Source organism: Marinobacterium jannaschii DSM 6295 (assembly GCF_000620085.1).
Classification (GTDB): domain Bacteria; phylum Pseudomonadota; class Gammaproteobacteria; order Pseudomonadales; family Balneatricaceae; genus Pontibacterium; species Pontibacterium jannaschii.
On the sequence record NZ_JHVJ01000006.1, the window covers coordinates 1 to 57671 of the forward strand.

The window sequence follows — 57671 nt, forward strand, 5'->3', positions numbered from 1 at the left end:
AGAGAGCCGTAGCCTTTTTTAGTATCGCCTTCTCCCTCTCCAGCCGGTTGATCCTGGCTTCCAGCTCCTGAATCTTTTGCTGTTCGGGTGTAAGTGCCTTTGACGCTGGCGTTACACCATCTCGCTCTGCACGCAACTGGTTAACCCAGCGCCGCAATGCGGTCTCACCCACATCAACTGCACGACTGGCTTCAGTCAGGCTGTAGCCCTGATCAACCACCAAGCTGGCGGCTTCCATTTTGAACTCGGTTGAAAACGAACGACGCTGTCTTGCCATTGAACACCTCTCCTTTGGTGGTGACTTTACCACCTTAAATGGTGTCCGGAATCATTAGACCACTACACCGGGAGTTCAAAGGGGGCGGCGGCACGCCCCCTTTGGGGCCGAAAGGCCAATGCAGAACAGGGTCAAAGTCTGGCAGCAAGACGGTGGCCGACTGAGTAGTTCCACGCAGTCTTTCGGAATCATAAAACTCTTTATTATCAGCGCCTTAGGGTGACTCAGGGCCCCTTTCATCGCGCACGGCGTGTACTCCCACAACAACGTCTGAGGCCCGACGTTACTGAGAGGCTCCAACGCCGCCCGAGGGTTTCGTACCTCAACCCGCTCTACCCTATGCCCAGAGTTATCTCGCCCCCCTAGGCAGAAATCAAAACATCACCACAGCTCTACCCTGTTCTGATATTGCTGCGGGGCCTGGATAAAGGCGGCGATGCGGCTCCAGAGCCGGGGGCCGTAATTGGGGAAGAGATCGTTATGCCCCGCGTTAGAGACCGAGACCAGACTCTTGTGACTTGAGGGATAGCGCTGGTAAAGCGCCTCCCCCAGGCGGAACGGGATCTGGCGGTCGCGGCGGCCGTGGATAAACAGCGCCGGGGTATCGATACGCTCCAGCTTGGCGAGCTGGTCGAAGGGACGGCGGCTGACAAACCAGTCGAGCCAGCCCATCCCGGCGGAATCCATCACGGCATGGCCGCTGGTAAAGCTTCCGGCCAGTATCAGGCCACCGAGGGACTGCCCCTGCGCTAGGTCGATGGCGATGGCAGAGCCGAGGGAGCGGCCGAGGATAAAGATATCCTGCGGGGCAAATTCCAGTGTGCGGGTGGCATAGCGCAGGGTGGTGGCGGCATCCAGGTAGACGCCCCATTCGCTGGGTTCGCCCTCGCTGCGGCCATAACCGCGGTAGTCGATCAGTAATACGTTGACGCCCTTCGCCGCCAGTTGCTCGGCGTCCCGCAGCCGGTGCAGGGCGTGACCGCCATTGCCATGAAAGAACAACACCAGCTTGCGGCTGTCCGGCCGGGGCAGGTAAAAGCCATGCAGGCGGATATTGTCGGCCGTCTGCAGGGAGACTTCCTCGACGGCACTGCCACTCAGATCGTAATCGCCGGCGCTGAAACGGGACGGAAAGAAGGCATAGTGGTTAACGATCGCATCGTTGCAGCCGGTCAGCAGCAATGGCATCAGGCCGGTGATTATCAGGATACGCAGGCGGTTACCGATCACTTGTGCCTCCTCAACGGTTTGTAAGGTGCTACAGGCGACGCATCAGGCCTGCCGCTACGTTGTTAACTATAGCCACAGAGTTATCTCCGGGTGGCAATTAGCTTCTACACTTCAGCTTAGTACGCCCCTGATATCTGACTGATAGGTACTGCGATGGAAGCCATCATCAATTTCCTCAACGGCCTGCTCTGGGGCCAGTTACTGATTCCGCTGCTCCTCGGGGTCGGGCTGCTGTTCTCCGTCCGCCTGCGCCTGCTGCAGCTGCGCCATTTTGGCCATATGTTCCGGATTGTGATCAGCGGCCGCCGTGAGGACAGTCACGGTATCTCGCCGTTTCAGGCACTCTGTACCTCGCTCGCATCCCGGGTCGGCACCGGTAACCTGGCCGGTGTCGCAGTGGCGCTGTATATCGGCGGTGCCGGGGCGATCTTCTGGATGTGGCTGACGGCCCTGCTGGGGATGGCGACCGGTTATGCCGAGAGTGCGCTGGCACAGCTGTATAAGACCGAGGACAGCGACGGGGTCTATCGCGGCGGCCCGGCCTACTATATCGAGCGCGGCCTGGGCCAGCGCTGGCTGGGGATGGTCTTTGCGGTACTGCTGATTATCTCCTTCGGCTTTGTCTTTAATGCGGTGCAGGCCAATTCGATTGCGCTGGCGATGGATGCCGCCTTTGCGATCGATACCCTCTGGTCCGGCATTGCGGTGACGCTGGTGGCCGGGCTGGTGATCTTCGGCGGTATCCGTTCGATCGCCCATACCGCCGAGCGGGTGGTACCGCTGATGGCACTGGTCTATATGCTGGTAGCGCTGGCGGTGGTGCTGATGAACATCACGGCCGTGCCGGGGATGCTGCTGAATATAGTCGAGAGCGCCTTCGGCCTGAACCAGGCGGCAGGCGGGGTCGCCGGTGGCCTGATGGTGGCGCTGATGAACGGCGTTAAACGCGGCCTGTTCTCCAATGAGGCGGGGATGGGATCGGCCCCTAACGCGGCTGCTTCGGCGACACCGGTGCCACACCATCCGGCTTCACAGGGCTTTGTGCAGGCGCTGGGGGTGTTTATCGATACCATTGTGATCTGCACCTGCACTGCGCTGGTCATCCTGCTGTCAGGGGTGCTGGAACCGGGTAGCGGTGTTTCCGGGGTGGCGCTGACCCAGTCGGCGCTGGAGGCGACCCTTGGCAGTGCCGGTAAATACCTGGTGGCGATCGCGATCCTGTTTTTCGCCTTCACCTCGATCATCGGTAACTACATGTATGCCGAGAGCAACCTGATCTACCTGATGGGTAACCGCAGCGCCCACGGCGTGATCAATACGGTGCGGCTGCTGGTCCTGGCGATGGTGCTCTGGGGGGCGCAGGAAAAGGTCGGCATCGTCTGGGATGCCGCCGATGCATCGATGGGCCTGATGGCGCTGGTCAACCTGACCGCCCTGCTGTTGCTGTCCGGTGTGGTGGTGAAGCTGACCCGGGATTATGAAAGCCAGCTGGACCAGGGCCTGACACCGCAGCTGGATGTCCGCGACGCTGACGTCCCCGGACAGGTCGACCGGGAGATCTGGCGACGCCGGAGACCGTGAAGCGCCTACATCAGCCCGGTCTTCACCATATCGAACACCTCCAGCACCCGTGCCACATACTGGTCTTTGGGGCGAAAGCGGTTACTGCTGCGTTCGATAAAGTCCTGCTCCATATGATCCAGCAGCTTATTCAGCCGCTGACGGTGCAGTCCCAGCATCGCCTGCAGCGGATCGGAGATAACACCCGACAGGGCGGCAAAGGCCGCCAGCAACGCCATCACCGCGGCCGCGACACCCGCGGTCAGACCGAGGCTCGGTTCCGGCGGGAAGAAGGCATACCAGAGACTGCCGATCCCCTCCCCGAAAACAAAGCTGCGGATGGCAAGTTCATTGCTGATAAGCGCCGCCAGCGTCAGGGCGATACCCAGCCCGCCGGGAGTAAATTTCTGGAAGGCAAAGGCGCCCAGCACAGTGCAGCTGAGGGTGTTGGTGATATCGGCCGATGCGGTGCGGGTCACCTGATACTGGGTGATCGCTTCCATCACCACCGGTTCGGCCAGAGCATGAAAGCGGGCGCTGTCCAGCTGGCGATGGTCGTGGCGCTGGTAGAGGCTTTGCAACTCTTCGGCGATAAAGTAACTCAGCGAGCTGTCCGCCCGGCCCTCACCTAACAGCTCTGCCAGTACCCGCTGGCTGATACTCTGCTGCACCTGAGTGGTGAAACCGGCCGGAAAGCGTCCCAGCTGCTGCCAGAGCCAGCCCCTGCCGGCTGTTTTGGCGACCAGAAAGCGGATAATGCAGAGCAAGGCATAGAGCGGGGCCCAGAACAGGTTGACCGGTGCCCGCAGCATATCCCAGCCCAATGCGACCCGGTTGGTGGCGATAGCACCGGGGTAGCGGAAATGGCGGCAGATAAATCCCGGCAGCTGCGCCCGGCAGTGGGCAAAGTAGGCCCGGATGCCGCGCTGCAGTGCCTGTTCGATCTCGGTGGATGTAATGGCCTGCACGCCTGTCTCCGTCATATTGGTGTCTAACGCTGTCATCCGCTCCTGCCTCTGTTGCCCGGTTGAATCCTTATGACTGCCGTGCCGGCGTTTTGATCCCGCCACCGGCAGGACAACCGGCAAGAGTGACGATATGAGCTATGTCTCAGGCGCAGTCAGCAGGTTGCAGCAGGCTTTCGATCGGTTGTGGCCGGGCAATACCGTAGCCCTGGGCGTAATCGACGCCAAGCTGGCGCAGGATCTGGGCGATCTCGTCGGTCTCGACAAATTCGGCGATGGTCTTCTTGCCCATCAGATGGCCAATATCGTTGATGCTGCGCACCATCGCCAGATCGATCTCGTTTTCGGCGAGGTCTTTCACAAAGATGCCATCAATCTTAACGAAATCCACTGGCAGGTTTCTCAGGTAGCCAAATGAGGAGAGGCCGCTGCCAAAGTCATCCAGGGCAAAGCGGCAGCCCAGGGCTTTCATCTGGTTAATAAACTCCACTGCTTCGGCCAGGTTGCTGATCGCCGCGGTTTCGGTGATCTCAAAGCAGAGCTGCTGCGGCCGGATACGGTATTGCTGCAGGGTATTGCTGACGAAGGTCAGGAAGTCCTTATCGTTGATCGACAGGCCGGACAGGTTAACCGACAGCTGCAGCTCGTTGTCCGGGTTGTCGGCCAGGAAGGCACAGACCTGCTGCAGTACCCAGCGGTCCAGTTTAGGCGACAGGCCATAACGCTCGGCGGGTGGCAGGAAGGCCCCCGGCGGGATGATATTGCCCGCTTCGTCACGGTAGCGGATCAGCACCTCGTAATGGGTGTCTCCCCCCGGTTGCAGCCCGGCGATCTCCTGCTGGTAGAGGCAGAAACGGTTCTGCTCGATGCCCTGGTGGATACGGTTGATCCACAGCATCTCGCCATGACGGCGCTCAGTCGCGGCCTCGTCCAGCTGCTGGAAGGTACGGTTACGGCCCAGGTCCTTGGCGGTGTAGCAGGAGGAGTCGGCCTGACTCAGCACGCTGGCGGCGTTGGGCCAGCTGCGGTCGAGGCTGACGACGCCGATGCTGACGGTAATCTTGAACTGCTGCTCGTCCCAGGCAAAGGAGAAGTTCTCCACCGCCTGGCGCAGTTGCTCCGCCAGGCGCAGGGCTTCCGTCTGACTGCAGTGCTCCAGCAGGATGGCAAACTCATCGCCGCCGAGGCGGGCGACAGCATCGTGCTGGCGCACCTGAGATTGCATCAGATTGCCCAGCTGTCGCAGCAGCTGGTCTCCGGCTTCATGGCCACAGCTGTCGTTGATCAGCTTGAACTGATCCACATCGAGGAAGAAAACCGCATGCTGGCTGAGATCCAGCTGCGACTGCTGCAGCCGCTGGCTGATCAGCTGCTCGAAGCGATGACGGTTAATCAGCCCGGTCAGCATACAGTGGCTGGCCTGGTACTCCAGCTGGCGCGTCATCTGGTGCGCCTCGGTGACATCCTCCTGGGTACAGAGGTAGTGGGAAATTTCGCCCAGCTCGTTGCGGATCGGTGAAATCACCACCGAGGCCCAGTAGAGATCACCGTTCTTACGCTGGTTCTGGACGTTGCCACGCCACTCCAGGCCCTGACTGATCTGGCCCCACAGTGTCAGGTAAAACGCCTCGTCATGATGACCGGAATTCAGCATGCGCGGATTCTGTCCCAGGCACTCCGCCCGGCTGTAGCCGGTGACGCTGCAAAAGCGCGGGTTCACATAGGTAATACGCGCCTGCGGATCGGTAATCATCACCATGGTGGCGCACTGCTCTACCACCACGGAGAACTGCTTCAGTTCATCCTGATAGCGCTTGAACTCGCTGATATCGCGGGTAATTGCGAGGTGTGCCTTAACCTGACCATCGCTGTCCCACAGCGGCACCGCATGGCTGTCGACCCGTTTCCGCCCGCCCTGCAGGTCCAGCACGTCGTATTCCATCTGGGCCGATTCGCCACAGAAGATGCGGCGGTTAAACTCGATATAGGCTTCGCGGTCTTCCGGGGCAATGAGGTCATAGACCGAGGCGTTACGTACCTGTTCGATTGAATCGGCGGCAATGATACTGAGCCCGGCCGGGTTCATATCCAGCAGAGTTCCGTCCTCGGCGACGGTTTTAACACATTCAGGCTCGGAGGCGATGATCTGTTGCATCTGCTCCTGTTGCTGCTTTAACTGGCGGTATTGCAGCCGCGCCCTGACCACTATATGCCCCACCACCAGCCCGAACAGCAGCCAGAGTGCACTGATCGCCACGCGGAACGCGATCTCCTCCGGGGTAGGCTGGGTCAGCTGTTGCAGGAAGGAGATATCACGGAAGCGCCAGGCCGCCAGCAGCGGATCGATGACCCAGATCAGCAGGCTGAACAGCAACGCGCCCCGGAAAGGACCGGAAGCGACAATCTGCGGCAGGTTGAATTCTGCCAGAAAACGAGAACAGGTTTTAAGCAAGGCGCAATCATCCCAATAATGCCTGAAACGCCTAAGTTAGCATTTCAGCGCTAAATAACTAGCACTAATTCAATTACCCGGCGGGGACAGTAAAGTTGCCTGATGATGGTCAGTTAAGCAGCTGTTTATAGGCAGTAATGACTTCGGCAGCTGCCGGATTACGCTGCAGCATGCGCTGGTAGTGATTCAGCGTGCGCCGCAGGTAATCGCGGTGCGTGGCCTGGTCGAAATCCCACATCTGCGCGCCCACCGGACTGACCGGCGCGGCATCGCGGGCGGTGGTGACATGCAGTACTTCATAGAAGCGGTTGTTTTCCTGCAGCAGGGATTCGGCCAGCAGCCCGAGGTTCATCGCCCGCAAGGCCTGGCGCACCTGATACTGCTGCCGTACCGGACAGAGGATAAATTCCAGTGCCTGACCCGGATGGGCGTTTAGCAGGGCTGTGACCAGTTCGACCAGCAACTCGCCCCCGACCCCGGCAAGAATCACCAGCTGGCGTCCCGCAGCCGGCAACGGCAATTGCGACACATCGGCGCAGTGAACCTGCCAGCTCTGCCTCGGCAGGTGCGCAAAGAAGCGCTGCAGGCTGGACTCGACATCGGCCATCAGCGCCGGTACCCGATCGACAAAGTGCACTTTGTGCGCCGCCCGCCGTGCCAGCAAGGCCATCCCCAGCTGGCCATGGTCACAGCAACAGTCCCAGATATGCTCATAAGCAGGCTCTGGAGTCTCTGGGATCATCGCATCGATCCGTTGCAGGCGCAGGCTGAGTTTCAAGGGAGGGTACCGCCATCATGGTTATGTCAGGGGCGGCAATGATAGGGGAAAAGCCCCCGGTTGAGTACCGGGGGCGGACAGGCTGCGATCAGTATGACAGCGGCTTCAGACTTAGCGCGCCGCGGTCTCGACCTCTTGTGGCACTTTCATATCGAACTCGGTCAGCAGCTCGACGCCCTGGGGGTTCGGTCCGAGATCCAGCTTCAGGCGCAGGTCCAGTCCCTGCAGCAGGGCGATATCATCCGCCAGCTCGGGATCGGCACTCATCTGCAGCATCGGGATCATCGGTGCCATTGCCTTCTGGTAATCCACTGACAGGCTCAGCAGGCCATTGGCGACCGGTGCAGTTGTTTTCAGCTGATCGGCCACGGCGGCGCCCTTGTCACCGGTATAGAGCACCAGATGCTTGCCCTTCAGCGCCAGCATCGGCTGAACATCGAAGTTGGGCGGTATCGGCAGCAGGCCGGAGATATCCACTGCGGTACCATCCAGCGGCAGTTCCAGCTGCGCCAGCTGAGGCAGCATCGATTTCGCCAGATTAACCAGATTCGCCGGGTTCTCGGCACTCAGCGAGACTATCGCCTCGAAGCTGTCCAGGTCGGGCTTGGTGGCATCGGTATTGAGGCTGTAGTCCAGCAGCGACATCGAGACGCCTTTCACGCCCTGCGCCATACCGGTCACCATGCCCAGCATCATCGGGTTGTTGCCTGACATCGACTGCTGCATCTGCTGCAGTGGCTGGCAGCTGTATTCCGGCGTCATGGCATCGTTCCAGATTGATGTCAGCGCCGGGCTGATCTTATCGGCTTCAAGGCCAAGGCCAAACCCGAACACCGATGGCTGGGACAGATACTCGGGCAGGAAGCCCTGCATCGAGTTCAGCGCATCCATAAAGACCTTGTTTTTGCTCTCCAGTACCGCTGAAGCCACCATATGCGTTTTCTCGGCACTGATATTGGTTTCGCGCGAGCCCATCACGATACGGGGCCAGTTTTCCGCCACCCCCTTCAATTCACTGCGACAGGCGTCGGTGCGAACATCTGCCAGATCCAGTTCGCCGGCTTTGACGACATTCCCCAGCATCTCTGCCAGCAGGTTACCCTTCTCGGTCGTCAGGCCGGTCACCAGGTTGAGATGATCGATATAGCTGATATTAGTAGCTTCGAAACCGTGCTGTTTCTGCAGCGCCGCCAGTTTATCGCTGTCGGCCAGCGAGACGGCCGGTTTCGTCAGGCCAAAGGCCATCTCGGTGACTGCGGCATCGTTAAAGTCAGTATCCAGGGTGATGCTGACCCAGCCGTCGCGCTCAGTCACCAGCAGGTCCAGCGTCTTACCATCCTCGCCCAGCGGATAGGCGCGATACGACTGCCCTTTCAGGTAACGCAGCTGATGGCTCAGGCCGCTTTCCTGTTCAGCCTTGTCCAGCAAAGTCCAGATCGCCTGCGGATCGGCCACCTGATAGCGTGCCACCGGGATGAAGCCCAGGGTGTAGATAAAGGAGCGCATCTCATCCGGCAGGCCGAAGGTTTGCTGGAATGTTTCGGCTGATCCGGCGGCGTCCATGTAGGCGATCATCAGCTGACCAAAGAAACGGGCTCTGGGGTCGGATTCATCCTGCAGGGCTTCAGCCAGGTGCTGCGGCGATTTAGGCTGGGTCAGGGCCGTGGACTGCAGATAGGCCTTCATCGGGAACGGCTGTAGCTGGCCGCTGAACATCACCGTATCGGCGGGCACATGGCTCAGCACCGCCTGGGTCGGGTCCTGCGGCTGATTGACGGACTGATTAATAAGGTACCCGGCGATCCCTGCTCCTGCGATCGCACCCGCTATAACTAAATTGCGCACACTGCATACTCCCTGCAGACTGAATAAGAGCACCGATGGTAACGCAGCGGGTCGAACAGGCACCACTTAAACCTGTAAATTAGGAATTATTCCTAGATATTGAAAAGTAACTGATTTCAGTGCTTTAGCCCTGCCTGACTGGCCCCAGGGCAACGGAGTGCCCGCAGACTGCGGGCATCCCGTTGCCGCCGGGAGCATGGCAATGGCTCAGAAGGTAGCGCTCAGCTTCAGCCAGGCACTGCGTCCCGGTTCGGCCACCTGCACCTGGTTACCGCTAACATCTTCGCGGTTTTCATGGCTGCGCCAGAGCTTATCGAACAGGTTATCAACACCTGCCGTCAGCATCAGGCTGTCATTAATGCGGTACTCACCATGCAGATTCATCACCCCGTAACCCGGGGTTTTCTGCACATCCAGGCCGTTACAGGCACTGTCGCTGCGCAGACAGACATCATTTTGCCGGGCGGCAGTCACCAGCTCAGCTGCCAGCAGCCAGTCGCTCTGCTGGTATTCCAGCGCCAGGCGGGCACTCAGCGGTGAGATCTGGGACAGGCTCTGGTTGTCATCGCGGTTGTTACCCTGCAGCCATGCCAGCGCCGGGCGCAGGCTGAGGCTATCGCTCAGGCGGTAACGGCCTTCAAATTCGATCCCGTAGAGCTCGGCATCGACATTGCGGTAGCTCTGCACATTACCGCGATATTCGCGCAGGATGTAATCGGAGACCCGGTTATACCAGCTGCTCAGCTGCCAGCGGTGGTCACCGTTGTCGAAGTCCAGCGACAGTTCCAGCTGATGGTGCTTTTCAGGTGCCAGTTGCGGATTACCCACCCAATCTCCCTTCGCCATAAAACGCTCGGTCGCATCGGCACTGCGCACGCTGCGGGACAGGCTGGTTTCCAACTGATAATGGCTGTTGAGGCGATGACTCCAGCTGGCAAAACCGGCCACATTGGTCTCGTCCTGCGGCTGATCCGAGGCACCATAGATCGCCTGATAACGCGCCGCCGGTGTTGTCGGGGTGCCCATCAGCATAAAGCTTTCCCGGCTGCGCCCGGCTTCAGCGCTGACCCGGTCAAGCCGCAGGCCTGCCTTGATGCTGTTGGTGTTATCCAGGCGATGCTCCGCTTCGGTAAACAGGCCATACTGGCGGATCTCCGCCTCCGGCCAGAGAATTCCGCCCTTCATGCCGTTTATATTATTGATGACCGTACCGTTGCGGTCATTCTGTTGCAGGTCGGCCCCGAACACCCAGGCTGTATCCGCAAAGTAGGCATCCAGCAGGACACGGCCGCCGCTGGTGTCCGAGCTGGTCGGCGCCTTCATCTGCATCATCCCGGCCGGGCGCAGGCTGAAATTGTCCATCAGGTGATTAATCTCTGTCCGATAAGCCTCCACACGCAGGCGCTGCAGGTTGCCAGCGGCAAAATCATGGGTCAGCTTCAGGCGCATACTGTCGTTATCGGAGAAGGGGCTGTCCATACCGGCACCGGCGAAGAGCACGTTCTCCTCTTCAACCTGCTCGAAACTGCCCTCCAGCCGGGTATTGTCACCCAGACGAATGCCGCCCAGCAGGCCTGCCGACTGGCTCTCCCAGGCCGAGCGAACCTCATTGCCCGCGCCGTCCTGATAGTTTTCCGCCTCCCCCCGGTGTCCTATCACACGCAGGTAGCCCAGCTCGGAGGCGGCAGTCAGATCCAGGTTGAGCGCTTCGCTATCGCTATTACTGCGGTAGCTGTAGCTGGCTTCCCCGGAGACGGTCTGTTCGATATCCGGCCAGCCACGCTGAAACAGTACCGTGCCGCCACTGCCACCGCCGCCATAGATAACCGTCCGGCTGCCCTTGATCACCGTGATCTGATCGTAGCTGTCGGTCACCGCGTAGGTCGTCGGCGGGTCCATCCGGTTGGGACAGCCGCTGTGGAGATAGGCACCATCGAGCAGGATATTGAGGCGGCCCTGGCTCTGGCCGCGGATAATCGGGTCGATACCACGGCCGCCCATGCGGGAGCCGGAGACCCCGTTCACCGAGCGCAGCAGTTCACCTCCATCACTGAGCGGCGCCGGATTAAGCTGCGCCGGGGACTGCCCCAGCACCTGCAAGGCTTCGGCAGGATAGAGTTTCACCGCTTCCGCTGCGCCAGCGACATCGCTTTCTGCTACAACGGTCTGGGACACAATCGCCGCTGTAACGGCCAGCCAGAATTCCTTCTTCTTCACTTCAGACACCGCTAAATTAGAAATAACTAATAAGAAGTTGCGAAGTGTATTACAGAAGTTCCCTCGATCGAATGTGACATGCTGTCGCGCGGCAGATTGCCGCACGGCGTAACGGTCAGGCAAGCGGCCTTAAGCGGTCACTCTATCAGCGTTGCTGTTCCCGGCTCAGCCCACGGTAGAGACTGACACACATCAGGACCAGTACCACCGTAAAGGGCAGCCCGGTGGTGATCGCGCCGGCTTGCAGTGCGCTCAGCGCTTCGGCACCGCCACCGAATAACAGCACCGCCGCGATCATTCCCTCCAGCGTAGCCCAGAACACGCGCTGTTTGACCGGGGCGTCCACCTTCCCCCCGGCGGTGATACTGTCGATAACCAGCGAGCCGGAGTCAGAGGAGGTAACGAAGAACACCAGTACCAGGATGATTCCCAGGGCCGAGGTAATACTTACCAATGGCAGATTTTCCAACATCTGGAACATCGCCAGCGAGACCTCACCTATACCATTGGCCAGTGCGCCAATGCCATTTTGTGCCTGATACAGGGCAGAGCCGCCGAACACGGCCATCCACACCATCGTTACCAGTGTCGGCACCAGCAGCACGGCGATCATAAACTCGCGGACGGTACGGCCTTTTGATATCCGGGCGATAAACATGCCGACAAACGGCGACCAGGAGATCCACCATGCCCAGTAGAACACCGTCCAGCCATGGAAGAACTTGTCGTCTTCGCGACCGATCCAGTTACTCAGCGGCAGGATATTCTCCAGATAGCTGGTAAAGATCGTTTCGGCGCTGATCAGAATCGCCAGCGTAGGCCCCATGATCGCCACAAACAGCAGCAGGATCAGCGCCATCACCATATTGATATTACTCAGCAGCTTAACGCCGCCATCCAGGCCGCGCATTACCGAGAAGATCGCCACTGCGGTGACCGCAATAATGATGCCGATCTGGGTGTTAATCGCATCGGGAATACCAAACAGGAAGGCCAGTCCGCTGGACGCCTGCTTCGCCCCCAGTCCCAGTGAGGTCGCCAGGCCAAAGATAGTCGCCAGTACCGCCAGAATATCGATACAGTGGCCCCAGAAACCCCAGCAGCGCTCACCCAGTAACGGGTAAAACGTCGAACGGATGGTCAGCGGCAGGTTACGATTGTAGGTGAAATAGGCCAGAGACAGGGCCACCACACCGTAGATCGCCCAGGGATGCAGTCCCCAGTGGAACATGGTGCCCCCCATGGCAGCGGCCGCTCCCTCCGCGGTTTTGGCCGGGGCATTCAGCGGCGTCCCCCACCAGTCGGTGTAGTAGGCCACGGGCTCTGCCACTGACCAGAACATCAGGCCGATGCCCATCCCGGCGGCAAACAGCATCGCAAACCACGACAGGGTGGTAAAATCCGTCTTGGCATCTTTGCCGCCCAGCCTGATCCGCCCTACCGGCAGGAAAATCAGCGCAATACAAAACAGCACGAAGAAGTTTCCACCGACCATAAACAGCCAGTCAAAGTTGTTGATCGACCAGCCCTTGGCCCCGTCCAGCATCACCTTGGCATCCGCCGGAAAAATCAGTGTCAGCACCACAAACACCAGGATCAAAAAGGCACTGATACCAAAGACCGGGTTATGGATATCCATCCCCATTACCTGGACGTTGTCCTGCCCGACCTCATAGTCGGTATCAAACTCATCTCTTGGGCGTTCCATCACAGACCTCCCGCACCGGTTTGTTTCGACTCTTACTGCAGGGCAGACCATTGCCGCAAAGTGCCTTATTCATTAATGGACATTTGATATTCAGTCTGGCAACTACAGCAGGATTCACCAATAGTCCGCCGCTATCAGTCAAAGTATGTCGGTAGCGATAAGCTTATGCTTGCCACAGCATCGCCCGGCGGCGCACACTGCATACCTCCGTGTATAAAAGGAAGTCTGCGGCTATGCAACAAAAAGACTGGCTGATCGCCCTGCTGGTGGTCACCGCCTGGGGATTCAACTTTGTGGTTATCCACTGGGGACTGGAAGAGCTGCCTCCCCTGTTGCTGGGTGCCCTGCGCTTTCTGCTGGTGGCTATACCCGCCGTGTTCTTTATCCGGCCACCTAAGCTGCCCCTGCGCTGGCTACTGGCCTATGGCTTTACCATCAGCTTCCTGCAGTTTGCCCTGCTGTTCAGCGCCATGCAGCTGGGCATGCCTGCCGGACTGGCCTCGCTGGTGCTGCAGGCCCAGAGCATCTTTACCCTGCTGTTTGCACTGGTATTTCTGGGCGAGGCGTTTCGGATGCGCCAGCTGATAGCCCTGCTGATCGCCGCGGGCGGCCTCTGGCTGCTGGCCAGCCAGAGCGGTGACAGCAATATGACGCTGATCGGCTTTGTCCTCACTATTACGGCAGCCGCCGCCTGGGGGGCAGGCAATATTATTAACCGCAGGATCGGCCAGCTCGGTAACGTTAATCTGATCAGTCTGGTGGTCTGGGCCGGGCTGATCCCCCCGCTCCCTTTCTTTGCCGCCTCATGGTTTATCGAAGGTCCGGAACTGATACTCAACAGCCTCTCGGCGATGACCTGGCAATCCGCCGCAGTGCTGTTCTACCTGGCCGCAATCGCCACCCTGTTTGGCTATGGCAGCTGGGCCTGGCTGCTGAAACACCACCCGGCATCGACCATCGCACCCCTCACCCTACTGGTGCCTGTCTTCGGTCTTTTCAGTGCCTGGCTGTTTCTGGATGAGCAACTCAACAGCGTGCAGTTCGCCGGTATTCTGCTGGTGATGGCGGGCCTGTTGGTTAACAGCTTTGGCGACCGCCTGCACCCCGCCCGGGTGCTGAAGTTTATTTCGTCGCGCTGAAAACTTTCACCCCGTCCACCTTGTCCAAGGCCTCATCGTAAACATGAGGGAGCCACAATGGGACAGGACGCAAAAATCCACCGATTCAGTGCCGGGTTACTTCTGACTGCGCTGCTTGGTCTGTCAGGACTTATCAGCGCGGCTCAGGCTGCCAGCTTCGGCCACAAGGACGGTGTCGACTGGCAGCGCTGGGAAAAAGCCGCCTTTGACAAGGCCCGGGCTGAAAACAAGCTGATTCTGATTAATGTCGGAATGGAAGGCTGCACCGCCTGCAACCGCATGGAACGGGTAACCTACCGTAACCAGGCAGTCATCGATCGGATCAACCGTGATTTTGTTGCCATCGCCGTCGATGCCCAGGCCCGGCCTGATATCGGTGAGCGTTACTCCGACTGGGCCTGGCCCGCGACCGCCTTCCTGCTCCCGGATACCACACAGGTATTCGCCACGGCAGGCAACCGCCTGCCGCGCAACTTCATTCCTCTGCTCGAAGACCTGGCAACGCAGCACCGCAAAGGGGAGCTGAAAGCCGATCCCAACGCCCCCTACGCGACCGCGCCGGAACCTGTATCCAGCGAGCTGAGCCTGATTCGCGACCAGGTACGGCTGCAACTGGACCGGGCCTTTAATGAAGAAACCGGTGGCTGGGGACGCTGGGGCGTCAATACCGAGGTCACCGGCCCACGGATGCTGCATCTGTATTACCGCGCCCACCTGTACGACAACCAGGCGTTACGCGATTCCGCGCTGCAGGTCAGCGAGAGTTTCCTGCGCACGCTCGACCCGGTATGGGGCGGCGCCTATCAGGCATCGATAGCCGCGTCCGTTAAAGATGTCCCCGAGCGATTCCGTAAACTGATGGCCATTCCGGAAAAGCGGATCGGTAACCAGGCCAATGCCCTGATCGCTTTCAGCGAGGCCTACAAACTGACCGCTGATGAACGTTACAGAAAGGCTGCCGCTGAAATCGACCGTTACCTGAACAACTGGATGCTTAGCCCGGAGCATACCTGGTACGCCAACCAGAAGGATGAACCTGAAGATCTGCCGGCAAACTGGTGGCCTCAGGACTACTGGCTGCTGGATAGTGATGAGAAGCGCCGCCGCTTTGCCATTCCACCGATCGACCATGCGGTATACACCGACAAGAATGCCGAGGTCATCAGCGGCTATGTCCGGGCCTGGGAGGTTTTTGGCAATGATCGCTACCTGCAACGCGCGGTTGCCGCCGCCAACAGTCTGATCGCGGAACGCCTGCAACCGTCTGGCTGGATACGCCAGTCAGTTGAAAACGCCGCCATGTCGGACGACCAGCGGGTTCATCCCCACAGCGAGGAAGTTCGCCCGTTCCTACGCAGCCAGGCCCAGTTCGGCCAGGCACTGCTGGACCTTTATCAGGCGAGCGGCGATTCAAAGTGGCTCGGTTATGCCACTTCATTGGGCGATGCCATGCTGGAGCAGTTGTATGATGTCAGCCAGCATGGCTTCTTCGCCACCTCACTGGATGAAACCGCCCGGTTAATCGCGCCACGCAAACCACTCGAAGACAATGCTATGGCCGCTGCATTCTTCTACGACCTGCATATCCTGACAAAAGACAGGCGCTATCAGCCCATCGCCGAGGCCACCCTGCGAGCCGTCGCAACACCGGAGATTCTTGCACGCGAAGGAAAGATGACAGGTAAGACAGCATTGTTACTGGAGAAGCTCACGGCCGCCTATGTGGAATTTTCCGTCGTCGGCGATCCTGCGCATAATCAGGCTAAGGCCCTTTATCGGGCGGGACTGGTAAGCAACCATCCCCGTAAGCTGCTGCACTTTGAAAAACCGGGACGATATCCGGATATGGGCAGGCCTGTCATGTTTATCTGTAATCCCGATCGGTGCTCCCTGCCGGTTACATCCGTAGAAGAGGTAGCGCGCACCGCCGCAACATTCAGGGCCGGCGCCAGCAGCCTCTGATCCAGAATAGACAGCAGACACAAAAAAACCAGATCTTCAGATCTGGTTTTGACTGTCACCTGCAGTGCCGGTTAATGGGGGAGCCAGCCTTTACGGCTGCCCGGCTCAGCGACGACGAAAAGAAGAAAAGGCTGCCATCCCACAGCCTCTCTTAATATTGATTGCCGACCTTTTTGACCCATCCGAGAAGAAGGTATGTCAGCAATCTCAAAGAAACCGGTCATCACCAGGTTCGGGCTTTGCCGCTTATAGCCGGCGAAGATTGCCAGCCAACACATCCGCAGGCAAAGCTGAAACTACCCTGGCATCAGATTACTTAGGCTGGTCTTCCTGGATCAGCTTCTTAATTTTAAAGAAGCCCCACACCATTGCAGCAGTCATACCGGCAACGCCCAACAGACTAGGCCACAGAGTTTCAAACAGATAAGGATCCATCAGTAGCACCTCACTCCAGATTCAGGGGATCAATCGATGAGTTGAGGTTAACGCTGTTTACATTAGCGTAAATTGATATAGCTCAATATTTACCCGACAGCGATCTGAAACTGCCAGTGACCATTGATCCGGATCAATTTTCGCCCAGCGTCAAGCCGACTGATTCCACAATGCGGGCTTGATAATGAACTTGCAAATCCGGGTAGCGTGAACCATAAATAATTGAGCACTCCCTAAAGAAAGGAAGACCCGATGGCCCTTAAGATGCAAACCTGGACTAAAGAACAGGTCGTAAAGATGAATGAGGAGGGTTTCCTGATCGATCTGCTGGATACCCTGAAAATTTCGCCTGAGATCCGCGAGGACGATGACGCCATCGAGCTGATGAAGAGTAAACTGGAATCGATAGAAGCACGCATAAACGCCAGACTGGATTCCAAATAAGCACCGGACCGAAGCTGCGCCTGTCGGCAGACAGGCGCAGTTTGCACTTACATTAGTGGGGCTGGAGTGCAGCGCCTAAACCGCCTGTCAGCTATTACTCCAGGCAAAGCTGACATCGACCCTGGAGCCTTCTTCGCTGTAGGAGATGGATTCGCACATCTCCATCAGCAGCTTTATTCCCCTGCCGCTGAGTCCGTCATCCGGAATCTTGTCGGCGGCGATAGCCTCCAGCCAGGCCTGATGGTCAAAGCCCTTTCCGGAATCCTGCATACAGATCATCAGGCGGCCACCATTATCGATCGGCGCATGCGAGACCCGTATCTTCACATAACCGTCGGAAAGGTTTTCCAGCCTTGACTCCCGCGCCTGGAAATATTCGGCAAAGCCTTCAGGTGAGCTTTTCAGGCTGGAGTCCAGTCCCAGCACACCATGGTCCAGCGCATTCACAAACAGCTCGGTGACTACGGTAAACAGATGTTGCCAGTGCTCCCCCGGCCCCTCCAGCTCCTGCAACTGTCCCAGCAGCAAAGGAACCGGATTCACCCGTTTCAGGGAGCCGCCCCGCAACACAATGCTCCACTTCCAGTGCTCATCTTCACTGACCTTCTCGATCGAGTTCTGGCCGACCTGTTCAAATGACTGGGGCGGAGCCTGCACGTAGCCCGGCACTTCGATCAGCGAAACATCGTCATCCTGGGTCCGGCCTGCCATAAAGGCACCAACAGAGAAGACCACCTGATCCATCAGGTTGCCGTGCTTCATCCCTTTATTGGCCGCCATCAACAAGCGCTCTTCACCAAACATCTCGCCTTTAGGCGAGCGTGCTTCGTGAACGCCATCACTCATCAACAGGATCCGGTCTTCAGGATTTACCTGCACATTCTCCACCGGCGTCAGATCCAGCTCGGACAAGATCCCCAGTGGCGGATCAGCAGAGGGAATCACCTTTTTCAGTTCTTTGCTTCTGCCATCCATCAGCAGAATCTCCGGCATACCGCAGTTCCAGATCCGGGCATGGCCGGATGAAACATCCAGAGTGACAAAGGAAGCCGCCAGAAACATACCGGACGGCAGTAAGCCATGTAACTTGCGATTGATCTGCAACAGGATCTCTTCGCCGCTATACCCCTTACGGGTCATCGCACGGAAGGTTTCAGACAGAGGCAAGGCACCGATAACAGACGTGAGTCCGTGCCCGGTGAAATCCCCCAGCAAAACGTTGAGGTCGCCATTGGGCCGGAAAGCCGTCAGCTGCACATCGCCACTAAACGTGGCTGCGGGTCTTTTATAGATACGGACTTTACTGTCAGCAACGTTACCGCTCTCGATTGCGTTACTGAACAGCTGCTCTGCGATATCTTCTTCCCGCTCCCTGAGGCTGTTCAGCCCCCGGACTTCGTTGTAAAGATTGCCGATACGGCGCAGGGCTTTGATTTTTGCGTTTAGCGTGGAGGGAGAGAAAGGTCGCTGGAAGAAATCGTCGCCACCGGCATCGATACAGCGCTTAACAATTTCTTCATCTTCCGAACTGGTCACGAAGATGACCGGCACGAAATTATCACCGGCATGACTCTTAATCTGTCGGGTCGCTTCGATACCATCCAGCACCGGCATCTGTACATCCATTAACACCAGTTCGGGTGCAAGCTCCCGGAACTGGTTCACCCCGGATTCGCCATTCTCAGCTGTGATCACCTCAAATCCCTGAATGCGAAGCATAGCCTCGAGCGTCATTCGGTTTGAAAGTGAATCATCGACGATCAGCGCCAGAGGAAGCTTACCGGTCTCCTGAACAGTCACCGCTGAGACCATGCTTAGTCCTCTATATCAATAAAGCGGCCAAATTTAGCAATATCCAGAATCTTACGTACCGCTTCGTTTGGCTTGCGAAGTACAACTTCACCACCAATTTTTTCCGCATGTTCTTTCAGCAACAGAATCATCCCCAGTGCAGAGCTGTCCATATACTGGGCCTTACTCAGATCAACAGTAAAACGGGCACCTGCCTGATCGACTCCACGGTAACTGTCCCTGAACCCCTGGTGTAGCGAGTAATCGAAGCGATCACTTACAACTATATTTACAGAGCGACCATCACTTGCAACGCTACTTGTAATCGGCATACAACGTTCCCCTTACTCAGAACAATTCTATCTCGCCTTCATCCATATCCTGCTGAGATACAGTGCGGCTCTGGTTAACTTCCATTGCGCGGCTGCGCCTTTCCCGACAACACTCTTTCAACTGTCCAAGCTGTTCTTCTATATCGGCACTACTGGTACAGCGTTCCAAACGCATAAGCTCTGAAATATCGCTCAGCGTCGCTGTATGCAGTCTTACCGAATCCAGAGCCTGGGATGAAATATCCTCAAACTGCAGCGAACGCACAGCGTCACCGACAGCAGAATCAATCTGGTGTTCGATATCACTCATTCCCTGAATTCTGTCTCCGAGGAAATTGTTCATATCGGCAACATAATCAAGCATTTCACCAACACGTTCTTTGGTTTCAATGGTGTCGCTCATATCCGCAGAGGCCATCCGCCCCACATTATCGCGTAACTGAGCAATCGATTCCTTGGCACCATTAATACTTTCACGGATCTGATTATTAAGTTCAGCCGAGTTGATAGAAAGTGAGCGTACCTCATCAGCCACCACAGCGAAACCTCTTCCGGCTTCCCCGGCCCTCGCGGCTTCAATACTCGCATTCAGCGCCAGCAGGTTAGTTTGCCCGGCGAGGGATTCAACGTTTTCGATCAGCTGAAAAATACCATCAAGCTTCTCAACCATGTCATCGATATTGTGCACGGTTTCCAGGCTCTGCTTGGAAACATTCACCATTACATCGACGAACTGTTCGAGAATGCCGCTGGTTTCGCGGACAAACTCCTGAATGCTGATACTATTTTCACCACTGTTGTTCTGAGTGGTATCGATCACTTCCTGTATCAGCGCACCCTGAGTCTCCGACAGCTGATTGACCGTCTGAAAACTACCGCCCATCACCTTTACGGCATCGGCAATCAGCGCTTTGACCCGTTCGACTTCCTGATGAATGAACTGCACTTCATGATTAATCGTGGCCACGACTTCAGTACTGCTGTCCATCAGGGCATATTCAATCCCCCTGGAAGACGGGCTGGCCGGGGTTGATACCATGTCCGGGGACGGCTGCTGAGACTCGCGGCCAGCCATAAACAGTCCCGCGATTATCAGCGAAGCCAGCGCAGCTACAATAACGATATAGGCTGGCCACTCAAACAGTGTTGCTGCAATGATAATGACAGAAGCAGCAATGACGATTCCGCCGGTTACCGTTCGATTGATCACATCATTCTCCTCAACTCTCAGGACTACTTGCTAATTTGATCCATAATCACTGACGCGATTCGGCTTAATGGTTTTACCTGCACAGCGGCATTCATTTTCACAGCACTTCCCGGCATACCCCAGACCAGGCTGCTTTGCTCATCCTGAGCGACGGTATAAGCACCGGCCTTACGTAATGCCAACATACCTGCGGCACCGTCATTACCCATCCCGGTTAACAGCACTGCGGTGACATTGCGGGGCTGACACTGCAACAGCGAATCAAACATCTTATCTACCGCCGGGCGATGGCGGTTTACGGGCTCATCGTCACTCAGCCTGCAACGATAACCACCACTTTCAGCAACAATCTCAAGATGTTTGTTGCCGGGTGCTATATAGGCACAGCCCGGTTCGAGCTTCTGACCGCTTTGCGCTTCACAGACCGACAGGGCGCAAACGGTATTCAGACGGTTAGCAAAGCGGCCACTGAAGGATTCAGGGATATGCTGGGTAATGACGATCGGCGGGACTTCACGGGGCAGTTCAATCAGGACATCACGTATCGCTTCGGTGCCACCTGTCGAAGCACCGATTGCGATAATACCCGAGCTGTTTATACGACCGCTGGCATTGACCAGAGTTGCCGGCTTGCGGGTACGTTTCATCGCCTGCAGGCGTTGCAGTGCTGCACGTGAGCTGGCCGCGGCCTTGACCTTGGTGATCAGGTCCTGGGCAAAACGCTCCAGGCCCTTTGCGAGATCGCTGCGAGGCTTGGCGATGAAATCGACCGCTCCAAGCTCCAGCGCCTCAAGGGTGATGTCGGCTCCTTCTGTCGTCAGTGTCGATAACATCACCACCGGCATTGGCCGAAGACGCATCAGGTTGCGCAGAAAGGTTACGCCATCCATCTCCGGCATCTCGACATCCAGCGTCAGTACATCCGGATTAAGCTGCTTTATTTTTTCACGCGCGATTAACGGATTTTCAGCTGTGCCAACAACTTCAATCTCGCTATCGCGGCTTAATATCTCACTGACAACCTTTCTGACGACAACAGAATCATCTACAACTAGAACCTTTACCTTGGCCATAACGCTCTCACCCTTATATTCAGAACAGCTCTACATCACTCTGATCCAGTGACTTATCAAGCTGCTTCTGATACTGCGTTTCCTCTTCGACAATCCTGCTGCGATCGAAGCGTTCCATTTTTTTAACTAACATCCGCCCTTCCCTGGGAATATACATGACTTTCCGCGGCCAGGGCCCACCTATATCTTCGGCCTCAATCTGAATTCTCTCAGTATTCAGAAAATCGACTACGAAATGGGCATTTTTAGCACCGATCTGTGAAGTGCCGTTAAGCATTTCACCGCCGCCGGTTATTTTGGCTCTGAGTCTCTCTCTTTTTCCACCAAATTTCAAAATAGAGTTAATTAACTCTTCCATGGCAAAAGTGCCATAACGGCTGGAGCCGGCAAGATCATCATGAACATGGCCCGGGCCAGAATCAGGTAAGATAAAATGATTCATCCCCCCCACACCAACAACTTCATCGATAATGCAGGCAGATATACAGGAGCCAAGCGTCGTGACTATAACTTCATCATTTCGCGTGACATAAAATTCACCGGGTGCAACTTTGACTGCATACTTTTTCTGATTACTTATCCAGAAACGCTTGTGGTGCTCAAATCCCGGTAACGCCGGTTTTGGTTGTTCCGTTGTATTTTGCACACATAATCCCTCATTTCACACGGCGATAGATAGTTTGTCCTATAAGCTGAAACCGATCCGTTAGCCGGTATGGGGACTCAGAATGCCCTACAAACAACAATCCATTGGGCGTCAAAAGGTCCGCCATACGATTCAATAACTTAGCCTGAGTAGGCTTGTCGAAATAGATCATCACATTACGGCAGAAGATAAAATCGAATGGCCCGCGCATCGGCCACTGCTGCATCAGGTTGAGCTGTTTAAACGAGATCATATCGCGTAATTCGCTCCTGACCCGAGCCTGCCCTGAATTATCGCCCTTCCCTTTCAGAAACCAGCTTCTCTTAACATGTTCGGGCAACATCTGTACACGCTCGAATGCATAAACACCCCGTTCCGCAGTATCCAGTACTTTCGAATCTATATCGGTTGCCAGAATGCGCATATCCCAGTTGCTGGTATCAACGGCTGCGCTTCGCAGGGTGATTGCAATACTGTAGGTTTCTTCGCCAACTGAACATCCAGCCGACCAGCACCGCAGGCGATGCTGTCCTGCCCTGTTCAACTCAGGGATCAGTTCATCCGCCAGGTAATCAAAATGGTGCTGCTCACGGAAGAAAGCGGTCAGGTTGGTGGTCATGGCATTAATGAACTGACCGAATTCAGCGTCATTGTGACCAAGAAACTCGAAATACTCCTTGAACGAGTTTAGCCCCAGTTCACGTAAGCGTTTGACCAACCGGTTATAGGCCATATCCTTTTTATGATCTGCCAGCTGAATACCGGCATGATCGTAAAGAATATTTCGCATGCGATCGAAATCGCTCTGAGTAAATGTGACTTCACGTTCAACTTTCAATGTCAAATCCCTTCAGCTCAGGAGGCTGCCCCGCAATCACGGGGACAGCCTTCAGTGATTACCTTAAAACTCTTCCCACTCCTGGTCACTCTCGTTGGCGGTCACAACCCTCTCTTTTCTGACCCGGCCACCGGACTTCGGTGCGGCCTTAGCCACCGCTGCTTTGGTATCCGGCATTTCAGATCCGAGGCGGAAGAAGTTCACCAGACGCTGCATCTGCTGAGCCTGCTCTTCCATCGATTCGGAAGCTGCGGCAACCTCTTCCACAAGAGCCGCGTTCTGCTGGGTACCCTCATCCATCTGCGATACGGCAGAGTTCACCTGTTCAATACCGCTGGCCTGTTCCTGGCTGGCATTGGCAATCTCGCCGATAATGTCAGACACCTTGTCCACGCCATCCATGATATTTTTCAGCGCTTTACCGGATTCGTCCACATAGCGCGCGCCCTCTTCTACCTTATCCACGCTATCGCCGATCAGGTCCTTGATCTCTTTCGCTGCGCTGGCACTACGCTGAGCCAGATTACGTACCTCAGAGGCGACAACCGCAAAGCCCCGTCCCTGCTCCCCCGCACGGGCCGCTTCCACCGCTGCGTTCAGTGCCAGCAGGTTAGTCTGGAAGGCGATCTCATCAATCACACCGATAATTTCGGCGATTCGGGTCGATGCCTGACTGATCTGCCCCATGGAGCTGACCACCTTGTCAGAAATTTCGCCACCCTCAACCGCCATACTCTTGGCGCTGACGGCCAGCTCTTTGGCATGCTGGGCGTTCTGCGCATTCTGCCTCACGGTACTGGTCATCTCTTCCATGCTGGCTGCCGTCTCTTCCAGACTGGCCGCCTGAGATTCCGTACGCTGGCTCAACGTGGCATTGCCGTGGGCAATTTCAGAAGCGCCGGTAGCGATAGATCCGCCGGAGTTACGGATCTCGCTGACCATCTCATACAACTTACTCAGGGTGTCGCTGATCGCCGTATTCAGATCGGCAAAGGCACCGTGATATTCACCTTTCATCTGCTCGCTGAGATCACCCTCAGACATCGCCGTCAGAACCCGCTTGGACTCCATGATCGGTTCGACCACGGCATCCAGCATCTGGTTAACGCCGGAGGCGATGTTTTTCATGAAGCCTTCATAGATCGCCACATCCAGTCGCTGCTCCAGATCGCCTCGGGATGCTTTACTGATTAGCTGTTCGATCTCGCGCTCGGCGACCAGCTGATCGGTCATATCTTCCCATTCGACCACGGTGCCCAGACGCTCGCCCTGCTCGCCGTGAACCGGATTCGCGACCAGATTGAAGGTGCGCCCCCCCCACCACAATCCGGCCATTGAATGTTTCTTTCAGGGCGGAGATCATGCGACGCTGGTGAGAAGGGTCTTTATGGAAGCTGTCGAAGTTAGCCCCCAGCAGTTTGCGGGTATCGAACTCAGGCAGGTCTTTGCGGATATCGGATTCCGCCTTGCGCATCATGTCGAGTACCGCTTCATTCATATAGATGATATAGCCTTCGGTGTCGGCCACCATCACATTGGAGTTCACGTTATCCAGCGCCTGCTTGATACGCAGCGAGCGGTTACCCTGCTCTTTCGCATCATTCACCTCGAAGCCCATGCGTACGGCAAGTGATTTTATCGCACGGCGTAGCTCGCCAAGCTCACCCGGCTGCACAACATCAATCGGGTGCAGATAGCGGCCTTCTCCAACCGTACGAATTTCTTCGACAATCGCTTTAAGAGGCTCCACCACTTTTTTCTGCTGATGGCTCATGGCTCCGAACAGCATGACAAAAAACGCCGCCAGCGGCCCAAGCGCGATCAGTGATTTATCCATCCCGGAGAAGAACAATGCACCACTGAGCACCACCATCACCACCACCGCGACCATTGCCACTTTAAACAGGCCAGAAGACAGGTCGGATGCGGCAATAGAGTTGGGAGACGGGATCGTTGCCTGATTGTTGTTCAGTTGTGCATACAGGCGCTCGGATTCCGCGATCTCTTCACGGCTTGGCGAAGTGCGGACCGACATATACTCAATCGGCTGGCCATTTTGATAGATCGGCGTAACGTTGGCCTTAACCCAGTAGTAGTTGCCATCCTTAGTGCGGTTTTTCACCAGCTTGGTCCATGGACGCCCCATCTGGAGTGTATCCCACAGATCCTTAAATGCTGCCTGAGGCATATCCGGATGACGCACCAGGTTATGATTACTGCCAACAAGCTCATCCTCACTGAAGCCACTTACTTCAACAAAAGCAGGGTTCGCGTAAGTGATGACGCCTTTCAGGTCGGTTTTGGTTACAAGTTCCTGACCTTCCTGTAGCCGAACTTCCTGGTCAGTTACCGGCATATTGATCTTCATCGATTCGTCTCCTTAGACAGCATGCTTCCATACCCGCATTTTTTCAGGCTGTGGTTAACCTCCGGCAGCGGCACCATCCACAGCCAGTTCACCGGAATTAAGTAGTTCATCAACATTCAGAATGACAATCATTTTTTCATCGATGGTGACCAGCCCTTCAAAGAAGTCAGAACTGATAGCCCCATGTACCGCCGGTGGCGGCAAAATTGCACTTTCAACGATGTTATAGGTTTCGGCAACGGCGTCGGCGACGACGCCCATAATGCGCTCACGATCGCCGCTTAATACCCGTAAGACCACGACGACTGTTGTAGCACCGTACTCTTTAGGTGCCAGGCCAAAGCGGATGCGCAGATCCACCACCGGAATAATCGCCCCACGTAAATTCAACACGCCTTTCAGATAATCCGGCGTATTGGGTAAAAAGGTGACCGGTCCCCACCCCCGGATCTCCTGCACCCGGAGTATATCGACGGCATATTCCTCTCCGGCCAGAATAAAGGTCAGACACTGACGCGTCTGCTCTCGCTGATCCTGATCGATAACAGTCTGTTCCAACGCACTGGTTACACTCATGCCACTTTCTCTTCGTGCTGATTGAATTGCTCGTTTCGACTGTGGACAGCATTCCGGGTCGCCTGATCAAGCCCCAGCTTTATCATTCCGGCCACATCCATGATTAGCGCGACACCACCATCTCCGAGAATGGTTGCCCCGGAGATACCATCGACCCGCTTAAAGTTACTCTCCAGACTCTTGATCACCACCTGCTGTTGTCCAAGCAGATCGTCAACCACCAGTCCGACTCTGGAGTCGCCGCTCTCCACGATTACCAGCAGGCCATCGTCAAGGTCGGCACTTTTGATCGGCAAGCCAAACAACTGACGGACATTGATCAGGGGAATATATTCATCCCGGAAATGATAGAGGGACTTATTCCCGGCAATCGCATTGAGGGATTCTGAGCGCAGCTGCATCGATTCAACAATCGAAACCAGCGGCATGATGTAGGTTTCACTGGCCACCTGCACCAGCTGGCCATCCAGAATAGCCAGTGTCAGCGGCAGGCTGACGGTAAAGGTTGAACCGCCACCGGTCTCGGACTTAACCGAGACATGACCGCCGACCGATTCAATATTACGTCGCACGACATCCATGCCCACGCCACGGCCGGACAGGTCGCTGACCTGATCTGCAGTAGAGAAGCCCGGCAGGAAGATCAGTTCGTGGCATTCCTGCTCACTCATCTGCTGATCGGCACTGATCAGCCCTTTCTCAATCGCCTTACCGCGGATTTTTTCACTGTTCAGACCCCGTCCGTCATCGACAATCTCGATGACGATATAGCCACCCTGATGATAGGCATTCAGTTGCACAATGCCGGTCTCAGCCTTACCTGCGGCAATACGTTCTTCAGGCGTTTCGAGACCGTGATCCAGCGAGTTCCGTACCAGATGCACCAGCGGATCGCCGATCTTTTCCATTACGGTCTTATCCAGCTCGGTCTGTTCACCCGAAAGCTGGAGTTCTACTTTCTTATTCAGCTTGTCGCTGACATCGTGCACCATTCGTGGGAAGCGGTTAAACACGAAACTGATCGGCAGCATGCGTATGCGCATAACCTCTTCCTGCAGGTCTCGGGTATTACGCTCCAGCTGGTTGAGTCCTTCGTAAAGCTTCTCAACCCCCGGATGATCTACATCTTCCATTTCAGAGCCGATCTGGCCCAGCATCGACTGGGTAATCACCAGCTCGCCGACCCGGTTAATCAGGGCATCAACCTTATCGATACCTACGCGGATTGAGCCAACTTCAGCACCCGCCGGTTTACGCGGCGCGCTGGCGGCCGGTTTCGCGGGTTTGGCCGGCGTCGGCTGGGCAGCTTCGGCGATGGCATTCGGGCTTGCAGCAACTGCTGCGCTGGCGGCCGGCTCTGCTGCTGCAGATTCAGCGCCGCTGGCGGCTTCGGCGTTGCTTTCACTGTTAACTGACTCTTCGGTGTCGGCTTCGACCTGATCCATCATAGGTATTACTACGAGTTCACAGTCATCCTCGACCCACTCGAATACCTCCCTGACATCCGCTTCAGCACAATCGCTGATCAGGGCCAGGTTCCAGTCCAGCAGGGTCAGTTCAGGTTCGAAATCTATATAGGCCGGCAGTCTGTCGACATTGACCTCGACACTGAGTGTGCCCAGGTCTTCCAGCCCCTGAAACATCAGCAGCGGGTCATTACCGGTTTGTAACATATCCTCGGCGGGCAAAAAGCTGATATGCCAGCCGATCTGCTTGCTACCGCCATCCTCTTCAGCGACCTCGGAGTCAGAAGTCACGGATTTGGCCGGGGAGTTATCGGAAGGCGCTTCGCCGGACAGTTCAGCCTGCAACTGCAGATGTACCTCCGCTACTTGCGGGTCACTGCACTCGACGCCGTCACGCGCCGCATCCAGCAGAAGCCGCATACAGTCAACAGAGGTCAGCAGCAGATTGGTCAGGCGCTGGCTATTGCCCCGCTGTCCGTTGCGCATCTCATCCAGCAGCGTTTCCACTACATGGGTGAAATCTGCGACGGCGGTAAAGCCAAAAGTGCCAGCCCCGCCTTTAATTGAATGGGCGGCCCGGAATATTGCGTTAATAACTTCGGGATCTGCCCCGTCCAGATCCAGCAGACTTGATTCCATCAGCTCCAGTCCTTCGGAGCTTTCCTCTAGAAAGGTGGGGATAAATTGGGACAGATCTATGCTCATAACGGGTTACCGAATCACGCGTTTAATAGTGGAGATCAGCTTTTCCGGGTTGAAAGGTTTAACCAGCCAGCCGGTTGCTCCGGCGGCTTTACCCTTCTGTTTCATATCGTTCGAACTTTCCGTTGTCAGCATCAAAACGGGGGTAAATTTGAAAGCCGGCAGCTTTCTGAGTTCGCTACAGAAGGTAATTCCATCCATAACCGGCATATTCACATCGGTTAACACCAGATCAAATTTACCTTGCTGCGCTTTACCTAGCGCTTCTTTGCCATCGCCAGCTTCGGCAACGTCAAATCCTTCCTGTTTCAGGGTAAACGTCACCATGTTCCGCAAAGAGGCGGAATCATCTACTACCAGAATTGAAGGCATATCGGGTCTCCACAGAAGTCCTGTTTCAAGTGTTGTCCGGTATTTGCAGAAGTTCAGTCAGGCCGATAATCCGGGCCGACCGGGAGAGAACATCAGAGACTGCGTGCCAGTGCACGCCATCGGGGAAGGACTGTCCATCTTTAAAAAGAACAGCTAACAGTTGCAATCCTGCAGTATCAACTCTCATGACCGAAGCTCCATCCAGCGTTAATGAGCTTTGGTTTTCTGCGAGTTTGCCCAAACGATCATACCAATCTGCGACATCGGCAATAGACAGTTCCATCGGCAATGGCAGCATTGAGTCTTCAGACATGTGCAGCTCCTTCTTCCTTAATGACCGGCGGTTGCAAACTCTAGGATGGAAGTATTAGCAAATTTTCCGGATCTGGCAAAAAACTAGAGAAATATTTCTACCCGACCCAGCCCGCCCCCATCCCAGAGCCATTCTGAGCACCATTTCTTACTATTTGAATACCAACCATCAAAATCCGTTGTTGATGCATCAAATATGACAGAATCAGTGGTACTCATACTAAGGAAAGCTATTCTAATTCCAAAAGCATCTAAACGACAGCCATTATTTTCCCCTTATATTTCAACACCTTACCAAAGTAGAACATTATTGCGCATTCTTTTTTCATTACCGCAGAAAAGCCTTTTAAAACAATAGGTTACTTAACCTATTAGAGAGCCGCTTCTTTGCAACTGATCGCTACTTAATTTAGAATAATCAAAGTGGTTATTTGATTATTCATTTGAGAATTTCAACAGTGCAAGAAAAAGAAATTAAGTTGTTATTCAAGGCGGGGGTATTCGAGTCCTGTCAGGCGATACCAATCTCTATGGCAAGAGGCTGGACTCTGAAGTTTGTCACAAAGCAACAGGATATGATAACGCTGGACCTTCAGCGTTCTAAACAGGAACGCGAGTTTAAGAGCCTGGATGGTGCGGCAGCGGTGGCACGCAGAATTGGCTTTGAGTGGCTGAATGTTCAGATTGGCGATCTGAAATGGCGGGAGAAAGTATGAGATCGGAACAGTGATTTGCGTCAGACACCGGCCGCAACTCGCACCTCTATCAGGATTTTCAGGGATGAAGGCAGGGGCAGACAGGCATGGATGCTGGAGATGAAAAGACATCTCCAGCTGGATTCACAATGAAGCGTTCTTACGGCAGTTCAACACGACCGTTCTGAATCTCTTCCGCTGTAGCCTCACGCACCTCTGCAATCTCAATATCGTAAACCAGCGATTCTCCGGCCAGCGGGTGATTGGCATCGATGGTGATTTTATCCGCTTCGATGGCAATAATCGTCGCCACACGGATATTTTCATCTTCATCCGCCATCTGGAACATCATACCGACTTCCAGCGCCTCACCATTATCGAACTGGGAACGTCCCAGATTCTGAACCAGATCCTCATCCCGTTCCCCGTATCCCTGCTCTGCCGACAACTCAATTTTCAGGCGATCACCGACAGTGTGGTCCGTCAGCGCAGCTTCCAGCGCCGGGATAATATTCTTGTGCCCGTGCAGGTAAGGCAGAGGCGCAGCGCCCTCAGTGCTATCCAGCGTTTCACCGGCAGCGTTCTGCAACAGATAGTTAAAGCTGACTACCTTGTTGTCACTAATTTTCATCTCTTCAGTCCTCGGACATTAATATCTGTTTCAGCCATTGCCCCATTGCCACCATCTCTTCCTGAGAGACTTCATGCGCCAGTGGATAGCTATTCCAGCCCGGATTCAGGCCCAGCGCTTCCAGCTGAATCACAGCCTGCTCTCCCAGTGAAAAGGGCACCACATCATCCTGGGTGCCGTGCGCGACCCAGACAGGTAACTGTTTGTTTTGCTCTCTATATTCAGACTTAAGCAGTTCCGGACTGGCGATATAGGTAGACAGGGCAACAACCCCCGCCAGACGCTGTGGATAACTCAGCGCGGCCTGATAGGCCACCGCCCCTCCCTGAGAAAAGCCCGCCAGTACGATGCGCCCGGGATCGATACCGCGTTCGATCTCCCGCTCAATCAGGCGCTGGACCTGGGATACCGACAGCTGCAGTGAAGGCAGGTCGATCTTGCGTTCGATATTCATCTCCAGAATATCGTACCAGGCAGGCATGACCCAGCCACCATTGACCGTCACCGGGCGTTCCGGCGCATGCGGGAAGACAAAGCGTACCGCCAGCGATGGAGGTAACCCGAGATAGGGAATCACCGGCTCAAAGTCATGACCATTCGCACCCAGGCCATGCAGCCAGATAACCGCAGCATCGGCGCTGGACGCAGGTTCAACTTCAACCGCTGGCAACAGGTCGATCATGGCTGCAACCTGTCGATCTGCCAGCTTCCATCCACCAGGGTATAGCGGAAACGGTCATGCAGGCGGCTTTCCCGCCCCTGCCAGAATTCGAAAGCCGTTGGCTTCAGGCAGTATCCGCCCCAGCGCTCCGGATGCGGTACCTGGCCATCGCTATGTTGCTGCTGCAGTTTATCCACAGCGGCCTCCAGCGCCTGACGGGACTCGATCACCTCGCTCTGATGAGACGCGGCAGCACTCAGGCGGCTCCCCAGGGGCCGCTCGTTGAAGTACTTTTCGCCCTGTGAAACCGGCAGACGTTCTACCCGCCCCTGAATCCGTACCTGACGTTCCAGCCCGTACCAGTAAAACAGCAGAGCGGCCTGCGGATTCTGTTCCAGCTCGGCACCTTTTGCGCTGCTGAAATCCGTGTACCAGGCAAAACCCTCTTCACCAAAATGCTTCAGCAGCACAATACGCGCCGATGGCATGCCACTGCTATCGGCCGTTGCCAGTGTCATCGAGGTGGCGTCATCCGGGGCAGCGTCGGTCGCCACCTCCATCCATTTACGGAACTGCTCTACGGGATTGGTATCAAGCTGATCCCGGCTCAGCGGGCTGGCCAGGTATTCCCGGCGCAGCTGGGTGTAATCGTTACTCATACGCTTATCTCATACAGGTTTAGGCTGATTGTACAGCGCCGGCAGCGCAGACAGAAACCACCCGGCAACGGTGACAGGGATATTTAATCCTCCGCCGCTGCAGTGTGGCCAGACTGGCTGATGTATACTGCCGGAATATCGCAAACGGCGTAAATACAAGGAGATCGATCCGGTGCGGACCCTGATGCTATGCCTCTGCCTGCTGCTTGGCGGCTGTGCCACTTCCGGTGAGTCCGGTTTCAGCATTAAAAGCCTGGCAAAAAGCGATATCGATTCAGTCACTGACAGCCACCGGCGTCAGCTCAAAGCGCATCTGCAACAGCTCACGATTAAGTTGTATAAGAGAAATCCGCGCGAGTTGATTAAGGTCGAGCGGATGAGTATCCGCAAGCGCCTCGATATGCTCTATGTACTGGACCGCAAGCCCGGTCAGTTTGCCGAGCTGAGCTTCCGGGATGGCAACGATGCGATCCGTCTGGCGTTCTCTGAGGAATATAAAGGTGACCGGGTATTTGCCCTGATGGCAGGCTTGTCCACCATGCTGAACTCCGCCTATCAGCACAAACCGGAATTCTTTATGCTGGATGACCTGGACCAGCAAAAGCTCTATAACAGTGCCCGCAATCTGGAAACCGTGGCCTGGCAGCTCAGGCAGCGCCGCGACAGTCGCGGACAGCTGTTCCTGCTAAGCAATGGGGTCAGTGACAGCGGGGTCGCGAACTACAGCTTTGAGTTACTGTTCGGCAAGATGATCTCGCTGCAGGATATGATGGCGATTGTGATTTCGGAAAAGACCAATCGCACCATCACCCATATAGTACACCGGGCCGCATCGATGACCCTGCTACCGATCTGACCGGGTCATACCGCTCAGCCCGCCTCCATCTCGCGGATAAAGGCATCAGACTCGCTGATCGCATTCTGCATATCACGCACCAGCAGACTGATGTCCTGACGGATACCCTGAAATTCTCCCTTCAGCTCGCCCACCGCCCGCGCATTCAGATTGTGCTTCAGGTAGAGCACATTATCCTGCAGGGTCGCCAGTACCGGTTGCATACGCTTTTCCGCCGTCTGCAGCTTGGCCAGTAGCTGGCGATAGCGGCGCCGGGTATCTTGCAGCTTACGGGCGCTCTGGCTGCGCAGTTTGCTGTTACTGTAACGGGTCAGCTCCTGCTGCCACTCTTCAAACAGGTCTTCTGCCACTGTCTCAACGTTGTCGATTCGGCTGTTAACTGACTCTGCTGCAGAGACGCTGTCGTCGTACTCGGCTTTAAGGCTGTTGTACTGCTTGCTCAGCTCTCCGCCATCAAACTGCACCACCGAGCGGAACTGTTCCAGCGCATCCTGAAACTGTTCCTGGGCCTCGCTCTGGGCATCACGGGCCTCTTCTACCCGGTCGACCAGGATATCCCGTTTGTGGATACCCACCTGCTCCATCGCAGAGTAGTAGGCCCCGGAACAGCCGGACAGCAGTCCGATAACCAATGGCAGGGCAAGCAGTGATTTGAATTTCATAGATCAGGTTCCGTTACTGATACCGGCTACTGGCACCGGTTACTGACAATAGTCCAGTGGCTTATTGATACGAATATTGTCAATCTTATGGTTGTTGTTGAGGCAGAGGGTGATATCGGCACGGTCCGGCATCTCCTCCAGCATATGGCGGGTCAGCCGTTCATAGTGCTGGATAAAACGCTGAATCTGCGCCTCATCCATAATCCGCAGGTGATCGGTTGGCTGCTGGGTGTCGTAGATATACTTTACCCGCTCTGCCAGCTTTTTCTCCTGCAGCGAGCGCCACTCAAAAACAGCGTCCATACTCGGGACTTTCAGCATAATCAGTACGTCCACCATCTCAAACAGAGACTGGTAGATCCCTGACAGCTGATCGTTTACATGTCTGCGCCAGCAGCCATCGGGGTCTTCGTCCTGCTCCAGCCTGTTGATCGGCCTGTCCAGTCGGGCACTCTCCTGAGGCAGCGCGCCGACGCACCAGCCTTCGAACACGATCACATCCGCCGGACCAAACCACTCCTGCCAGACAGATGCCGGACAACGATCATCCGTGGATTTATCGAACACCGGGATTTTAGTGACACTGCTGTCGTCACTCTGTTTCAGATCCTGCAGGATCTGCATGCCCAGTTCCACGTCATGGGTTCCCGGCACACCGCGGGTAGCCAGCAGCGGGTGCACCTTATCGGCCAGCCTCTGGCGTTCATCGTGGGTTTTATACAGGTCATCCAGTGAGAAACCGACCACACTGAGGCCAAAGCCTTCGTCGAGGATAACCTCAAGCAGGTTAAACAGGGTGGACTTGCCCGCGCCCTGGGCGCCGTTGATCGCGACCACCAGCGGCCCCTCCTGCTGGCGCTTACGGCAGGTGAGCCAGGCCCCCAGCGGGACATAGATCGACTCGAACATATCCAGCAAGCCGATATCCACTTTCAGCGATTCCAGTGTCGACGCGAAAGCGCGCTCGACGGCTTTGACCGCCTCCTGCCGTTCCTTCGGTGACAGGCACAGCTGCTGGCGGGGCCAGCTTGTCAGTACACTCATCTACTACCTGTAATTCAGACTGTCGTAATCATCAGCAGAGCCAGCGACAGACAGATTCGATCTGCTCCGCCTCCATCAGTGAAGGCGCATGCTCCATATCCGCCACAGCATACAGGGTCATTGCCGGATTTTCCTCCCGCATCTGCTCCACGGTATCGCGCTGCAGCACGTCGGAACGCTCACCCCAGATCAGCATCTGCGGGCACTTCACGGCACGCCAGCTATCCCACAGATCAACCGGATGGGTGCTCATCGCCGCGGTCGACAGCGCCAGTGCCGGATCATAATGCAGGGCATATCCGCCTTCAGGCCGCGCCCGCACGCCGTGGCGGGCGATATGATCCCACTGGGATGCAGTCAGGTTACGCAGGGCCGGATAGGTTTGCTGCATAAAGCTGCGCGCCTCCTCCAGCGTCGGGAACTGTTTTTCTCCCAGATAGGTGGCGATACGTTCCAGCGAGGATTGCGGGATATAGGCACCGATATCATTCAGCACCAGCCGCCGAATAGGCGTCTGCGGCATGCCGGCCAGCAACATACCGATAATGCCGCCCATCGAGGTACCCACCCAGTCGACCTGTTCCACATCCAGCCGGGCCAGCAGGCAGCTGATATCACTGAGGTACTGTGGCAGGGCATACAGCTGACCCGGGGGCAGCCAGTCGCTTTCACCCCGACCAACGATATCGGGACAGACTACCCGGTAATCTTCGCTCAGGGCCTCAGCAAGCTGATCGAAATCCCGCCCGTTTCGCGCCAGGCCATGGACGCAAATCACCACCCGGGGATTGTCCGGGTCTCCCCACTCCCGGTAGGCCATGCGATGGAATCCCTGGGGATTAAGGCACTTTACGGTTCTGACTGACATAACACGCTCCCTGTATTGCTGAATGATGTTGAGGCCCTGCAAACTGATCTTAGTCCGCCTGCGTATTGGGAACAACGGCAGAACCCGCATTGCTTTCTTTCAATAAGAATTCCCTAATATAATGATCAAGCCCGGCTAAACGCCGGAACAATGTGTTCACTCTATACAATTCGTCCGGCGACTCAGGCATGCTGTAACCGCCGTCCGTAGTGGAACTAGTCTGGTACCAGAATGAATGAGATGACAAGGAAATCCCCGCGAAGCTTTCTGAAATGGCTGCTGCCGCTGCTGTTTATCGCTGCGGCCGTGGCTGTGTTTATAGTGCTCAAAAACAGCAAGCCGGAAACACCCGCCCGGCCGGTAACCGAGCGCAGCTGGCGGGTCTCCACTGTCGCGGCCGCAGCTGCTGACTACCAACCTCAGCTGGAGATTTACGGCACTGTCGAAGCTCCGCGCAAGACCACCTTCACTGCCGCGGTCACCGCCTTCGTGAATAAAGTCGATACGGATGAAGGCCGTCAGGTACGGGCCGGCGAACAGCTACTGCAGCTGGATCCGCGTGACACCCAGCTGGTCGTTACCCAGAGAGAGGCCGATGTCGCTGCCATCAAGGCCCGCATCAGCGCTGAGCAGGTACGCTATAAAGCCGACCGGGAAGCCCTGAAAATCGAGCAGAAGCTGCTGGCGATCAGCCAGCGCTCTGTCGATCGCTTCGAGCGCCTGCTGAAACGCAAGGTTGGCAGCGAAGACCAGCTGGACAATGCCCGCCGGACCTACCAGCAGCAGGCGCTGGCGCTGAATAGCCGGCGCCAGTCCATTGCCGATCACCCAAACCGGTTGCAACAGCTGAAATCAGAGCTGCAGCGTGCAGCAGCACAGCTGGACAGCGCCCGGTTGGATCTGCAACGCACCACGATCAACGCCGGTTTCGATGCCCGTATTGCTAAACTCTATGTGGCGCCGGGCGATCGGGTACGCAGTGGCGATAAACTGGTCAGCCTGTATGACCTGGAGCGCCTGGAGCTGCGGGCCCAGATCCCGACCCGTTTCCTGGCCACCATCCGTGCGGCCCTGCAGGCTGGCGGCCTTAAGGCCGAGTTGCTGCTGCCGGATCGCAGCCTTCCGGTCGAACTCGATCGTCTGGCCGGAGAGGTCGATGGCGGACGCGGCGGAGTCGATGCCCTGTTCCGCTTTATCGAACAACCCGATGATCTGGAACCCGGCCGGGCCCTGAGTCTGCGTCTGCAGCTGCCCGCTGTCGCCAACAGTTACGCCCTGCCGCCACAGGCCCTCTATGGCCTCGATCGCATCTACCGGGTGCAGGACGGTCGCCTGCAGAGCGTCAGGGTTAACCGTGTCGGCAGCAGCCGCAACAGCCGTAATCAGGAGCAAGTATTGGTGACCAGTATAGAACTGCATGAGAACGACCGCATTCTGGCAACCCAGCTGCCCAATGCGATCAATGGACTGCGTGTGGAAGAGGCTAACTGATGCGCCAGTATTCAGGTCCACTCCAGGGGTTAACCGCCATGTTTGCCAGCCACCGGGTGGCGGCGAACCTGCTGATGGTGCTGATGATTCTAGCGGGCGTCTGGGGGCTGAAGAAACTCAATACCCAGTTTTTCCCCTCCTTCGAACTGGATGTCATCACGGTACAGATCGCCTGGAGCGGCGCTGCAGCCGAAGACGTAGAGCGCTCGGTGATACTGCCCATGGAGGAGGGACTGAAATCCCTCACCGGTGTCGACCGGCTGTTTGCCACAGCCAGCCAGGGCATGGCCTCTATCCGGCTGGAGCTGGAGGAGGACAGCGATCTCGACTTCCTGCTCGATGAGGTTAAGCAGAAGGTCGATAATATCCGCCCCGATCTGCCGGCCGATATCGAAGAGCCGCTGGTGCAGAAGATCATCCGTTATGAAGATATCGCCAGCCTGCTGATCACCAGTAAACAGAGTCCCGCCGAAGAGCTGCGGCCACTGGTGCGCCGCTTTGAACGCGAACTGCTGGAACTAGGCATCAGCAAGATCGACTTTTACGGGATGCCGGAGCAGGAGATCGCCATCCAGCTGCCCGCCGCCCGCCTGCATGAACTGGGTATGACGATGGCCGAAGTGGCGGGCAATATCCGCCAGCGCAGCGTCGACCTGCCCGCCGGCACCGCAGCCAAGGGCGACGGCTCGCGCCAGATACGCAGCCTCAGCCAGCAACGCAGTGTCGAAGGCTTTAACCAACTGCCGCTGATGACCGACAGTCAGGGCCGTCTGCTGCGCCTTGGCGATGTAGCCGATATCGCGCTGCGTACCCGGGACGGCCAGGTCGAACTGGCATACCGTGGCCAGGCGGCCATTATGATGACCCTGCGCCGCACCGAAGCGGAAGACTCCCTTAACTCGGCGGCTATCCTCAACCAGTGGCTGGCCGATATCCGTCCGACCCTGCCCCCGGACCTGCAACTGATCGCCTTCGATGAGCGCTGGCAGCCGATTCGCGACCGCATCAACCTGCTGCTGAAAAATGGCCTGAGCGGACTGGTGCTGGTGATCCTGATCTTGTTTCTGTTCCTCAATGCCCGGGTCGCCTTCTGGGTGACTATCGGTATCCCGGTCTCCTTTATGGCGACCCTGGCGGTGCTGTACGGTATCGGTGGTTCGATCAATATGATCAGCCTGTTCGGGCTGATTATGGCGCTGGGGATCATTGTCGATGACGCCATTGTGGTCGGTGAGGATACCCTGACCCACGTCCAGCAGGGCGAACCGGGACTGCAGGCGGCCATCGGCGGGGCCCACCGTATGCTGCCTCCGGTGATGGCCTCATCCATGACCAGTATCGCCGCCTTTCTGCCGCTGCTGCTGGTCGGCGGCACTATCGGTAATATCCTGGTGGATATCCCCATCGTGGTGATCTGCGTCATTATCGCCTCGCTGCTGGAGTGCTTCCTGATCCTGCCGGGGCATCTGCATCACAGCCTGCGCCGCAGTGAAGACCTGCATCCGACTAAGCTACGGCTGAAGCTGGACAGCGGCTTCAACCGCTTCCGTGACGGACCTTTCCGCCGCCTGGTCACCGTGGCAATCAACTTCCGCTGGGCCACCATGGCCGCAGCCATCGCCCTGCTGATCCTGGCGATCGGCCTGATCGCCGGTGGCCGGGTGAAATTCACCTTCTTCCCCGCAGTAGAGCGGGATGTGATCAGTGCCAACGTGCAGTTCACGGCCGGTACCGACAGTGCCACAGTGCAACGCTTCCTGACCCATGTAGAGCAGGAACTGCTGGCAACCGAAGAGGATCTGGGCGGCGAGCTGATTAAAGTCGCCTTCCAGCGACTACGCACCGCCTCCTTCAGCCGCACCACCGCCAGCGGCAACCGGGGTGAAGAGTTTGGCAGCCTCTACCTGGAGCTGCATCCGGCCGACAGCCGCAGTGTCAGCAACAGTCAGCTGATCAAACGCTGGAAACGGGATCTGACCGTACCGGCCGGTGTCGAGAAATTCACCATTGATGTATCCCGCTCCGGGCCACCGGGCAAACCGATAGAGCTCAAGCTCAGCGGCAATGAGATTAATGCCCTGAAACAGGCCTCGCTGGATATCCAGCGTTTACTTGAAGGCTATACCGGCCTGTCCAATATCGATGATGACCTGCCCTTCGGTAAGGCCCAGCTGATCTACAACCTGACCGCAGCAGGCAAAGCCGCGGGGCTGACCCTGGACGCTGTCGGCCGTCAGCTGCGTGCCGCCTTTGACGGCCTGGAAGTACAGAATTTTTACCTCAATCAGGATGAAATTGAGGTCAGGGTAGTGCTGCCGGATGCCGAACGTGACCGGCTCAGCCTGCTCGAGCAACTGCCGATCGTGCTGCCCAATGGCAGCACTACGCCGCTGTCTAACGTAGTCAGCTTTACCGCCCAGCGGGGCCTCGATACCCTGCAGCGGGTGGATGCCCAGCTGTCGATTAATATCACGACCGACCTGGATGAAGCCGTAGCCAATGCCAACGAGATCATTGCCGATCTGAAAGCCGGCGAGCTGCAGTCGATCCTCGATCAGTACGGCGTCCAGGCCAGCTTTGAAGGCAAGAATAAGAGCCAGCGCGAGACCGCCGAGGATATGAAGAACGGCCTGATGCTGGCGTTGCTGCTGATCTACATCATTCTGGCCTGGGTGTTCGCCTCCTACAGCTGGCCGATAACCGTGATGCTGGCGATTCCGCTGGGCATTACCGGCGCGGTTTTCGGTCATTTCCTGCTGGGGCTGGATATGACCATCCTGTCGATGTTCGGGCTGTTTGGTCTGTCAGGCATCGTGATCAATGACTCGATCGTCCTGATCACCTTCTATAAGAAACTGCGCGGCAGCGGCCTGGCAATCAAGGAGGCCGTTATCGAAGCGGCCTGCCAGCGCTTGCGAGCGGTACTGCTGACCTCGCTGACCACCATCGCAGGGCTGACACCGATCCTGTTCGAAACCTCTTTGCAGGCCCAGTTCCTGATCCCGATGGCAGTGTCTATCGTGTTTGGCCTGGCCTACGGTACCGTCGTTATCCTGCTGTTTGTGCCGGCGGTACTCACGGTTGTGGAATCGCTGCGCGGGCGGCTGGGAGGACATTCGCCGGTAAAGCTTGAAAGCCACTCGGCGGCAGGCTAAGCCGGGACAGGATCGCTCAACACTGTTATCTGGGGCCGGGCACCGGGCTAAAACAACCCGGCGCTCAGACCAGGTGGCGCTTAATATAGCGATCCAGAATCTCAAACCCCTGCTGATCGATACTCAGGATAGACACCCCATACTGTACCCGGTGCTGGGAAACCCGGCGCTGGTGCACCATCCTGCAATGGCAGTGAATAGCGCTGTCGGCCAGGCCGAAATGCAGGTTAAATTCGGCACCGCCGACGGTGGCAGGCTGACGCACCTGCATCAACTCAGTCCCGCCCTCCAGCAGGAAGCCGCCCTGACTGATATCCAGCAGCGTTACATCCAGGGTATCCGCATCATTTTTTTCCAGTTCGGCAGGCAGTTCGACACAGAGTCGGGGGTAAATTCTTCGTTCAGGTCGCATCGGTAGATCTCCGGCATTGCCAACAAGCAACAAGCTGCCACCCGCCTCCGGGACAGGTTAAACAGTCGTTTAAGCATTGAGTAAAGTTATACACAACCCGGACTGATGAAGAAATCCCTGCGATCGCAGCGCGTGGAACAATCCGCCTCAGTTACAGTTGAAATTTAATCCGGCTTGATTTCGATCAGTGCTTAATCGCTATGCAGGCTTTCTGTATAATCCGAAGGTTAATCCGCGCTAAAACCCTGCGCTTTCAGGGGATAAGAAGGACAAAAGATGAATCGCGACCTCAGTCTGCTGCAACCTTACCCGTTTGAGAAACTCACCGCGCTGAAGGCGCAGGTGTCTCCACCGGAAGATCTGGAGCATATCGCCCTCTCCATTGGCGAGCCTAAGCACCCGGCTCCCGAGTTTGTCACTGAAGTACTGACCGACAACCTGGCGCGTCTGTCCAACTACCCGACCACCAAGGGTATTCCGGAGCTGAGTGAAGCCATTGCAGGCTGGTGTGAGCGTCGCTTCAAACTACAGGCCGGTTCGCTGGACCCGAAAACCAATGTGATTCCGGTCAACGGTACCCGCGAGGCGATCTTCTCCTTCACCCAGGCGGCGATCGATCGCAGGCCGGATACGCTGGTAGTGTCACCGAACCCGTTCTACCAGATCTATGAAGGCGCAACCTATCTGGCCGGTGCCGAGCCTTACTACCTGAACTGCAATGCCGACAATAACTTCGTGCCGGATTACGATGCCGTGCCGGAGTCTGTCTGGCAGCGCTGCCAGTTGCTCTACCTCTGTTCGCCTAGCAATCCGACCGGTGCCGTCACCGGTATGCAGACTCTGAAGAAACTGATCGCATTGTCGGACAAGTACGACTTTATCATCGCTTCCGACGAGTGTTACTCCGAGATCTACTTTGACGAGGCCAAGCCGCCGGTTGGCCTGTTGCAGGCCTGTGCCGAGCTGGGCCGCGATGACTATAAAAACTGTGTAGTGATGCACAGCCTGTCCAAGCGTTCTAACCTGCCGGGCCTGCGTTCCGGCTTTGTCGCCGGTGATGCCGCTCTGCTGGTACCCTACCTGCAGTACCGCACCTACCACGGCAGCGCCATGCCGATCCAGCACCAGCTGGCATCGATTGCCGCCTGGAACGACGAAGAACATGTACTGGAAAACCGCAGCCAGTATCGCCGCAAGTTTGATGCCGTGGTGGAGATCCTCTCTCCGGTGATGGACGTTCAGCATCCGGATGCCAGCTTCTACCTCTGGGCGGCTACCCCGATCGCCGATGACCTGTTTGCTCAGGGACTGTTCGCCAGCCAGAACGTCACTGTTCTGCCAGGCAGCTATGTTTCCCGTGAAGCCGAAGGTATCCTGCCCGGCGCCGGCCGCGTGCGCATGGCACTGGTTGCCACCCTGGAAGAGTGTGTCGAGGCGGCACACCGTATCCGTAACTACGTTGAATCGCTGTAAGGATTAAACCGATGGTCACTATGTACGGTATCAAGAACTGCGACACCATTAAGAAAGCCCGCAAGTGGCTGGAAAACGAAGGTATCGAATACCGTTTTCACGACTACCGTGTCGACGGACTCAGCGCCGAACAGCTGCAGGACTGGGCGGCAGAACTGGGCTGGGAAGCGCTGCTGAACAAGCGCGGCACCACCTGGCGTCAGCAGCCAGACGCAGTTAAGGACAGCATCGATGAACAAAGCGCTCTGGCACTGATGCTGGAACATCCGGCGATGATTAAGCGCCCACTGCTGGACAACGGCAGCCTGCGTAAGCTGGGATTTAAAGACGCTGACTACAGCGCTCTTTTTAACGGCTGAACCTGAAGTATTCATATGCCCGCTGCCAGGTCGCAGCGGGCATCCTGACAACAGCCCTCATGCACCTGATCGCCGGAAGGGCTGGCTGATAATAACGACGATTTATCTTTTATATTTCTGATGGAGAAACAGATGGCAAATTTTGCTTTTGGTCTTGGTGTAGGCACCAAGTCTTCAGCGGGCGACTGGCTGGAAGTCTACTTTAACGCTCCCCTGCTGAACGCTGACGCTGCACTGATCGACGCAGTCGCCGCAAAAGTCGGTTACGAAGGTGGCAATGCGACCATCGAGATCCGCGAATCCCAGCTGAAAGACCTGGAAGCTGCTTTCCTGGCAGTCGGTGCGGAAGATCAGGCTGAGGTTGTCGAGATCCTGGAAGGGACAGCACAGCCACTGGTACTGACCATCCTGGAAACTGACGCAGACCCTGCCACGACGGCTGAGGTTTACCTCAAGCTGTCCCTGCTCTCTCACCGTCTGGTACAGCCTCACGGCATCAGCCTGGCGGGCATGTTCGGCAAACTGCCAAACGTTGCCTGGACCAGCGAAGGCGCTATCGCGCTGGAAGACCTGTCCAAGCGCCAGCTGGCGGCCCGTGCTAAAGGCCAGATGCTGCACGTTTACTCTGTGGATAAGTTCCCGCAGATGACCAACTACGTAGTGCCTGCCGGCATCCGTGTTGGCGACGCATCCCGTATCCGCCTGGGCGCTCACGTCGGTGAAGGCACGACAGTGATGCACGAAGGCTTTATCAACTTCAATGCCGGTACTATGGGCGTGAGCATGGTTGAAGGCCGGATCTCTGCAGGCGTGGTTGTCGGCAACGGCTCCGACGTCGGCGGCGGTGCCTCCACTATGGGCACCCTGTCCGGCGGTAACGATGTGGTGATCTCCGTGGGCGAGAACTGCCTGCTGGGCGCCAATGCTGGCCTCGGCATCCCGCTGGGCGATCGCTGCACCCTGGAAGCTGGTCTCTATGTCACTGGCGGCTCCAAGGTGACCCTGCTGGACGATCAGAACAACGAAGTCAGCGTTGTTAAGGCCGCTGAGCTGGCCGGTAAGCCGGACCTGCTGTTCCGCCGTAACTCCCAGAACGGCCGTATCGAAGTGAAGACCAACAAGTCTGCGATCGAGCTGAACGAAGAGCTGCACAAGCACAACTAAGCAGCCTCTGCAGCCCGCCTCTTGCCGGAGGCGCGCTACCCTGATGTAAACCCCGCACCGCTGTGCGGGGTTCTTTATTCCAGCGCTAAAGCCTGCCTGCAGGTGGCTTCAGCGCGACACCAAGGAGCCACGATGTCTCAACTTTCGCCGACCCTTGAACTGGCCAGAGACCTGATCAGCCGCCAGTCTGTAACCCCGGAAGATGCCGGGTGCCAGGATGTGATGATAGAACGCCTGGAAAAACTGGGTTTTAATGCCGAACGCCTGCATTTTGAAGATACCAAGAACTTCTGGGCGCGCCGGGGCGATAGCGGACCGGTATTCTGTTTTGCCGGTCATACCGACGTGGTTCCATCCGGTCCTGAAGAGAACTGGAACTTCCCACCATTCGAACCCACCATCCATGAAGGGATGCTATGGGGACGCGGGGCCGCCGATATGAAGGGCAGCCTGGCAGCCTTTATTACCGCAGCAGAGCGCTTTGTCACTAATCACCCAGACCATAAGGGTTCTATCGCCCTGCTGATCACCTCCGATGAGGAAGGCCCGTTTATCAACGGCACCACCCGGGTGGTGGATCACCTGGAAGCACGCAACGAAAAGATGGACTGGTGCATCGTCGGCGAGCCATCCAGTACTAAACATGTTGGGGATGTGATTAAGAACGGCCGTCGCGGCTCGCTCAGCGGCAAACTGTTCGTTAAGGGCAAGCAGGGCCATGTCGCCTACCCTCATCTGGCGAAGAACCCGATCCATCTCAGCGCTCCGGCCCTGGCCGAACTGGCCGCCGAAGTCTGGGATCAGGGTAACGAGTTTTTCCCACCCACCAGTTTCCAGATCTCCAATATCCACGGCGGTACCGGCGCGACCAACGTAGTGCCCGGTCATGTCGAGATCGACTTCAACTTCCGTTTTTCCACCGAAGTCACTGCCGACGAGCTGAAAGCGCGGGTACGGGATGTGCTCGACAAGCACGGCCTGGAGTGGGATATCGACTGGATACTTTCCGGTAACCCTTTCCTCACGGCCGCAGGCGACCTGGTGGAAGCCGCCCAGCAATCGATTAAGGCGATCACCGGCCAGGATACCGAGTTATCCACATCCGGCGGCACCTCCGATGGCCGCTTTATCGCACCGACCGGTGCCCAGGTGGTTGAGCTGGGTCCGATCAACGCCACTATCCATCAGGTCAACGAGCGGGTCAGCGTGCGTGATCTGGATACTCTGTCAGATATCTATGAAAACATTCTGGCGCGCTTGCTGACATGATGCCGACACACCTTTGCTGCCCGGTTTGCCGGGCAGCCCTGATAAGCAGCGATAACAGCCTGCGTTGTGACAACGGCCATAGTTTCGATCGGGCCCGTCAGGGTTACTGGAACCTGTTGCTGGTAAACAAGAAACGCTCTAAGAACCCCGGCGACAGTGCCGAGATGGTGCAGGCGCGGCGCGCCTTTCTCAACGAAGGCCACTACCAGCCATTGTCGGATCAGGTAAACAGCCTGGCCACCGCGCTGTGTCAAACCGAGCAGCTGAACAATATCGTCGATATGGGCTGTGGCGAGGGCTTCTATACCGAACGCCTGTTTCAGCAGCTGAACGAACAGCAGCTGCCGCAGCAACTGACCGGGCTGGATATCTCCAAACCCGCAGTGCGGGCAGCCTGCCAGCGCACTAAGGCGATCCACTGGCTGGTGGCCTCCGGCGCCGATATGCCGTTGCCCGAAGCGTCGGTCGACCTGTTGCTGGTGATGTTCAGCCGCCTGATGCCTCAGCCCTTTGCCGACCTGATCAAGCCCGGCGGCCACCTGTTACTGGCCTGGCCCGGCGACAACCACCTGATCGAACTGCGCCAGCAGATCTATCAGGAGGTACGCAGCAGCGGCTTTGATCCGACCGCCCAGTTGGAAGGCCTGTTCAGCTGCGAGCAGATAAAGCCGGTCAGCTACCGTTTTACGCTGGATAATCCGCATAGCATCGCGACGCTGCTGGAGATGACGCCGCACGCGCGCCGCCTGACCGCGGAAGCCCGCGAGAAGCTGCAGCAACAACCACAACTGGAACTGACACTGGACGTTAATCTCGGCATCTTCCGTCGCCTATGAAAATACTCTCGCCTCAGGTACGCCGCTGGCTGATTCAGCGTGCCGACAACTATCAGCAGAACCTGAAGATCCTGATCTGCGGTTTTATCAGCTGCTTCTGCGGTGTACTGATTGTGGCGGGCAGCGAGTTTATGCTTGGCGGCGGAATGCTGGCGGAGCTGATCGCCCTTCTTGGCTTGATACTGGTCGCCGCCGGTATCATACTGGCGGCATTCGGCTATATCTGCCTTAGCCTGCTGCGACTCTTCCGCTTTTTTAATGACGACAGACCCCATGACTGAACAGCGCCACCCGGATATCGAAATCTACGTAAAAAACCGCTCTATTGCCGAGATTGAAATCTGGCTGGGCAACTGTGCAGAGCAGCTGGAGCAGACCTTCTCACAGGGCACCATCCACGAGTACAGCATCACCATCGGCGAGCACCGCGTTCCGGTAATGATTCACGAGAAGGTTGCAGGCAAAGCCTGGGTCAGCATCTGGTTTAAGTCCGATAAGACCCCCTGGGTGAAAGACGTTGACTGCGCCCATGCGGCGGCTGAAGCGATGGATACCCAGGTACGCTGTATCGCCAGTGGCTGGAGTGACGGCGACGATCCCGACGAGTGGTGGAAAGTCGAAAATGGTACTGTTGAAAAGATCCAGTGGCGCACCTGACGCCACTGGATTTGATGCCCTGAGGCGATCGCTTCACAGCTAAGCCGCGACTTTCTGTCGCCCCTGCCACTGCTGATAAAGCACCGCGCTGACAATTAACACCAGCCCCAGCCAGGTGGCGGGTTCTATCGCTTCACCGAGAAAGTGGCTGATAAACAGCAGCGACAGGAAGGGTGACAGGAAGATCAGGTTGCTGATACGGCTGGTGTGAGTGGCTTTTTTCATCGCCGTCAGCCACAGCATAAAGGTTACCCCCATCTCAAACAGCCCGACATAGACCGCACCCAGCGCTCCCTGCCACGACAGGTTGATACCATCAACCCAGAACATCGCAATAGTCACCATTGGCAGACCAAACAGAAAGCAGAGCAACAGCGACACCACCGGTGACTCCTCACTGCGGGCGTTGAAGATCCAGTACAAAGCCCACAGCAGAGTGCTGAACAGCGCCAGCGCCACCCCCTCGGTGCTCTCAAACTGCAGGGCCAGCAGCTCGCCCTTCGTGGCGATCACCACCACTCCGATATACCCCAGCAGACAAGCCAGGATATCGTGCCGGGTCAGCGCCTGTCCCAGCAACGGCACCGCCAGCAGAGACAACATCAGCCCCCAGGTATAGTTGAGTGTCTGCGCCTGCTGCGCCGGCAGCAGATCGTATGCCTGAAACAGCACGCTGTAGTAGATAAATGGATTCAAAGCCCCCAGCAGCAGATAGCGCTGCCACTTCTGACGCGCCACATGCCGCACCTCAGGCCACTGCTGCTTGCGGCTGACGGCGACAGCCAGAATCAGAGTAGACACCAGGGAAGCTTCTGCCAGCAACTGCAACGGTGTCAGATGCTGCAAACTCAGCTTAAAGGCAGTCGCTACCGTCGACCACAGTAATACCGCACCGATGCCAAACAGCATCGCCTGTTGTTGATTTTTCTCCATAAAAGCCGACTCCGAAACCGCAAAGAGGCCGATCATAACAGCACTGCAGTCAGTGGTAACAGCGGAAAAGAGAAGTCGGGAAAAGCAGAGAATCAGGCCTGGGTGCGGATCTGCTGCTGCGAGCGGGAGATCTCATCCAGCATCAGCTTGCCGGAAGCCATCAACGCCACCTTTTCAAACTGATCGGCCCCCAGGCGGCCGCGACGCGGCGTACGGGCACCGGTTTCGATATAGCTGTTGATGTAGGCAAAATCGCCTGGCAGATTATCGTTGATGGAATGGTTCAGGCGATCGACTACGGTTTCGTTATACAACTCATTGGGATCTGGGTAGACCGACTGCGCTTCAGCCGGCAGCTGGAAGCGGGCATCAGGATCGGCAGCCGGGGCCGGAACAGAAAACTCCGGCTTATACAGCGCCTGATTGGCAGAGATCATGCTCAACAGCATCGAAAACTGGGCACCATTACCACTCTGGACCGCACTGGCCAGATTGGAGGTGTAAGTCTCGATTCGGGACTCTATACGTTCGAGTCGTTCTGTCTGCATGATAAAAACTGAATAGTGTCGGTTGAGATCTGGCTATCGGCCACCATCTACTAACCTTTAGCACAAAACTGTAAAGACAACCGGGAGTTGTATGGGACGCTGGCGACCACCTGCTGAGAAAAAATCCAAGTACATCACTGCCACCGGCTATAAGCGCATGAATGATGAGCTGAAGTACCTGTGGAAAGTAAAGCGTCCTGAAGTCACCCAGGCGGTGAAGGAAGCCGCCGCACAGGGCGACCGCTCGGAAAACGCCGAATATATCTACGGCAAGAAGCAGCTGCGGGAGATCGACCGCCGGGTGCGCTACCTGTCAAAAAGGCTCGATGACATTACTGTGGTCGACCGTATTCCCGATGACCAGGGCACAGTCTTCTTTGGCGCCTGGGTCACCATCGCCGATGAGGAGGACAATGAGCAGCGCTACCGCATCGTAGGACCGGATGAGATTGAAGCCAGCGGCCAGCTGATCAGCGTCGACTCTCCTCTGGCCAGGCAGTTACTGAAAAAACAGGTCGGTGATGAGGTCTACCTGCAGAAACCGGATGGCAGTGAGATCTGGTATGAGGTGATCGCAATAGAGTATGAGCCTTACTAGCAGCCCCAGTAATGGCAGGCGACGAACCATGGCGTTCCGCCGGAGCGCCCGAAAACCGCGCAATAAGCGATAGGCGATAAGCGACGTATTAAAAACAGAGAGTTGTAACAGAATGAAGCGGGAAAGGAGTGGTGGGTCGTATAGGATTCGAACCTATGACCAATTGGTTAAAAGCCAACTGCTCTACCAACTGAGCTAACGACCCACGGGGTATTAAAAGCGCCCACCTTACCGGAGTAAAAGTGGTGGGTCGTATAGGATTCGAACCTATGACCAATTGGTTAAAAGCCAACTGCTCTACCGACTGAGCTAACGACCCACTTTTAATGGCTCCTCGAGCTGGACTCGAACCAGCGACCAATAGATTAACAGTCTACTGCTCTACCAACTGAGCTATCGAGGAACTCTAAATTTACTTCTTGCCATAAAATGGCGGAGGGATAGGGATTCGAACCCTAGGGCCCTCTCGGACCGCTGGTTTTCAAGACCAGTGCTTTCGACCACTCAGCCATCCCTCCGTAGAAGTGGCGCGTATGTTACCCGATTCAGATTTACTGTCAACACTCCAACACACTGTTTTTTAAAAAAATTAATAAATTCCTACCACTTTTGGTTAAAGCGTTTAAAGTCTGATCAACTGCGTCTGTTTTCGCACAATTTTCAGACAGATATCGACTCACACCCCACCCGGACATCGGTAAATCCGTGCCGTCCCTTACTAAAAAGCCACACTGTACAGCTACAAATCCCCCGGCAGCGCCTGGGAAGGCACCGGCTTTATGTCGCCGTGCCAGTCGCCATCACTCGGTGATCTGCCAGCCGCCACTCAATACCCTCTGCTGCTGCCTCGGCCATTCACTACGAGTGTCATATCACGGGCAGACCATCCAATCGCGATCTGATACGACAACCGGAAGAAGTAAAGGCCACCGAAGGCCAGCCCCCCCTTCAGGCTGCGATGCCAGCCTGACAGTGAACAGACTGGCGTCGCTTATGCTAAGTATTCCAGGCGAGGCACAGCAACGCTGCTCTGAGCAAGCCCTTCCCTACGCCGTGGCGACCGGCCTGTAAAGCCACAACCGGAACATCACGCTGCCCGTCTTATCGCAGATCGCTTATCACTTATTCCCTTTTATTTTATAAATCCTTTTCGCTTTTCAGTTTAATTTCAGAGTTACTTCATAGTATGAACTCACAAACAAACGCGAGGACATACCAATGAAAACTTTCTTCCAGGCTCTGATTGTTGCTTTTGCATTCATCTCCGGCTCTGCCTTTGCAGACATTCTTAACTACGGCCAGCTGCCTACTCACGGTCAGGAAGTTCAGATGACCGAGGAAGCTGAATTTGAACAGGATCGTTGGGCTCGCTAATTAAAGCAGTCCTTTCACCAGGAATATAAAGAGGATTTAAAGCATGAAATTTCTCGTTCGTTTCATGATTGCAGGATTGGTAATGGCCTCTGGCGCCAGCTTTGCAGACAGCCTGAACTACGGCCAGCTGCCTACATCCGGGCAGGAAGTGCACCTGAGTGAACAGGCTGAGTTTGAAAGCGGCCGCCACTAAGCGGTTTTGTTTTCAGGATGATTAATATCTGATATTGCATGGCACAGGGATATGACTTTAAAGGAACTTGCATAGGGCGGCTGATTATTTAATAAGCCGCCCTGCATACCACACTTTATTAGTCCCTTTAGCAGGAGTCATTATAATGCGTAAATTATTTGTTATTTTGTTTTCAGCCATTATTCTTATGCCCAGCCTTGCAAGTGCAGCCCATATTAACTACGGGCAACTACCAACCGTCGGTAAAGAGCTGCAAATGACCGAAGAGTACGAAGATTTTATCGTTCCCGGTGATAGGAATTAATTAATCCACTGCTTCTGCATGACAAGAAAGCCGTTACTATAACGGCTTCTTTGTGTTTCCCCCTCCTTCCTCATAGCTCATAGCTCATAGCTCATAGCTCATAGCTCATAGCTCATAGCTCATAGCTCAGCGATGTTAACCCTGCCTTTACCTGGATGAGGTTAAAACCTGACAACGCCAAACCTGTTGCCGGGAAACCTCTTCAATGTCAGTCACCGCCCCTCTGGCCCTGATTATTCTGTCCGCCCTGTTGTCTGCCTGCGCCACATCGCGTCCGGCCGGCCCGACACCGATACCACCACCCATCCGCTGGCAGGTCTCTGCCCAGACGGCGGCGTTCGAACAACAGTTGCAGGTGATCATTCCATCCGCCGCGCTGAGCGACCTGATCGCCCGGGTACAACGTAATAATCTCGACCTGCAACAGACGGCTCTGTTACTGAAAGAACAACAAAGCCGGGTACGGCAGACAGAGGCCGATCGGCAACCCCAGCTCGACCTCAACGTCAGCAGCCAGCGTGATGGCGCAGAACAGACCCGCAATCAGTACAGCCTGGGCCTGCAACTGAGCTGGGAGCTCGACCTGTGGCAACGACTGGCAGACCAGTCCGATGCCGCGCGTGCCGAATACCGGGCCCGGCAGTTCGAATTCGATGCGGCCCGCAACTCACTGGCCGCACGCACGGCCAGCCTCTGGCTCGATATGGCCTACGCGCAACAGATTATCGCTACTGAGCAGGCCCGTATTGCCAGCCTTAGCCGCAGTCAGGCCGCCATTAAAGAGCGCTTTCTGGGAGGCGGCGGTCAGCTTGATGACCTGGAGGCCGCCAGCAGCGCCCGGGCCCGGGCGGAAGCCGTACTGCTGCAGCTGCAGCAAACACAGGCGGAGCGTCTGCGCGAGCTGAAGCTTTTGCTGGCCTCCACCACCCCGCAGCCCTTTATCCTGCCGGCGAAGCTGCCCCAGATAGAAGCCGTACCGGTCGCCATCCCGGCCGCAGTGATTGCTCATCGTGCGGACATCCGTGCCGCACTGGAGCGCGCCTATGCTGCCGACAGCAATGTCGCGGCCGCCGCCAAGGCGTTGCTGCCACGCTTCAGTTTCAGTGCCAACAGCGGCTACAACAGCGATCAGCTCGATCAGTTACTGTCCGGCAGTCCGGTCTGGCAGTTGTTACTCAACCTGAGTGCGCCGCTGCTGGATGGCGGGCGACGGCAAGCCGAACATCAGATCAGCCAGTACAGCGCCCGGCGCGCCTGGCTCAGTTACCGGAAAACCCTGCTGAATGCGCTGACTGAGGTGAATAACAGCCTGCAACGGGAACAGAGCCTGCTGTTGCAGATAGAGCGGCAGCAGGTCGCTGTACACCATGCAGACAACAGCCGGAGCTACTACCGCGAACGCTACCTGGCCGGACAGGCCGATATTCTCGACCTGCTTCGCGCCCAGCGAGACCTGTTCGACAGCCGGATCAACCTGCTGCAAAGCCGCCAGCAGCACCAGAAAAACCGTATTACCCTGGCCCTGGCGCTGGGCATGGGAGTCTGAGATATGAAACTGAAAACCCTGGTTATTTCCCTGCTGGCGCTGGCCTCGCTGCCCGCGGTATGGTTTTACAATGCCTATGCGCTGGAGCATAAGCCGCAGCCACCAGCCCGGACCGAAAGCCCGGTGCTGCCGGCGGTTTCGGTCATCACCCTGCAGCCCCGGACGGCAACCGCAGTGATCAGCGCCTTTGGTAATGTGGAGTCAGCCCATACACTGACACTGAAAACCCGCCTCAGCAGTCGGGTGATCTGGAAATCAGAGCAGTTCAAGCCTGGCAATCAGATCCGTCAGGGCGCCCTGCTGGCCCGGCTGGAAACCACCGACTACCAGCTGGCACTGGCACAGGCCGAGCAACAAAAGGCCGAAGCGCTGCTGGCGCTGCAACAGGCCGAAGAGCAGGCCCGGCAGGCCGAGAGAGACTGGCAGCGGGCTGGCCTGAAAAACGCCACCGCCTCGGCTTTGCTGCTGCATAAACCCCAGCTGGCGGCAGCGAAAGCGGCCCTGCAGAGTGCCGACGCCCGCCTTATTCAGGCCCGGCGCGACCTCAAAGAGTGCGAGATACGCGCGCCTTTCAATGCCATTGTCGCCGCTACGGAGCTGAGCCTGTATAGCCTGACCGCGCCCGGCGATACGCTGGCCACACTGATCGCCAGCGACACGGCAGAGATACATATCGCCCTGAGTCCCGCCCAGTGGCCGCTGCTGGACAGTTCACCGGCTCAGGCGAGCGCGATCCTGCGCAACCCACAACAACCTCAGCAACAGTGGCCGGCCCGGCTGGAACGAATCGCCAGCCAGCTTGATCACAGTACCCGTCTGCGCCAACTGACCCTGGCGGTCGACCAGCCTCTGCAACAGTCCACGCCCCTGCTGCCAGGCAGCTTTGTCAGCGTCGAACTGCAGGGCCGTGCCTTCGATAACCTGCTGGCCCTGCCGCACAGCGCCATCAGTGCCGATGGCTATTTCTGGAGCGTCCATGGCGGCCAGCTACAGCGCCACCGCGCCGACATCGTCTTCAGCCATCAGGCCATCAGCTATATAAGGGCCGGCAGCGATAGTCCGCTGCAGGTGGTCGCCAAAGCGGTCGCCAGCTACCAGCCCGGCATGCAGGTAACGCTAAAGGAGCACAGCGATGACTAAGCCTCAGTCAGTCGGTTCACGGCCCGGCTGGGTGGCCTGGTTTGCCAGCAACCCGGTGGCCGCCAACCTGCTGATGCTGGTGGTGCTGGTCTGCGGTGTAATGAGCGGCCTGAATCTGCGGGTGGAGTCATTTCCCGCCCTGCCCCCCAATAGCATCAGCGTCGAGGTCAGCTATAACAGCGGTTCGGCGGCGGCTTCCGAACAGGCGATTGCGATCAAGCTGGAGGAGGCGCTGCAAGGTGTCGAGGGGATCAAGCGGATCTACAGCAACTCGCACGGCGGCGGTGTCTACCTGTCGGTGGATCGCAGCAGCGGCTACGACCTGGAACGGCTGTCGACCGATATCAAGGACCGGATCGATAGCATCACCTCCCTGCCGGAGCGGGCAGAACGGCCGGTCATCAGCCGTGAAACCTGGCTAGAGGACGCGATTACGGTGCAGCTCTATGGCGATATGCCGATCGACGTCCTGCAGGAAAGTGCCCGCAGGCTGCGTCGTCAGCTGCTGACTAACCCGGCCATCGAGAAGATAAATACCCAGGGCCGCCGTACTCCCGAGATCAACATCGAGCTGGATGAAGCCGCGCTGCAGGCCCATAACCTCAGCCTCAGCCAGGTCGCCGAGCAGATCAATCGCAGCTCGCTGATCGAAAGCGGTGGCGAGCTTTTCAGCGAAAGCGGCAGCCTGATCGTCAAGGCCGACCAGCAGCGTCGCCACTTGCGTGAGTTTACCGAGATCCCGCTAATCACGACCCCGCAAGGACAGAAGATCCGCCTGGCTGATCTGGCACAGGTCGATGACGGCTACAGCGATACCCCGGTGCTGTCACGTTACAATGGCCAGCCTTCGATCGGGCTGGAGGTTAAGATGTACGCCAGCTCCGATATCCTTGCGATTGCCGAGCAGGTGCAGCGCGAGGTTGAGCGTTTCCGGCCGCAGCTGCCGCAGGGGATTTCGCTGGTGATCTGGAACGACCAGAGCAGCTATATCGCCGACCGCCTCAGCCTGCTGGGTGAGAACGCTCTGATCGGCGTAGCACTGGTGCTGATTATGCTGGCCCTGTTCCTCAACCTGCGGGTGGCGCTGTGGGTCGCCTGTGGCCTGCCGGTAATCTTCGCCGGTGCCCTGCTGCTGATGGATGACGCGCTGTTTGGCCTCTCGCTGAACGAACTGACGACGTTCGGCTTTATTATCGCACTGGGGATTGTGGTGGATGATGCCGTCGTTGTCGGTGAAAGTATCCACAGCGTGCAACAACAGAAAGGCGTCAATCTGGCGGCCGCCATAGAGGGCGCTGAGCGGGTGAAAGTACCGACCGTCTTTGGCGTGCTCACCACCATCGTCGCCTTTATGGCGTTGACGCTGGTCGAAGGCGAAATGGGCAAGATCTTCAGTTTCTTTGCCTATGCAGCCGCCTTCTGCCTGTTCTGGTCACTGGTGGAGTCCAAGCTGATTCTGCCGGCACACCTGGCACACCCGTACCAGCGCGGCGCCGGCAATATGCTTAGTCGTGGCTGGGGCAGGTTGCAGCAACACTTCGCCGCTGCCCTGCAGGCCTTCAACCAGCACTGTTACCGCCCCGGGCTACAATGCCTGCTCAGCTACCGCTATGCAGTGGTCGCACTGATGCTGGCGCTGTTGCTGCTGGTGGTGGGGATGGTGCCTTCCGGCCAGATCCGCGCGGTGTTCTTCCCCGATATCCCGAGCGACTATATCCGCGTTAAGCTGCAGATGGAGAAGGATGCCGGCTATGGCCTGACCTTTCGCCAGACGGCGCATATCGAACAACAGGCCCTGGCACTGAATCGCCAGCTGATGGCGGAGTTTGAACTGTCGCAGCCCCCCTTCCGCCATATCCAGACCCTGGTGGAGTCCGCAGAAAAAGGCCAGGTCACGGTAGAGCTGTCACCCCGCGCAGAGCGGCCGCTCAGTACCGATCAGATCAGCGCACGCTGGTATCAGATGATCGGGGCAATCGAAGCCAGCCGTAAACTGCAGCTGATCACCACCTGGCAGGGCGCCGCAGATATGAATATCGAGCTGCGCTCCGAGTCCGACAACACCCTACGCCTGGCAGGCCGGGAAGTGCTCGCCCGGCTGCAACAGATCGAAGGGGTCAGTGCCCTGCGTAACAGCTACAGCGCCGGGCAGTACCAGCTTGACCTGCAACTGAAACCGGCCGCCGAAGCGCTCGGCCTGAGTGTGTCGGATATCGCCAGTCAGATCCAGCAGGCCTACCAGGGTATCGAGGTACAACGCTTTATCCGTGGTAAGGATGAGATCAAGGTTCGCCTGCGCTACCCGCCGCAATACCGCAGCAGTCAGGGCAGTCTGCAGCAGACCTATATCCGCAGCAACGATGGCCAGTTGCTGCCGCTGAACAGCGTTGCCAGCGTCAGCAGCCGCTACGTTGCCGCCGAGATTGACCGGATCAATGGCTCACGGGTGGCTGAGATCAGCGCCGATGTGGATAAGTCCGTCATCGGGCCAGGCGAGATCCTGCAACAGCTGGAGGCGGAATTCTTCCCACAGCTGAAAGCCCAGTATCCGGGACTGGAGCTGCATCTGGGCGGCGAAGCCCAGGAGGAAGCGGAAACCACTGCCTCGCTGCAACGGGCCTTTATCCTGGCGCTGCTGGCGATCTATGCCCTGCTGGCGATCCCGCTGAAATCCTACTTTCAGCCGCTGCTGATTATGAGCGCGATCCCGTTCGGCATTGTCGGCGCCCTGCTGGGTCACTGGTTGCATGACCTGCCCCTGAGTATCCTTTCTCTGTTCGGTATCCTGGCCCTCTCAGGCGTCGTGGTAAACGACAGCCTGCTGCTGATCAGCCGCTATAACAGCCTGCGTGCCCACTATCCCTGCCAGCAGGCGATGGTGCTGGCCGCCACCAGCCGGCTGCGGGCCGTACTGCTGACTTCTGTCACCACCTATATCGGCCTGGCTCCGCTGTTGCTGGAAACGGCGGAAAACGCCCAGTTCCTGATCCCTGCTGCGGTTGCCATGGGTTATGGCATATTATTCGCCACCGCGATTACACTGGTGCTGATTCCGGCGCTGGTAGTGATCAGTCATGACCTGAATCCCGCCAACTGGCGACGCAAACAGGCACAGGCCGAAACCGTTCTGGAGAACAGCTGATGGCAACCGTTAATGTATTACTGGTAGAGGATGACCACGACCTGGCCGCCGCCGTGGCGGATTACCTGGAACTGGAAGATATCCTCTGCGATCACGCCTATAACGGCCTGTCCGGACTGCAACTGGCGACAGACAACAGCTATCAGGTGATCCTGCTCGACCTGATGTTGCCGAAGATGGACGGCCTCAGTGTCTGTGAGCAGCTGCGTCGGCGCGGTATCGATACGCCGGTGCTGATGCTGACCGCCCGCGATCAGCTGGAAGATAAAGTGGCGGGCTTCCGTGCGGGCAGTGATGACTATCTGGTCAAGCCCTTCGCCATGGAGGAGCTGGTGGTCAGGGTGCAGGCGCTGGCGAAGCGACGCAGCGGCAATAGCCGCAAGCTGCAGGCTGCCGGACTGCTGATGGACCTGGACAGCCGCAGTGCCTGCCGCAACGGGCAATCCCTGAAGCTGACGCCCAGTGGCTGGATACTGCTGGAAACCCTGCTGCGGGCCAGTCCCGGGCTGGTCAGCCGGCGGGCACTGGAACAGGCCCTGTGGCAGGACTCGCCTCCTGACAGCAACGCCTTCAAGGTACACCTCTATAAGCTGCGCCAGGCGGTCGATCAGCCCTTCGAGAGCAAACTGATCCATACCCTGCCGGGTCACGGCTTTATCCTGCGGAGTGAAGATGAAAATTAGCGCCCGCACCCTGCGCGGCGAACTCAGCCTGTTCCTGCTGGGTAGCATCAGCCTGTTGGTACTCCTCTACAGCGTGATGCTCGACCGTTACTATGATCGCGGTATCGATGATGCGATCGAAGCAACCATGCGCCTCGAAGCCCGCACCTTCAGCCGCGCCTATCAGGCAGATCCCGATGCTGTGTTGCCGGCATCCGGTATTTTTGCCGCCGCATTCAGCCTGCAACAGCTGCCCCCGGTTGCAGTGCAGGGCTTCGGCCAGCAGAAACTGCAGCCAAGCGATATCCATGAGTTTGAAGTCAGGAAGGGGGACGGTGACAGCTGGAACCAGACCGAGATATTTGTCCTGCTGCCACACCCGCTTCATGATGGCCGTACACTCTACCTGCTGGGCAACTACGATCTGTCGCTGTTCAGCGAGGCGGAGGTGGCCCGGGCCGACACCGGCAACCGCAACACCCTGATTGTCGCTGCAGCAGTACTGCTGATTGTACTGGGGCTGATGCGTATTCTGCGCAGGCGGATCAGCCGCCAGGCCGATGCACTGGCCGACTGGGCGGAGCAACTGAATCTGGAAACCCATGATCAGACCCCGCCGGACTTCCGATACCATGAGCTCAACCGCATCGCGCTGCAGCTGCAGCAGGCGTTCGACCGTATTAGTCAGATACTGCGCCGCGAACACCACTTCCTGCGCCATGCCAGCCATGAACTGCGTACCCCGATCGCCGTCACCCGCAGCAGTCTGGAACTGATCCGCCGCAAAGGGATCGAGCCGCAGCTTGAACGTCCGACCCAACGGATTGAGCGCGCCAACCGCAATATGCAGCAGCTAACCGAAACCCTGCTCTGGCTCAGCCGGGAGAATGAACCGGCACCCCACTGGAGCCTGCTTGACCTGAACGCTTTCACCAGCGAACTGGCCGAGGAGCTGAGCTACCTGCTCAGCGGTAAGCAGGTGCAGTGGCAGCTGGAGGCCACAGCACAGCATCCACAGTCGCAGCCCGCGACGCCACTGCGCATTGTGCTGGCCAACCTGATCCGGAATGCTTTTCAGTACACCCATGAGGGTGAGATCCTGATCAGTGTCAGCGATCAGCAGATCCGGGTGCATAACCGGGACCAGAGCGATAACAGTCACCATCATGAGGACAGCTTTGGACTTGGCCTGAGCCTGGCGCAGCAGATCTGCGAACGCCTCGGCTGGGCACTGGCAATAGAACCGGGTGAAGGTGGCCTGACAGCGACCCTGACCCTGGCCAAAAAGGCCGCTGCCTAATAAGCGACAGGCGCAATACTGGTCAGCGGGGATGAAGCCCCGCTATGCTTAGGTTTTTTACCAACATCTATAGAATTTGCCCGACGAGGCTGTAGCTGATGAACCTGCCCGGCTGTGAAATCCACCGTTGTTATGATTCCTGGGGTCCGATCCATGTCTGCGAGAACGGCAACCTGCGCTACCTGACCTTCGGCGATGGCGGCGATCAGAGCTGTATTGATCGTGCTAATCCGGCCCGGCCGGTATTTGAGTACACCCAGGCGATGCTGCTGGCGCTGCTGTTTAATCCACAGCCTGAACGCCTGACCCTGCTCGGACTCGGAGCCGGCGCCCTGACCAAC

General features: G+C 57.0%; 55 protein-coding genes and 4 tRNA genes (1 of these 59 running past the window's edge). 25 read left to right on the forward strand and 34 right to left on the reverse strand.

The window, feature by feature from the left end; translation table 11 throughout:
- On the reverse strand, positions 1–277 hold a 277-nt coding region (locus Q354_RS0104890), incomplete at its 3' end, for an IS3 family transposase (RefSeq protein ID WP_027856637.1).
- A gap of 381 nt (positions 278–658) precedes the next feature.
- Positions 659–1507, reverse strand: coding sequence for an alpha/beta hydrolase (locus tag Q354_RS27195; protein WP_051559901.1), 849 nt, complete (start codon positions 1505–1507; stop codon positions 659–661).
- Positions 1508–1660: 153 nt separating this feature from the next.
- Between Q354_RS27195 and Q354_RS0104900 the strand changes: the two genes are divergently transcribed.
- Entirely contained in the window at positions 1661–3088 is a 1428-nt protein-coding gene (locus Q354_RS0104900) for an alanine/glycine:cation symporter family protein (RefSeq protein ID WP_027856638.1), read from the forward strand.
- A gap of 5 nt (positions 3089–3093) precedes the next feature.
- Here the strand turns inward: Q354_RS0104900 and Q354_RS0104905 are convergent, their stop codons facing one another.
- The 6 genes from Q354_RS0104905 to Q354_RS0104930 form a co-directional block, all read right to left on the reverse strand.
- On the reverse strand, positions 3094–4071 hold the full coding sequence (locus Q354_RS0104905; RefSeq protein ID WP_245600996.1) for a DUF6635 family protein: 978 nt from the start codon (positions 4069–4071) through the stop codon (positions 3094–3096).
- Between the two features lie 106 nt (positions 4072–4177).
- Positions 4178–6484, reverse strand: coding sequence for a putative bifunctional diguanylate cyclase/phosphodiesterase (locus Q354_RS24650; RefSeq protein ID WP_051559903.1), 2307 nt, complete (start codon positions 6482–6484; stop codon positions 4178–4180).
- 109 nt (positions 6485–6593) lie between these two features.
- Positions 6594–7262, reverse strand: a complete 669-nt coding sequence (locus tag Q354_RS0104915) for a tRNA (adenine(22)-N(1))-methyltransferase (RefSeq protein WP_027856640.1) — start codon at positions 7260–7262, stop codon at positions 6594–6596.
- 111 nt (positions 7263–7373) lie between these two features.
- The gene (locus tag Q354_RS0104920; protein WP_027856641.1) at positions 7374–9107 is read right to left on the reverse strand and encodes a hypothetical protein; all 1734 of its coding nucleotides are present in this window, start codon (positions 9105–9107) and stop codon (positions 7374–7376) included.
- 207 nt (positions 9108–9314) lie between these two features.
- On the reverse strand, positions 9315–11324 hold the full coding sequence (locus tag Q354_RS24655) for a TonB-dependent copper receptor (protein WP_051559904.1): 2010 nt from the start codon (positions 11322–11324) through the stop codon (positions 9315–9317).
- Positions 11325–11469: 145 nt separating this feature from the next.
- Entirely contained in the window at positions 11470–13032 is a 1563-nt protein-coding gene (locus Q354_RS0104930) for a BCCT family transporter (RefSeq protein WP_036228615.1), read from the reverse strand.
- A gap of 233 nt (positions 13033–13265) precedes the next feature.
- Between Q354_RS0104930 and Q354_RS0104935 the strand changes: the two genes are divergently transcribed.
- Complete coding sequence (locus Q354_RS0104935) at positions 13266–14171, forward strand: EamA family transporter (protein ID WP_027856643.1); 906 nt, start codon at positions 13266–13268, stop codon at positions 14169–14171.
- 57 nt (positions 14172–14228) lie between these two features.
- Entirely contained in the window at positions 14229–16133 is a 1905-nt protein-coding gene (locus Q354_RS0104940; RefSeq protein ID WP_027856644.1) for a DUF255 domain-containing protein, read from the forward strand.
- A 312-nt stretch (positions 16134–16445) separates the two neighbouring features.
- On the opposite strand, the gene Q354_RS28845 is transcribed toward Q354_RS0104940, so the two are convergent.
- Positions 16446–16568: a hypothetical protein gene (locus Q354_RS28845; protein WP_281174711.1), complete on the reverse strand. Its 123-nt coding sequence runs from the start codon at positions 16566–16568 to the stop codon at positions 16446–16448.
- Between the two features lie 252 nt (positions 16569–16820).
- Between Q354_RS28845 and Q354_RS0104955 the strand changes: the two genes are divergently transcribed.
- Positions 16821–17012 (forward strand): hypothetical protein, encoded by a 192-nt coding sequence (locus tag Q354_RS0104955; protein WP_027856646.1) that lies wholly within the window; start codon positions 16821–16823, stop codon positions 17010–17012.
- Between the two features lie 87 nt (positions 17013–17099).
- On the opposite strand, the gene Q354_RS0104960 is transcribed toward Q354_RS0104955, so the two are convergent.
- The 12 genes from Q354_RS0104960 to Q354_RS24675 all read right to left on the reverse strand — a co-directional run bounded on the left by Q354_RS0104960 (position 17100) and on the right by Q354_RS24675 (position 28699).
- Positions 17100–18824 (reverse strand): ATP-binding SpoIIE family protein phosphatase, encoded by a 1725-nt coding sequence (locus Q354_RS0104960; RefSeq protein WP_051559906.1) that lies wholly within the window; start codon positions 18822–18824, stop codon positions 17100–17102.
- A 2-nt stretch (positions 18825–18826) separates the two neighbouring features.
- The gene (locus Q354_RS0104965; protein WP_027856648.1) at positions 18827–19135 is read right to left on the reverse strand and encodes an STAS domain-containing protein; all 309 of its coding nucleotides are present in this window, start codon (positions 19133–19135) and stop codon (positions 18827–18829) included.
- Between the two features lie 16 nt (positions 19136–19151).
- Complete coding sequence (locus Q354_RS24660; RefSeq protein WP_051559907.1) at positions 19152–20345, reverse strand: methyl-accepting chemotaxis protein; 1194 nt, start codon at positions 20343–20345, stop codon at positions 19152–19154.
- Positions 20346–20368: 23 nt separating this feature from the next.
- Entirely contained in the window at positions 20369–21418 is a 1050-nt protein-coding gene (locus Q354_RS0104975; RefSeq protein ID WP_027856649.1) for a protein-glutamate methylesterase/protein-glutamine glutaminase, read from the reverse strand.
- A 19-nt stretch (positions 21419–21437) separates the two neighbouring features.
- Positions 21438–22064, reverse strand: a complete 627-nt coding sequence (gene cheD / locus Q354_RS0104980; RefSeq protein ID WP_027856650.1) for a chemoreceptor glutamine deamidase CheD — start codon at positions 22062–22064, stop codon at positions 21438–21440.
- Positions 22065–22074: 10 nt separating this feature from the next.
- Positions 22075–22902, reverse strand: a complete 828-nt coding sequence (locus tag Q354_RS0104985) for a CheR family methyltransferase (RefSeq protein ID WP_322786134.1) — start codon at positions 22900–22902, stop codon at positions 22075–22077.
- A 63-nt stretch (positions 22903–22965) separates the two neighbouring features.
- Positions 22966–24135 carry a methyl-accepting chemotaxis protein gene (locus tag Q354_RS28650; RefSeq protein ID WP_051559908.1) on the reverse strand — a complete coding sequence of 390 codons (1170 nt, stop codon included), beginning with the start codon at positions 24133–24135 and terminating at the stop codon, positions 22966–22968.
- Entirely contained in the window at positions 24086–25270 is a 1185-nt protein-coding gene (locus tag Q354_RS28525; RefSeq protein ID WP_051559909.1) for a PAS domain S-box protein, read from the reverse strand. Before Q354_RS28525 ends, Q354_RS28650 begins: the two co-directional genes overlap by 50 nt.
- Before the next feature lie 54 nt (positions 25271–25324).
- Complete coding sequence (locus Q354_RS0104995) at positions 25325–25846, reverse strand: chemotaxis protein CheW (RefSeq protein ID WP_084332482.1); 522 nt, start codon at positions 25844–25846, stop codon at positions 25325–25327.
- Complete coding sequence (locus Q354_RS24670) at positions 25843–28017, reverse strand: chemotaxis protein CheA (RefSeq protein ID WP_051559910.1); 2175 nt, start codon at positions 28015–28017, stop codon at positions 25843–25845. Before Q354_RS24670 ends, Q354_RS0104995 begins: the two co-directional genes overlap by 4 nt.
- Positions 28018–28023: 6 nt before the next feature.
- Positions 28024–28386 (reverse strand): response regulator, encoded by a 363-nt coding sequence (locus tag Q354_RS0105005; RefSeq protein WP_027856653.1) that lies wholly within the window; start codon positions 28384–28386, stop codon positions 28024–28026.
- A 25-nt stretch (positions 28387–28411) separates the two neighbouring features.
- Positions 28412–28699 (reverse strand): STAS domain-containing protein, encoded by a 288-nt coding sequence (locus Q354_RS24675; RefSeq protein WP_051559911.1) that lies wholly within the window; start codon positions 28697–28699, stop codon positions 28412–28414.
- A 457-nt stretch (positions 28700–29156) separates the two neighbouring features.
- On the opposite strand from Q354_RS24675, the gene Q354_RS0105015 reads away from it, so the two are divergent.
- Complete coding sequence (locus Q354_RS0105015) at positions 29157–29414, forward strand: hypothetical protein (RefSeq protein WP_027856654.1); 258 nt, start codon at positions 29157–29159, stop codon at positions 29412–29414.
- Between the two features lie 139 nt (positions 29415–29553).
- On the opposite strand, the gene Q354_RS0105020 is transcribed toward Q354_RS0105015, so the two are convergent.
- Genes Q354_RS0105020 through pdxH form a run of 3 tightly spaced genes read right to left on the reverse strand, consistent with a single transcriptional unit; the run spans position 29554 to position 31344 of the window.
- Entirely contained in the window at positions 29554–30024 is a 471-nt protein-coding gene (locus Q354_RS0105020; RefSeq protein WP_027856655.1) for an FKBP-type peptidyl-prolyl cis-trans isomerase, read from the reverse strand.
- Between the two features lie 4 nt (positions 30025–30028).
- Entirely contained in the window at positions 30029–30706 is a 678-nt protein-coding gene (locus Q354_RS0105025; protein ID WP_027856656.1) for an alpha/beta hydrolase, read from the reverse strand.
- A complete protein-coding gene (gene pdxH, locus Q354_RS0105030; RefSeq protein WP_027856657.1) occupies positions 30703–31344 on the reverse strand; it encodes a pyridoxamine 5'-phosphate oxidase in 642 nt (213 codons plus the stop codon). The genes Q354_RS0105025 and pdxH overlap by 4 nt, the downstream gene beginning before the upstream one ends.
- 172 nt (positions 31345–31516) lie before the next feature.
- On the opposite strand from pdxH, the gene Q354_RS0105035 reads away from it, so the two are divergent.
- Entirely contained in the window at positions 31517–32200 is a 684-nt protein-coding gene (locus Q354_RS0105035; protein ID WP_245600997.1) for a hypothetical protein, read from the forward strand.
- A 14-nt stretch (positions 32201–32214) separates the two neighbouring features.
- Here the strand turns inward: Q354_RS0105035 and Q354_RS0105040 are convergent, their stop codons facing one another.
- From Q354_RS0105040 to Q354_RS0105050, 3 genes are read right to left on the reverse strand one after another with little or no spacing between them, the layout of a single operon-like run.
- Positions 32215–32862, reverse strand: coding sequence for a DUF2959 domain-containing protein (locus Q354_RS0105040; protein ID WP_027856659.1), 648 nt, complete (start codon positions 32860–32862; stop codon positions 32215–32217).
- A 39-nt stretch (positions 32863–32901) separates the two neighbouring features.
- Complete coding sequence (locus Q354_RS0105045) at positions 32902–33906, reverse strand: hypothetical protein (protein ID WP_027856660.1); 1005 nt, start codon at positions 33904–33906, stop codon at positions 32902–32904.
- Between the two features lie 31 nt (positions 33907–33937).
- On the reverse strand, positions 33938–34774 hold the full coding sequence (locus Q354_RS0105050) for an alpha/beta fold hydrolase (RefSeq protein ID WP_027856661.1): 837 nt from the start codon (positions 34772–34774) through the stop codon (positions 33938–33940).
- A 240-nt stretch (positions 34775–35014) separates the two neighbouring features.
- On the opposite strand from Q354_RS0105050, the gene Q354_RS0105055 reads away from it, so the two are divergent.
- Entirely contained in the window at positions 35015–36265 is a 1251-nt protein-coding gene (locus tag Q354_RS0105055) for an efflux RND transporter periplasmic adaptor subunit (protein ID WP_027856662.1), read from the forward strand.
- Positions 36265–39420 (forward strand): efflux RND transporter permease subunit, encoded by a 3156-nt coding sequence (locus Q354_RS24680; protein ID WP_051559913.1) that lies wholly within the window; start codon positions 36265–36267, stop codon positions 39418–39420. The genes Q354_RS0105055 and Q354_RS24680 overlap by 1 nt, the downstream gene beginning before the upstream one ends.
- 64 nt (positions 39421–39484) lie before the next feature.
- Here the strand turns inward: Q354_RS24680 and Q354_RS0105065 are convergent, their stop codons facing one another.
- On the reverse strand, positions 39485–39832 hold the full coding sequence (locus Q354_RS0105065) for a PilZ domain-containing protein (RefSeq protein WP_027856663.1): 348 nt from the start codon (positions 39830–39832) through the stop codon (positions 39485–39487).
- A 276-nt stretch (positions 39833–40108) separates the two neighbouring features.
- Between Q354_RS0105065 and dapC the strand changes: the two genes are divergently transcribed.
- The 7 genes from dapC to Q354_RS0105100 all read left to right on the forward strand — a co-directional run bounded on the left by dapC (position 40109) and on the right by Q354_RS0105100 (position 45590).
- Positions 40109–41305 carry a succinyldiaminopimelate transaminase gene (gene dapC / locus Q354_RS0105070; RefSeq protein WP_027856664.1) on the forward strand — a complete coding sequence of 399 codons (1197 nt, stop codon included), beginning with the start codon at positions 40109–40111 and terminating at the stop codon, positions 41303–41305.
- Between the two features lie 11 nt (positions 41306–41316).
- Positions 41317–41664 carry an ArsC family reductase gene (locus Q354_RS0105075; RefSeq protein WP_027856665.1) on the forward strand — a complete coding sequence of 116 codons (348 nt, stop codon included), beginning with the start codon at positions 41317–41319 and terminating at the stop codon, positions 41662–41664.
- A gap of 132 nt (positions 41665–41796) precedes the next feature.
- Positions 41797–42828 (forward strand): 2,3,4,5-tetrahydropyridine-2,6-dicarboxylate N-succinyltransferase, encoded by a 1032-nt coding sequence (gene dapD, locus Q354_RS0105080; RefSeq protein WP_027856666.1) that lies wholly within the window; start codon positions 41797–41799, stop codon positions 42826–42828.
- Between the two features lie 132 nt (positions 42829–42960).
- The gene (gene dapE, locus Q354_RS0105085) at positions 42961–44097 is read left to right on the forward strand and encodes a succinyl-diaminopimelate desuccinylase (protein WP_027856667.1); all 1137 of its coding nucleotides are present in this window, start codon (positions 42961–42963) and stop codon (positions 44095–44097) included.
- On the forward strand, positions 44094–44933 hold the full coding sequence (locus Q354_RS0105090) for a putative RNA methyltransferase (protein WP_027856668.1): 840 nt from the start codon (positions 44094–44096) through the stop codon (positions 44931–44933). Before dapE ends, Q354_RS0105090 begins: the two co-directional genes overlap by 4 nt.
- Positions 44930–45214, forward strand: a complete 285-nt coding sequence (locus Q354_RS0105095) for a hypothetical protein (protein ID WP_027856669.1) — start codon at positions 44930–44932, stop codon at positions 45212–45214. The genes Q354_RS0105090 and Q354_RS0105095 overlap by 4 nt, the downstream gene beginning before the upstream one ends.
- Positions 45207–45590 carry a hypothetical protein gene (locus Q354_RS0105100; RefSeq protein WP_027856670.1) on the forward strand — a complete coding sequence of 128 codons (384 nt, stop codon included), beginning with the start codon at positions 45207–45209 and terminating at the stop codon, positions 45588–45590. The genes Q354_RS0105095 and Q354_RS0105100 overlap by 8 nt, the downstream gene beginning before the upstream one ends.
- Positions 45591–45629: 39 nt before the next feature.
- Here Q354_RS0105100 and Q354_RS0105105 read toward each other — a convergent pair whose 3' ends face one another.
- Together Q354_RS0105105 and Q354_RS0105110 are read right to left on the reverse strand one after the other, a co-directional pair.
- Positions 45630–46523, reverse strand: coding sequence for a DMT family transporter (locus Q354_RS0105105; RefSeq protein ID WP_027856671.1), 894 nt, complete (start codon positions 46521–46523; stop codon positions 45630–45632).
- 92 nt (positions 46524–46615) lie between these two features.
- The gene (locus Q354_RS0105110; RefSeq protein WP_027856672.1) at positions 46616–47071 is read right to left on the reverse strand and encodes a hypothetical protein; all 456 of its coding nucleotides are present in this window, start codon (positions 47069–47071) and stop codon (positions 46616–46618) included.
- Positions 47072–47162: 91 nt separating this feature from the next.
- Here Q354_RS0105110 and greB point away from each other — a divergent pair, with 91 nt between their 5' ends.
- Complete coding sequence (gene greB / locus Q354_RS0105115; protein ID WP_027856673.1) at positions 47163–47669, forward strand: transcription elongation factor GreB; 507 nt, start codon at positions 47163–47165, stop codon at positions 47667–47669.
- Positions 47670–47798: 129 nt separating this feature from the next.
- Here greB and Q354_RS0105120 read toward each other — a convergent pair.
- The 4 genes from Q354_RS0105120 to Q354_RS0105135 all read right to left on the reverse strand — a co-directional run bounded on the left by Q354_RS0105120 (position 47799) and on the right by Q354_RS0105135 (position 48187).
- Positions 47799–47874, reverse strand: a tRNA-Lys gene (locus Q354_RS0105120).
- A 38-nt stretch (positions 47875–47912) separates the two neighbouring features.
- Positions 47913–47988: transfer RNA gene (locus tag Q354_RS0105125), tRNA-Lys, on the reverse strand.
- Between the two features lie 8 nt (positions 47989–47996).
- Positions 47997–48072 (reverse strand) — tRNA-Asn (locus Q354_RS0105130).
- Between the two features lie 27 nt (positions 48073–48099).
- Positions 48100–48187, reverse strand: a tRNA-Ser gene (locus tag Q354_RS0105135).
- Between the two features lie 700 nt (positions 48188–48887).
- Between Q354_RS0105135 and Q354_RS28165 the strand changes: the two genes are divergently transcribed.
- The 9 genes from Q354_RS28165 to Q354_RS0105180 form a co-directional block, all read left to right on the forward strand.
- On the forward strand, positions 48888–49043 hold the full coding sequence (locus tag Q354_RS28165; RefSeq protein WP_156948211.1) for a hypothetical protein: 156 nt from the start codon (positions 48888–48890) through the stop codon (positions 49041–49043).
- Positions 49044–49086: 43 nt separating this feature from the next.
- Entirely contained in the window at positions 49087–49236 is a 150-nt protein-coding gene (locus tag Q354_RS28170) for a hypothetical protein (protein WP_156948213.1), read from the forward strand.
- Between the two features lie 145 nt (positions 49237–49381).
- Positions 49382–49540, forward strand: coding sequence for a hypothetical protein (locus tag Q354_RS28175; protein ID WP_156948215.1), 159 nt, complete (start codon positions 49382–49384; stop codon positions 49538–49540).
- Positions 49541–49745: 205 nt separating this feature from the next.
- Positions 49746–51086, forward strand: a complete 1341-nt coding sequence (locus Q354_RS0105155) for a TolC family protein (RefSeq protein WP_027856674.1) — start codon at positions 49746–49748, stop codon at positions 51084–51086.
- A gap of 3 nt (positions 51087–51089) precedes the next feature.
- Complete coding sequence (locus Q354_RS0105160; protein ID WP_027856675.1) at positions 51090–52226, forward strand: efflux RND transporter periplasmic adaptor subunit; 1137 nt, start codon at positions 51090–51092, stop codon at positions 52224–52226.
- Entirely contained in the window at positions 52219–55368 is a 3150-nt protein-coding gene (locus Q354_RS24685; RefSeq protein ID WP_036228623.1) for an efflux RND transporter permease subunit, read from the forward strand. Before Q354_RS0105160 ends, Q354_RS24685 begins: the two co-directional genes overlap by 8 nt.
- Positions 55368–56051 (forward strand): response regulator transcription factor, encoded by a 684-nt coding sequence (locus tag Q354_RS0105170; RefSeq protein ID WP_027856676.1) that lies wholly within the window; start codon positions 55368–55370, stop codon positions 56049–56051. The genes Q354_RS24685 and Q354_RS0105170 overlap by 1 nt, the downstream gene beginning before the upstream one ends.
- Positions 56041–57330 (forward strand): sensor histidine kinase, encoded by a 1290-nt coding sequence (locus Q354_RS0105175; protein WP_027856677.1) that lies wholly within the window; start codon positions 56041–56043, stop codon positions 57328–57330. The genes Q354_RS0105170 and Q354_RS0105175 overlap by 11 nt, the downstream gene beginning before the upstream one ends.
- A 98-nt stretch (positions 57331–57428) precedes the next feature.
- Positions 57429–57671, forward strand: partial view of a spermidine synthase gene (locus Q354_RS0105180; protein WP_051559914.1) — the beginning only. 516 nt of this gene lie beyond the right edge of the window; only the first 243 of its 759 coding nucleotides appear in the window; its start codon is at positions 57429–57431; its stop codon lies beyond the right edge, outside the window.

What these genes read in the sequence shown, in the direction of transcription:
- dapD (WP_027856666.1), top strand. Translation starts at nt 41,797, where the DNA reads ATGGCAAATTTTGCTTTTGGTCTTGGTGTAGGCACCAAGTCTTCAGCG.
- Q354_RS0104900 (WP_027856638.1), top strand. Translation starts at nt 1,661, where the DNA reads ATGGAAGCCATCATCAATTTCCTCAACGGCCTGCTCTGGGGCCAGTTA.
- Q354_RS0104940 (WP_027856644.1), top strand. Translation starts at nt 14,229, where the DNA reads ATGGGACAGGACGCAAAAATCCACCGATTCAGTGCCGGGTTACTTCTG.
- Q354_RS0105110 (WP_027856672.1), bottom strand. Translation starts at nt 47,071, where the DNA reads ATGCAGACAGAACGACTCGAACGTATAGAGTCCCGAATCGAGACTTAC.
- Q354_RS0105005 (WP_027856653.1), bottom strand. Translation starts at nt 28,386, where the DNA reads ATGCCTTCAATTCTGGTAGTAGATGATTCCGCCTCTTTGCGGAACATG.
- Q354_RS0104975 (WP_027856649.1), bottom strand. Translation starts at nt 21,418, where the DNA reads ATGGCCAAGGTAAAGGTTCTAGTTGTAGATGATTCTGTTGTCGTCAGA.
- dapC (WP_027856664.1), top strand. Translation starts at nt 40,109, where the DNA reads ATGAATCGCGACCTCAGTCTGCTGCAACCTTACCCGTTTGAGAAACTC.
- Q354_RS0105055 (WP_027856662.1), top strand. Translation starts at nt 35,015, where the DNA reads ATGACAAGGAAATCCCCGCGAAGCTTTCTGAAATGGCTGCTGCCGCTG.
- Q354_RS0105025 (WP_027856656.1), bottom strand. Translation starts at nt 30,706, where the DNA reads ATGATCGACCTGTTGCCAGCGGTTGAAGTTGAACCTGCGTCCAGCGCC.
- Q354_RS0105045 (WP_027856660.1), bottom strand. Translation starts at nt 33,906, where the DNA reads ATGAGTGTACTGACAAGCTGGCCCCGCCAGCAGCTGTGCCTGTCACCG.
- Q354_RS0104955 (WP_027856646.1), top strand. Translation starts at nt 16,821, where the DNA reads ATGGCCCTTAAGATGCAAACCTGGACTAAAGAACAGGTCGTAAAGATG.
- Q354_RS0104960 (WP_051559906.1), bottom strand. Translation starts at nt 18,824, where the DNA reads ATGGTCTCAGCGGTGACTGTTCAGGAGACCGGTAAGCTTCCTCTGGCG.
- Q354_RS0105170 (WP_027856676.1), top strand. Translation starts at nt 55,368, where the DNA reads ATGGCAACCGTTAATGTATTACTGGTAGAGGATGACCACGACCTGGCC.
- Q354_RS28845 (WP_281174711.1), bottom strand. Translation starts at nt 16,568, where the DNA reads ATGGATCCTTATCTGTTTGAAACTCTGTGGCCTAGTCTGTTGGGCGTT.
- Q354_RS28650 (WP_051559908.1), bottom strand. Translation starts at nt 24,135, where the DNA reads ATGACCGATCAGCTGGTCGCCGAGCGCGAGATCGAACAGCTAATCAGT.
- Q354_RS0105090 (WP_027856668.1), top strand. Translation starts at nt 44,094, where the DNA reads ATGATGCCGACACACCTTTGCTGCCCGGTTTGCCGGGCAGCCCTGATA.
- Q354_RS28165 (WP_156948211.1), top strand. Translation starts at nt 48,888, where the DNA reads ATGAAAACTTTCTTCCAGGCTCTGATTGTTGCTTTTGCATTCATCTCC.
- Q354_RS0105160 (WP_027856675.1), top strand. Translation starts at nt 51,090, where the DNA reads ATGAAACTGAAAACCCTGGTTATTTCCCTGCTGGCGCTGGCCTCGCTG.
- Q354_RS24680 (WP_051559913.1), top strand. Translation starts at nt 36,265, where the DNA reads ATGCGCCAGTATTCAGGTCCACTCCAGGGGTTAACCGCCATGTTTGCC.
- Q354_RS0104905 (WP_245600996.1), bottom strand. Translation starts at nt 4,071, where the DNA reads ATGACAGCGTTAGACACCAATATGACGGAGACAGGCGTGCAGGCCATT.
- Q354_RS24675 (WP_051559911.1), bottom strand. Translation starts at nt 28,699, where the DNA reads ATGTCTGAAGACTCAATGCTGCCATTGCCGATGGAACTGTCTATTGCC.
- Q354_RS0105050 (WP_027856661.1), bottom strand. Translation starts at nt 34,774, where the DNA reads ATGTCAGTCAGAACCGTAAAGTGCCTTAATCCCCAGGGATTCCATCGC.
- Q354_RS24685 (WP_036228623.1), top strand. Translation starts at nt 52,219, where the DNA reads ATGACTAAGCCTCAGTCAGTCGGTTCACGGCCCGGCTGGGTGGCCTGG.
- dapE (WP_027856667.1), top strand. Translation starts at nt 42,961, where the DNA reads ATGTCTCAACTTTCGCCGACCCTTGAACTGGCCAGAGACCTGATCAGC.
- Q354_RS0105075 (WP_027856665.1), top strand. Translation starts at nt 41,317, where the DNA reads ATGGTCACTATGTACGGTATCAAGAACTGCGACACCATTAAGAAAGCC.
- Q354_RS0104935 (WP_027856643.1), top strand. Translation starts at nt 13,266, where the DNA reads ATGCAACAAAAAGACTGGCTGATCGCCCTGCTGGTGGTCACCGCCTGG.
- Q354_RS0105065 (WP_027856663.1), bottom strand. Translation starts at nt 39,832, where the DNA reads ATGCGACCTGAACGAAGAATTTACCCCCGACTCTGTGTCGAACTGCCT.
- Q354_RS0105020 (WP_027856655.1), bottom strand. Translation starts at nt 30,024, where the DNA reads ATGAAAATTAGTGACAACAAGGTAGTCAGCTTTAACTATCTGTTGCAG.
- Q354_RS0105155 (WP_027856674.1), top strand. Translation starts at nt 49,746, where the DNA reads ATGTCAGTCACCGCCCCTCTGGCCCTGATTATTCTGTCCGCCCTGTTG.
- Q354_RS0104965 (WP_027856648.1), bottom strand. Translation starts at nt 19,135, where the DNA reads ATGCCGATTACAAGTAGCGTTGCAAGTGATGGTCGCTCTGTAAATATA.
- Q354_RS0105095 (WP_027856669.1), top strand. Translation starts at nt 44,930, where the DNA reads ATGAAAATACTCTCGCCTCAGGTACGCCGCTGGCTGATTCAGCGTGCC.
- pdxH (WP_027856657.1), bottom strand. Translation starts at nt 31,344, where the DNA reads ATGAGTAACGATTACACCCAGCTGCGCCGGGAATACCTGGCCAGCCCG.
- Q354_RS0105175 (WP_027856677.1), top strand. Translation starts at nt 56,041, where the DNA reads ATGAAAATTAGCGCCCGCACCCTGCGCGGCGAACTCAGCCTGTTCCTG.
- Q354_RS28525 (WP_051559909.1), bottom strand. Translation starts at nt 25,270, where the DNA reads ATGAAGATCAATATGCCGGTAACTGACCAGGAAGTTCGGCTACAGGAA.
- Q354_RS24670 (WP_051559910.1), bottom strand. Translation starts at nt 28,017, where the DNA reads ATGAGCATAGATCTGTCCCAATTTATCCCCACCTTTCTAGAGGAAAGC.
- Q354_RS0104930 (WP_036228615.1), bottom strand. Translation starts at nt 13,032, where the DNA reads ATGGAACGCCCAAGAGATGAGTTTGATACCGACTATGAGGTCGGGCAG.
- Q354_RS0104995 (WP_084332482.1), bottom strand. Translation starts at nt 25,846, where the DNA reads ATGAGTGTAACCAGTGCGTTGGAACAGACTGTTATCGATCAGGATCAG.
- Q354_RS0105100 (WP_027856670.1), top strand. Translation starts at nt 45,207, where the DNA reads ATGACTGAACAGCGCCACCCGGATATCGAAATCTACGTAAAAAACCGC.
- greB (WP_027856673.1), top strand. Translation starts at nt 47,163, where the DNA reads ATGGGACGCTGGCGACCACCTGCTGAGAAAAAATCCAAGTACATCACT.
- Q354_RS0105105 (WP_027856671.1), bottom strand. Translation starts at nt 46,523, where the DNA reads ATGGAGAAAAATCAACAACAGGCGATGCTGTTTGGCATCGGTGCGGTA.
- Q354_RS28175 (WP_156948215.1), top strand. Translation starts at nt 49,382, where the DNA reads ATGCGTAAATTATTTGTTATTTTGTTTTCAGCCATTATTCTTATGCCC.
- Q354_RS0105040 (WP_027856659.1), bottom strand. Translation starts at nt 32,862, where the DNA reads ATGAAATTCAAATCACTGCTTGCCCTGCCATTGGTTATCGGACTGCTG.
- Q354_RS28170 (WP_156948213.1), top strand. Translation starts at nt 49,087, where the DNA reads ATGAAATTTCTCGTTCGTTTCATGATTGCAGGATTGGTAATGGCCTCT.